General features: G+C 43.8%; 57 protein-coding genes (2 of these 57 cut by a window edge). 45 read left to right on the top strand and 12 right to left on the bottom strand.

Going from position 1 to position 56,999, the window contains the following annotated elements:
* The 8 genes from ftsW to lpxC all read left to right on the top strand — a co-directional run.
* Window positions 1–1,101: the 3' portion of a putative lipid II flippase FtsW gene (gene ftsW / locus A3IK_RS0112645; protein ID WP_020560354.1), read on the top strand. 147 nt of this gene lie to the left of the window's left edge; only the last 1,101 of its 1,248 coding nucleotides appear in the window; its start codon lies beyond the left edge, outside the window; it ends in the stop codon at window positions 1,099–1,101.
* On the top strand, window positions 1,098–2,222 hold the full coding sequence (murG, locus tag A3IK_RS0112640; protein WP_020560353.1) for an undecaprenyldiphospho-muramoylpentapeptide beta-N-acetylglucosaminyltransferase: 1,125 nt from the start codon (window positions 1,098–1,100) through the stop codon (window positions 2,220–2,222). Before ftsW ends, murG begins: the two co-directional genes overlap by 4 nt.
* Window positions 2,213–3,640 carry a UDP-N-acetylmuramate--L-alanine ligase gene (gene murC / locus A3IK_RS0112635; RefSeq protein WP_020560352.1) on the top strand — a complete coding sequence of 476 codons (1,428 nt, stop codon included), beginning with the start codon at window positions 2,213–2,215 and terminating at the stop codon, window positions 3,638–3,640. The genes murG and murC overlap by 10 nt, the downstream gene beginning before the upstream one ends.
* The gene (locus A3IK_RS0112630; protein ID WP_020560351.1) at window positions 3,633–4,553 is read left to right on the top strand and encodes a D-alanine--D-alanine ligase; all 921 of its coding nucleotides are present in this window, start codon (window positions 3,633–3,635) and stop codon (window positions 4,551–4,553) included. Before murC ends, A3IK_RS0112630 begins: the two co-directional genes overlap by 8 nt.
* Window positions 4,550–5,473 (top strand): cell division protein FtsQ/DivIB, encoded by a 924-nt coding sequence (locus A3IK_RS0112625; RefSeq protein ID WP_020560350.1) that lies wholly within the window; start codon window positions 4,550–4,552, stop codon window positions 5,471–5,473. Before A3IK_RS0112630 ends, A3IK_RS0112625 begins: the two co-directional genes overlap by 4 nt.
* A 3-nt stretch (window positions 5,474–5,476) precedes the next feature.
* Window positions 5,477–6,715: a cell division protein FtsA gene (gene ftsA / locus A3IK_RS0112620; RefSeq protein WP_020560349.1), complete on the top strand. Its 1,239-nt coding sequence runs from the start codon at window positions 5,477–5,479 to the stop codon at window positions 6,713–6,715.
* A gap of 16 nt (window positions 6,716–6,731) precedes the next feature.
* Window positions 6,732–7,934: a cell division protein FtsZ gene (gene ftsZ / locus A3IK_RS0112615; protein WP_020560348.1), complete on the top strand. Its 1,203-nt coding sequence runs from the start codon at window positions 6,732–6,734 to the stop codon at window positions 7,932–7,934.
* 205 nt (window positions 7,935–8,139) lie between these two features.
* On the top strand, window positions 8,140–9,060 hold the full coding sequence (gene lpxC, locus A3IK_RS0112610) for a UDP-3-O-acyl-N-acetylglucosamine deacetylase (protein ID WP_020560347.1): 921 nt from the start codon (window positions 8,140–8,142) through the stop codon (window positions 9,058–9,060).
* Window positions 9,061–9,149: 89 nt separating this feature from the next.
* On the opposite strand, the gene A3IK_RS0112605 is transcribed toward lpxC, so the two are convergent.
* Window positions 9,150–9,578 (bottom strand): DciA family protein, encoded by a 429-nt coding sequence (locus tag A3IK_RS0112605; protein WP_020560346.1) that lies wholly within the window; start codon window positions 9,576–9,578, stop codon window positions 9,150–9,152.
* A gap of 779 nt (window positions 9,579–10,357) precedes the next feature.
* Between A3IK_RS0112605 and secA the strand changes: the two genes are divergently transcribed.
* Genes secA through mutT form a run of 3 tightly spaced genes read left to right on the top strand, consistent with a single transcriptional unit; the run spans window position 10,358 to window position 14,699 of the window.
* On the top strand, window positions 10,358–13,069 hold the full coding sequence (gene secA, locus A3IK_RS0112600) for a preprotein translocase subunit SecA (RefSeq protein WP_026220955.1): 2,712 nt from the start codon (window positions 10,358–10,360) through the stop codon (window positions 13,067–13,069).
* 15 nt (window positions 13,070–13,084) lie between these two features.
* Complete coding sequence (gene argJ / locus A3IK_RS0112595; RefSeq protein ID WP_020560344.1) at window positions 13,085–14,293, top strand: bifunctional glutamate N-acetyltransferase/amino-acid acetyltransferase ArgJ; 1,209 nt, start codon at window positions 13,085–13,087, stop codon at window positions 14,291–14,293.
* Window positions 14,274–14,699: an 8-oxo-dGTP diphosphatase MutT gene (gene mutT, locus A3IK_RS0112590; protein ID WP_020560343.1), complete on the top strand. Its 426-nt coding sequence runs from the start codon at window positions 14,274–14,276 to the stop codon at window positions 14,697–14,699. Before argJ ends, mutT begins: the two co-directional genes overlap by 20 nt.
* A 52-nt stretch (window positions 14,700–14,751) precedes the next feature.
* Here mutT and A3IK_RS0112585 read toward each other — a convergent pair whose 3' ends face one another.
* The 5 genes from A3IK_RS0112585 to A3IK_RS0112565 form a co-directional block, all read right to left on the bottom strand.
* Window positions 14,752–14,961, bottom strand: coding sequence for a YdcH family protein (locus tag A3IK_RS0112585; RefSeq protein ID WP_020560342.1), 210 nt, complete (start codon window positions 14,959–14,961; stop codon window positions 14,752–14,754).
* A gap of 12 nt (window positions 14,962–14,973) precedes the next feature.
* On the bottom strand, window positions 14,974–16,479 hold the full coding sequence (locus tag A3IK_RS0112580) for a DEAD/DEAH box helicase (protein ID WP_020560341.1): 1,506 nt from the start codon (window positions 16,477–16,479) through the stop codon (window positions 14,974–14,976).
* Window positions 16,480–16,685: 206 nt separating this feature from the next.
* Window positions 16,686–18,053, bottom strand: coding sequence for a DNA repair protein RadA (gene radA, locus A3IK_RS0112575; RefSeq protein WP_020560340.1), 1,368 nt, complete (start codon window positions 18,051–18,053; stop codon window positions 16,686–16,688).
* Entirely contained in the window at window positions 18,046–19,341 is a 1,296-nt protein-coding gene (locus A3IK_RS0112570; protein WP_020560339.1) for an HlyC/CorC family transporter, read from the bottom strand. Before A3IK_RS0112570 ends, radA begins: the two co-directional genes overlap by 8 nt.
* Window positions 19,341–20,126 carry a cytochrome C assembly family protein gene (locus A3IK_RS0112565; protein ID WP_245539483.1) on the bottom strand — a complete coding sequence of 262 codons (786 nt, stop codon included), beginning with the start codon at window positions 20,124–20,126 and terminating at the stop codon, window positions 19,341–19,343. Before A3IK_RS0112565 ends, A3IK_RS0112570 begins: the two co-directional genes overlap by 1 nt.
* A 145-nt stretch (window positions 20,127–20,271) precedes the next feature.
* Between A3IK_RS0112565 and ffh the strand changes: the two genes are divergently transcribed.
* The 13 genes from ffh to trxA all read left to right on the top strand — a co-directional run bounded on the left by ffh (window position 20,272) and on the right by trxA (window position 33,745).
* Window positions 20,272–21,648 (top strand): signal recognition particle protein, encoded by a 1,377-nt coding sequence (gene ffh, locus A3IK_RS0112560; protein WP_020560337.1) that lies wholly within the window; start codon window positions 20,272–20,274, stop codon window positions 21,646–21,648.
* A 474-nt stretch (window positions 21,649–22,122) separates the two neighbouring features.
* Complete coding sequence (locus A3IK_RS0112555) at window positions 22,123–22,998, top strand: hypothetical protein (protein ID WP_020560336.1); 876 nt, start codon at window positions 22,123–22,125, stop codon at window positions 22,996–22,998.
* A 681-nt stretch (window positions 22,999–23,679) separates the two neighbouring features.
* Window positions 23,680–24,267: a hypothetical protein gene (locus A3IK_RS0112550; protein ID WP_020560335.1), complete on the top strand. Its 588-nt coding sequence runs from the start codon at window positions 23,680–23,682 to the stop codon at window positions 24,265–24,267.
* A 211-nt stretch (window positions 24,268–24,478) separates the two neighbouring features.
* Window positions 24,479–25,717, top strand: a complete 1,239-nt coding sequence (locus A3IK_RS0112545; RefSeq protein WP_020560334.1) for a hypothetical protein — start codon at window positions 24,479–24,481, stop codon at window positions 25,715–25,717.
* A gap of 122 nt (window positions 25,718–25,839) precedes the next feature.
* Window positions 25,840–27,144, top strand: coding sequence for a DUF1287 domain-containing protein (locus tag A3IK_RS21585; RefSeq protein ID WP_211209446.1), 1,305 nt, complete (start codon window positions 25,840–25,842; stop codon window positions 27,142–27,144).
* 191 nt (window positions 27,145–27,335) lie between these two features.
* Window positions 27,336–27,590, top strand: coding sequence for a 30S ribosomal protein S16 (gene rpsP / locus A3IK_RS0112535; protein WP_020560332.1), 255 nt, complete (start codon window positions 27,336–27,338; stop codon window positions 27,588–27,590).
* Between the two features lie 23 nt (window positions 27,591–27,613).
* Window positions 27,614–28,126 carry a ribosome maturation factor RimM gene (gene rimM / locus A3IK_RS0112530; RefSeq protein ID WP_020560331.1) on the top strand — a complete coding sequence of 171 codons (513 nt, stop codon included), beginning with the start codon at window positions 27,614–27,616 and terminating at the stop codon, window positions 28,124–28,126.
* Between the two features lie 2 nt (window positions 28,127–28,128).
* Window positions 28,129–28,905 (top strand): tRNA (guanosine(37)-N1)-methyltransferase TrmD, encoded by a 777-nt coding sequence (gene trmD / locus A3IK_RS0112525; RefSeq protein WP_020560330.1) that lies wholly within the window; start codon window positions 28,129–28,131, stop codon window positions 28,903–28,905.
* Window positions 28,880–29,227 carry a 50S ribosomal protein L19 gene (rplS, locus tag A3IK_RS0112520; RefSeq protein WP_020560329.1) on the top strand — a complete coding sequence of 116 codons (348 nt, stop codon included), beginning with the start codon at window positions 28,880–28,882 and terminating at the stop codon, window positions 29,225–29,227. Before trmD ends, rplS begins: the two co-directional genes overlap by 26 nt.
* Before the next feature lie 197 nt (window positions 29,228–29,424).
* Window positions 29,425–31,248 (top strand): putative bifunctional diguanylate cyclase/phosphodiesterase, encoded by a 1,824-nt coding sequence (locus A3IK_RS0112515; RefSeq protein WP_020560328.1) that lies wholly within the window; start codon window positions 29,425–29,427, stop codon window positions 31,246–31,248.
* Window positions 31,249–31,273: 25 nt separating this feature from the next.
* A complete protein-coding gene (gene mpl / locus A3IK_RS0112510; protein WP_020560327.1) occupies window positions 31,274–32,641 on the top strand; it encodes a UDP-N-acetylmuramate:L-alanyl-gamma-D-glutamyl-meso-diaminopimelate ligase in 1,368 nt (455 codons plus the stop codon).
* A gap of 7 nt (window positions 32,642–32,648) precedes the next feature.
* Window positions 32,649–33,266, top strand: a complete 618-nt coding sequence (locus A3IK_RS0112505) for a flavin prenyltransferase UbiX (protein WP_020560326.1) — start codon at window positions 32,649–32,651, stop codon at window positions 33,264–33,266.
* Between the two features lie 101 nt (window positions 33,267–33,367).
* Window positions 33,368–33,745 carry a thioredoxin gene (trxA, locus tag A3IK_RS0112500; RefSeq protein WP_020560325.1) on the top strand — a complete coding sequence of 126 codons (378 nt, stop codon included), beginning with the start codon at window positions 33,368–33,370 and terminating at the stop codon, window positions 33,743–33,745.
* Window positions 33,746–33,796: 51 nt separating this feature from the next.
* On the opposite strand, the gene A3IK_RS0112495 is transcribed toward trxA, so the two are convergent.
* A complete protein-coding gene (locus A3IK_RS0112495; protein WP_040849180.1) occupies window positions 33,797–34,609 on the bottom strand; it encodes a DUF2797 domain-containing protein in 813 nt (270 codons plus the stop codon).
* A 74-nt stretch (window positions 34,610–34,683) separates the two neighbouring features.
* Between A3IK_RS0112495 and A3IK_RS19395 the strand changes: the two genes are divergently transcribed.
* The 3 genes from A3IK_RS19395 to A3IK_RS0112480 are packed head-to-tail and all read left to right on the top strand — an operon-like array spanning window position 34,684 to window position 36,405.
* Window positions 34,684–35,199 (top strand): paraquat-inducible protein A, encoded by a 516-nt coding sequence (locus A3IK_RS19395; RefSeq protein WP_020560323.1) that lies wholly within the window; start codon window positions 34,684–34,686, stop codon window positions 35,197–35,199.
* Window positions 35,200–35,211: 12 nt separating this feature from the next.
* On the top strand, window positions 35,212–35,778 hold the full coding sequence (locus A3IK_RS0112485; protein ID WP_020560322.1) for a DUF1415 domain-containing protein: 567 nt from the start codon (window positions 35,212–35,214) through the stop codon (window positions 35,776–35,778).
* A gap of 36 nt (window positions 35,779–35,814) precedes the next feature.
* On the top strand, window positions 35,815–36,405 hold the full coding sequence (locus tag A3IK_RS0112480) for a rhomboid family intramembrane serine protease (RefSeq protein ID WP_020560321.1): 591 nt from the start codon (window positions 35,815–35,817) through the stop codon (window positions 36,403–36,405).
* Between the two features lie 229 nt (window positions 36,406–36,634).
* Here the strand turns inward: A3IK_RS0112480 and A3IK_RS20445 are convergent, their stop codons facing one another.
* Complete coding sequence (locus A3IK_RS20445) at window positions 36,635–37,123, bottom strand: RrF2 family transcriptional regulator (protein WP_083915732.1); 489 nt, start codon at window positions 37,121–37,123, stop codon at window positions 36,635–36,637.
* 112 nt (window positions 37,124–37,235) lie between these two features.
* Between A3IK_RS20445 and nhaR the strand changes: the two genes are divergently transcribed.
* The gene (gene nhaR / locus A3IK_RS0112470; RefSeq protein WP_020560319.1) at window positions 37,236–38,174 is read left to right on the top strand and encodes a transcriptional activator NhaR; all 939 of its coding nucleotides are present in this window, start codon (window positions 37,236–37,238) and stop codon (window positions 38,172–38,174) included.
* 28 nt (window positions 38,175–38,202) lie between these two features.
* Here the strand turns inward: nhaR and A3IK_RS0112465 are convergent, their stop codons facing one another.
* A complete protein-coding gene (locus tag A3IK_RS0112465; RefSeq protein ID WP_020560318.1) occupies window positions 38,203–39,726 on the bottom strand; it encodes a coiled-coil domain-containing protein in 1,524 nt (507 codons plus the stop codon).
* Window positions 39,727–39,932: 206 nt separating this feature from the next.
* On the opposite strand from A3IK_RS0112465, the gene rpoH reads away from it, so the two are divergent.
* Together rpoH and A3IK_RS0112450 are read left to right on the top strand one after the other, a co-directional pair.
* Window positions 39,933–40,799, top strand: a complete 867-nt coding sequence (gene rpoH, locus A3IK_RS0112460) for an RNA polymerase sigma factor RpoH (protein ID WP_020560317.1) — start codon at window positions 39,933–39,935, stop codon at window positions 40,797–40,799.
* A 348-nt stretch (window positions 40,800–41,147) separates the two neighbouring features.
* Window positions 41,148–41,735 (top strand): HNH endonuclease, encoded by a 588-nt coding sequence (locus A3IK_RS0112450; protein WP_020560315.1) that lies wholly within the window; start codon window positions 41,148–41,150, stop codon window positions 41,733–41,735.
* 43 nt (window positions 41,736–41,778) lie between these two features.
* On the opposite strand, the gene A3IK_RS0112445 is transcribed toward A3IK_RS0112450, so the two are convergent.
* Window positions 41,779–42,501: an SPOR domain-containing protein gene (locus tag A3IK_RS0112445; protein WP_020560314.1), complete on the bottom strand. Its 723-nt coding sequence runs from the start codon at window positions 42,499–42,501 to the stop codon at window positions 41,779–41,781.
* Window positions 42,502–42,906: 405 nt separating this feature from the next.
* Between A3IK_RS0112445 and A3IK_RS0112440 the strand changes: the two genes are divergently transcribed.
* Both A3IK_RS0112440 and A3IK_RS0112435 read left to right on the top strand, forming a co-directional pair.
* Window positions 42,907–43,245, top strand: coding sequence for a P-II family nitrogen regulator (locus A3IK_RS0112440; RefSeq protein ID WP_020560313.1), 339 nt, complete (start codon window positions 42,907–42,909; stop codon window positions 43,243–43,245).
* Window positions 43,246–43,258: 13 nt separating this feature from the next.
* Window positions 43,259–44,620 carry an ammonium transporter gene (locus tag A3IK_RS0112435; protein ID WP_020560312.1) on the top strand — a complete coding sequence of 454 codons (1,362 nt, stop codon included), beginning with the start codon at window positions 43,259–43,261 and terminating at the stop codon, window positions 44,618–44,620.
* Between the two features lie 80 nt (window positions 44,621–44,700).
* On the opposite strand, the gene rlmC is transcribed toward A3IK_RS0112435, so the two are convergent.
* Entirely contained in the window at window positions 44,701–45,840 is a 1,140-nt protein-coding gene (gene rlmC, locus A3IK_RS0112430; protein WP_020560311.1) for a 23S rRNA (uracil(747)-C(5))-methyltransferase RlmC, read from the bottom strand.
* A gap of 79 nt (window positions 45,841–45,919) precedes the next feature.
* Here rlmC and hisC point away from each other — a divergent pair, with 79 nt between their 5' ends.
* The 9 genes from hisC to A3IK_RS0112385 all read left to right on the top strand — a co-directional run bounded on the left by hisC (window position 45,920) and on the right by A3IK_RS0112385 (window position 53,908).
* Window positions 45,920–46,987, top strand: coding sequence for a histidinol-phosphate transaminase (hisC, locus tag A3IK_RS0112425; RefSeq protein WP_020560310.1), 1,068 nt, complete (start codon window positions 45,920–45,922; stop codon window positions 46,985–46,987).
* 1 nt (window position 46,988) lies between these two features.
* The gene (locus A3IK_RS0112420) at window positions 46,989–47,747 is read left to right on the top strand and encodes a Nif3-like dinuclear metal center hexameric protein (RefSeq protein ID WP_020560309.1); all 759 of its coding nucleotides are present in this window, start codon (window positions 46,989–46,991) and stop codon (window positions 47,745–47,747) included.
* 265 nt (window positions 47,748–48,012) lie between these two features.
* On the top strand, window positions 48,013–48,615 hold the full coding sequence (gene petA / locus A3IK_RS0112415) for a ubiquinol-cytochrome c reductase iron-sulfur subunit (RefSeq protein WP_020560308.1): 603 nt from the start codon (window positions 48,013–48,015) through the stop codon (window positions 48,613–48,615).
* Window positions 48,615–50,039 (top strand): cytochrome b, encoded by a 1,425-nt coding sequence (locus A3IK_RS0112410; RefSeq protein WP_020560307.1) that lies wholly within the window; start codon window positions 48,615–48,617, stop codon window positions 50,037–50,039. The genes petA and A3IK_RS0112410 overlap by 1 nt, the downstream gene beginning before the upstream one ends.
* Before the next feature lie 11 nt (window positions 50,040–50,050).
* Window positions 50,051–50,854 carry a cytochrome c1 gene (locus tag A3IK_RS0112405; RefSeq protein ID WP_020560306.1) on the top strand — a complete coding sequence of 268 codons (804 nt, stop codon included), beginning with the start codon at window positions 50,051–50,053 and terminating at the stop codon, window positions 50,852–50,854.
* Between the two features lie 82 nt (window positions 50,855–50,936).
* Complete coding sequence (locus tag A3IK_RS0112400) at window positions 50,937–51,566, top strand: glutathione S-transferase N-terminal domain-containing protein (RefSeq protein WP_020560305.1); 630 nt, start codon at window positions 50,937–50,939, stop codon at window positions 51,564–51,566.
* The gene (locus A3IK_RS21370; RefSeq protein ID WP_040849178.1) at window positions 51,563–52,039 is read left to right on the top strand and encodes a ClpXP protease specificity-enhancing factor; all 477 of its coding nucleotides are present in this window, start codon (window positions 51,563–51,565) and stop codon (window positions 52,037–52,039) included. The genes A3IK_RS0112400 and A3IK_RS21370 overlap by 4 nt, the downstream gene beginning before the upstream one ends.
* 3 nt (window positions 52,040–52,042) lie before the next feature.
* The gene (gene folA, locus A3IK_RS21365; RefSeq protein ID WP_020560303.1) at window positions 52,043–52,537 is read left to right on the top strand and encodes a type 3 dihydrofolate reductase; all 495 of its coding nucleotides are present in this window, start codon (window positions 52,043–52,045) and stop codon (window positions 52,535–52,537) included.
* A 27-nt stretch (window positions 52,538–52,564) separates the two neighbouring features.
* Window positions 52,565–53,908, top strand: coding sequence for a dihydroorotase (locus A3IK_RS0112385; RefSeq protein WP_020560302.1), 1,344 nt, complete (start codon window positions 52,565–52,567; stop codon window positions 53,906–53,908).
* Window position 53,909: 1 nt separating this feature from the next.
* On the opposite strand, the gene A3IK_RS0112380 is transcribed toward A3IK_RS0112385, so the two are convergent.
* Window positions 53,910–54,812 (bottom strand): formylglycine-generating enzyme family protein, encoded by a 903-nt coding sequence (locus tag A3IK_RS0112380; protein WP_020560301.1) that lies wholly within the window; start codon window positions 54,810–54,812, stop codon window positions 53,910–53,912.
* A 179-nt stretch (window positions 54,813–54,991) separates the two neighbouring features.
* Here A3IK_RS0112380 and A3IK_RS0112375 point away from each other — a divergent pair, with 179 nt between their 5' ends.
* The 4 genes from A3IK_RS0112375 to A3IK_RS0112360 all read left to right on the top strand — a co-directional run.
* On the top strand, window positions 54,992–55,180 hold the full coding sequence (locus A3IK_RS0112375; RefSeq protein ID WP_020560300.1) for a hypothetical protein: 189 nt from the start codon (window positions 54,992–54,994) through the stop codon (window positions 55,178–55,180).
* Between the two features lie 196 nt (window positions 55,181–55,376).
* The gene (gene pilV / locus A3IK_RS20440) at window positions 55,377–55,922 is read left to right on the top strand and encodes a type IV pilus modification protein PilV (RefSeq protein WP_020560299.1); all 546 of its coding nucleotides are present in this window, start codon (window positions 55,377–55,379) and stop codon (window positions 55,920–55,922) included.
* 2 nt (window positions 55,923–55,924) lie between these two features.
* Window positions 55,925–56,785: a PilW family protein gene (locus A3IK_RS0112365; RefSeq protein ID WP_020560298.1), complete on the top strand. Its 861-nt coding sequence runs from the start codon at window positions 55,925–55,927 to the stop codon at window positions 56,783–56,785.
* Window positions 56,786–56,791: 6 nt separating this feature from the next.
* Window positions 56,792–56,999 carry the beginning of a pilus assembly PilX family protein gene (locus A3IK_RS0112360; RefSeq protein ID WP_020560297.1) on the top strand. The gene runs 281 nt beyond the window's last position, so only the first 208 of its 489 coding nucleotides appear in the window; the start codon lies at window positions 56,792–56,794; its stop codon lies beyond the right edge, outside the window.

Below are 56,999 nucleotides of genomic sequence, written 5' to 3'. Positions count from 1 at the left end.
AAGCAATATCAGGATGCCTTTTACTATTTGAATCGACAGTTATTTTTTGTGGGGATAGGCTTAGTTGCAGCGGTGGCAGTTTATCAAGTTCGACTGGGATTCTGGCAAGATCTCGGTATTAAGCTCTTACCGGTTGCATTGCTCTTATTAGTATTAGTTTTGACGCCGGGTATAGGTAAAGCTGTTAATGGCAGTAGCCGTTGGTTAGGTTTTGGCTTAATTTCTTTACAAGTTTCAGAATTAATAAAAGTTATTATGTTATTATATTTAGCTGGATATTTAGTCAGGCATGGTAAAAATCTAGCTACATCAGCCTCTTACCAACCTTTAGCTATCCCATTAGCGGTATTAGGAGTCGTAGGGGCATTACTATTGCTGCAACCAGATTTCGGATCTAGCGTTATTATTATTAGTATGGGGTTAGTACTACTATTTATTGGTGGACTGCCTTTAAAACGTTTAGCGTTATTATTCGGGGGTGCTTTAGCGTTTATGGTGCCTGCGGCTTTTATGGGCTATCGGGGTGCGCGTATGGAAGCCTATTTGAATCCTTGGGCCTTTGCAGAAGGTAAGGGGTATCAAACCGTACACTCCTTAATGGCGATTGGTGACGGGGGCTGGTTTGGTGCAGGTTTAGGTGGTGGGGTACAAAAATTATTTTATCTACCTGAAGCGCATAATGATTTTATTTTTGCCGTATTAGCCGAAGAGTTTGGTTTTATGGGCATGTTGCTGGTTTTAGCCTTGTATGCTTGGTTAGTGTTTCGAGCCTTTAATATTGGCTTCCAAGCGGATAAAGGTGGGCAGCATTATGGTGCTTATGTGGCGTATGGCGTAGGTTTTTGGATGGGGTTTCAGGTGATTCTGCATATTGGGGTAAATTTAGCTATTTTGCCACCTAAGGGGTTAACGTTGCCGCTGATGAGTTACGGCGGTAGTAGTATTTTAATTACCTTAGTCGCGTTAGCTTTATTAATGCGTGTCCATCGGGAAACACAAGTCGCACTATTTGGAGTGGCAGAGCGTAAGCCTGCTCTTAAGCCTGCATCACGTTCGCGTGTGGTAAGACAAGTAGCTAAAACAGCGGAGAAAGCAGGATGATGGCAAAGCGGCCTCTATTAATTACTGCGGGTGGCACAGGGGGGCATGTGTATCCGGGGTTGGCAGTCGCACGTGAGTTACAAGCACAGGGTATTCCTGTGATCTGGATGGGTACACCTCAGGGCTTAGAGTCTAAAATTATACCACCTACTGGTATTGAAATGGCGCTACTGGATGTATCTGGTCTACGTGGTAAAGGACTTAAGCCTATTTTATTAGCCCCCTTTAAACTCACTAAAGCCTGCTGGCAAGCGTTACAAATAATGCGGCGCTATAAACCTGTCGCGGTGTTAGGGATGGGCGGGTTTGTCGCAGGGCCTGGTGGGTTTGTCGCAGCGCTCATGGGCATTCCAGTCATTATTCATGAGCAGAATTCGGTAGCCGGTTTAACTAATAAATTATTAGCCGCAGTGAGTAAACGAGTACTCGCAGGGTTTCCCTCAGCGTTTAAACCGAGTGCTAAATTAGAAGTTGTGGGTAATCCCGTACGGCGTGATATTGGCGATTTACCCGATCCTGCCGTGCGCTTAGCTGCTCGCCGTCAGCAACCCTTAAATCTATTGATTATTGGGGGGAGTTTAGGGGCGCAAGTATTAAATCAAACGGTACCACAAGCTATCGCTTTAATGCCTGCCGAATTACGTCCAACCATACAGCATCAGGCGGGTGCTAAACATAGTGCTGATGCAGAGCAATCCTATAGCAAGGCTCAAGTCGAGGCTAAAGTTTTACCTTTTATAGAGAATATGGCTGAAGCCTATGCTTGGGCGGATGTGGTGATTTGCCGGGCGGGTGCTTTGACCGTAGCAGAACTCGCCTCAGCCGGTGTGCCTGCTATTTTAGTGCCTTATCCCCATGCCGTTGATGACCATCAAACGGGCAATGCTCACTATTTAAGTGATGCAGGGGCTGCCTTACTCATGCCGCAGTCCACTTTAACCGCCGAGCAATTAGCAGAAAAACTAACTTATTTTACTAAACAGCGTGAAGCATTAATCGCCATGGCTACTCAGGCTCGTGCCTTAGCTAAGCCAAAAGCCACGGCTCAAGTCGCCGCTATTTGTGCTCATTATGCTAATTACCCATTTAATCTTGAAGGAGCAAGCTCACCATGCAATTAGGCAGCCAAAATTTTACCCGTAAACGAATTAAGCAACTACACTTTATTGGTATCGGTGGTGCGGGTATGGGCGGTATTGCAGAAGTGGTTGCCAATTTAGGTTATAAAGTTTCCGGTTCAGATGCAGCAGAAAGCGCTATGACTGAGCGCTTGCGTAAGCTTGGGGTAAAAGTATTTAAAGGGCATGCCGCACAGCAAATTGAAGGGGCTGATGTGATTGTGGTATCGACCGCGATTAATGAGCAAAACCCAGAAATTATTGCGGCACGTGAGTTACGAATTCCGATTATTCGTCGCGCTGAAATGTTGGCAGAACTCATGCGCTTTCGCCATGGTATTGCCATTGCAGGTACTCATGGCAAAACGACGACCACTAGCTTAACCACCAGTCTATTAATTGAGGGGGGGTTAGATCCTACCTATGTAATTGGTGGCAAGCTCAATAGTTCCGCGAGTAATTCACGTCTAGGTACGGGTGAGTATCTAGTGGCGGAGGCAGATGAAAGTGATGCATCTTTCTTACATTTGCAACCGATGATTGCGGTAGTGACGAATATTGATGCAGATCATTTATCAACATATGGCGGTGATTTTGGTAAGCTTAAGGAAACTTTTATTGAGTTTTTGCACCACTTACCCTTCTATGGCTTAGCGGTATTGTGTGTGGATGATGAGTATGTGCGGGAAATTTTACCGCAAGTCAATCGTCCTATTATTACTTACGGGTTTAGCGATGATGCGGATATTCAAGCCAGCAATGTGCGTTATGAAGGTACGCAAAGCTTGTTTACTTTACATTGTCGCCGTTCAGGGCGGCAGTTAGAGGTCGCACTCAATATTCCCGGTCGGCATAATGTACTCAATGCTTTAGCTGCTATAGCGATTGCTATGGAGTTGGATATTAGTGATCAGGCTATTTTACAAGCTTTAGCACATTTCCAAGGGGTAGGGCGGCGCTTCCAAATTGCGGGTGATATTAAGACCGCAGCGGGCACAGTGACTTTAGTCGATGACTATGGACACCATCCGCGTGAAATGGCAGTGACCTTAGCCGCAGCACGGAATGTATGGCCTGATCGACGTTTGGTATTGGTATTCCAACCTCATCGTTATACCCGTACCCGTGATTTATTTGAAGATTTTGCTCAAGTATTATCCGAGCCGGATGTACTGATACTGATGGATATTTATGCAGCGAGTGAAGAGCCTATTGCCGGTGCAGATGGGCGAACCCTCGCGCGAGCCATTCGGACGCGTGGTAAAGTGGATCCCATTTTTGTGAATGGGGCAGAGGATGTGCCAGCCGCACTAAACAATATTTTAAAGGATGGCGATGTCATCCTGACTCAAGGGGCGGGAAGTGTGGGAGCACTTGCGCATAGTTTACCGGGTAGCTTAGGGGTAGCAAGCGATGAATGATAATAAAAAACGCTTTGGTAAAGTGGCGGTTTTATACGGTGGTTGGTCTGCAGAACGTCCAGTGTCGCTGAAAAGCGGTGCTCAGGTTTTGCAAGGCTTATTAGAGGCGGGCGTTGATGCGCAGGGTATTGACGCAGGGCGCGATATTATTGATGTTTTGAAAGCAGGACATTACGACCGCGTATTTAATATTATGCACGGTCGTGGTGGAGAGGATGGCGTTATTCAGGGTGCTTTGGAGTTATTAGGTATTCCTTATACGGGTTGTGGTGTAATGGCCTCAGCGATTAGTATGGATAAGCTAGTGACAAAACGGCTCTGGTTAGGCATGGGATTACCGACACCTAATTACCGCGTATTAACTGCAGAGAGTGATTTCGATGCAGTAGTGGCGGAGCTAGGTTTACCTTTAATGGTAAAACCTGTTAAAGAAGGCTCTAGTATTGGAATGACTAAGGTCAAAGAAGCCAATCAATTAGCGGCTGCTTACCACAAAGCAGCAGAGTGCTGCCCGGTGGTTATTGCAGAGCAATGGATTACTGGACAAGAATTTACTGCAGGTATTTTGGATTTGACACCCTTGCCTTTAATTCGGGTGGAGGTGCCGGGTGAGTTTTACACCTATGATGCTAAGTACATTTCTAATGAAACCCAATATCATTGCCCTTGTGGTTTAACACCTGCACTGGAGGCGCAATTGCAACAACTAGCATTGTCAGCTTTTCAAGCAGTAGGTGGCAGTGGTTGGGGACGGGTCGATATGATGTTAGATAACAAGCAACGTCCTTGGTTAATTGAGGTGAATACCAATCCGGGTATGACCGATCACAGCTTAGTACCCATGGCGGCTAGACAGGCCGGCATGAGCTTTTCACAACTAGTAGTCAAAGTATTGGAGACAACCTTGGTATGACCCGAACGCCAATTTCAAGGAAGAAGGCGTCCATAATAACAACTACAAACCCACGTCAAAAAAGTTTAAAACGTTCTGCTGAGCATGCTCGTGCTGCTCAGCGGCGGCGCGTTTTGGCTGCTAAAAAGGTGCTTCCTTGGCAAGCGTTAGTTGATTGGAAGAAAATCACTGAACTAAGCCCTAAAAATATTCAACGTTTAACAGTTGTCGCCAGCTTGTTAATAGTCATCGGTTTAGTGTTGTCTATTTATAGCTGGTTGCTAAAACCTACTAATCTCACGATTAAACAGGTCGATATTCAAGGGCAATTTCATTATATTAATCCCGAACAGTTAGGGGTACAGATAAAGCCTTATACCGACACTAATTTATTCTTATTGGATGAGGTAGGTTTAGAGCAGTTTTTAGAGCAACAATCTTGGATTAGAGCGGCCAGCTTGCGTAAAATATGGCCTAATCGTCTGGAGATTTTGTTAGAAGAGCAAGTGCCGGTTGCTTTTTGGGGAAAAGATCAGTTGTTAAATCAATATGGTGAAATATTCACCGGAAATTTACTAGAAAAACAAGGTATATTTCCGTATTTATATAGTCCTAGTGAAAATGGGCGTGAATTAGCTGAGCGTTATGTTGAGTTAACTCGGCTGTTAAGTAATCTTTCGTTAGAAATTTCTGAATTAACTGAAGATGCAGCAGGTAGTTGGGCTATTCGTTTTAAAGATGGTCCTGAAGTGATTATTGGACGAAAAGACTATGAAAAACGTTTGAGCCGTCTTAAAGTAGGCTATGTGCAAGCATTAAAAGATAAGTTTTCTCAGATTCGTAGTATCGATTTACGCTACACAAATGGTTTCGCCGTTGAATGGAAGCAAATCCCAACCAGCTTTTTAGGGTCAGACATCTCTAAAAGGATCGGGAGTTAATTTATGTCGAGAAAAAATGACCCTAATCGTATAGTCGCTTTGGACATTGGAACGTCCAAGGTGGTGGCATTGGTAGGTGATATTAATGATAATGGTCGCTTAGAGATTATTGGTATTGGCTCTTGCCCTTCGCGGGGTATGAAAAAGGGGGTGGTAGTCAATATTGAATCTACCATTCAATCTATTCAGCGCGCGATTGAAGAAGCAGAGCTGATGGCCGGTGTGCAAATCGATTCTGTCTATGTAGGTATTGCGGGTAGTCATGTACGTAGCCTAAATTCACATGGTATTGTGGCTATTAAAGATAAAGAAGTCACCGATAATGATGTAGATCGAGTCATGGATGCGGCACGCGCAGTAGCGATACCCGCTGATCAGCGTATTCTGCATGTGTTGCCCCAAGAGTACATTATTGACCAACAAGAAGGCATTCGTGAGCCAGTCGGCATGTCGGGTGTGCGTCTTGAGGCAAGGGTGCATTTGGTAACCGCCGCCCATAGTGCGGCACAAAATATTATTAAGTGTGTTGAGCGCTGTGGCCTACAAGTAGAAGACATTATCCTCGAACAAGTTGCTTCTAGTTATGCAGTATTAGAAGAGGACGAAAAAGAGCTGGGTGTTTGCTTGGTAGATATTGGTGGTGGCACGAGTGATATTGCCGTGTTTTTAAATGGCTCAATTCACCATACTGCTGTCATTCCTATTGCAGGTGATCAGGTCACTAACGATATTGCAGTAGCAGTTAGGACGCCTACTCAACATGCCGAAGCGATTAAGATTAAGTATGGTTGTGCTTTACGCCAATTAGTGGATGATGATGAGCTAATAGAAGTACCGGGTGTGGGTGAAAGAGAAGCCCGCAGCTTATCTAAACAAACACTAGCCTCAGTGATTGAGCCGCGCTATGAGGAATTGTTTTCACTGGTGTTGCAAGAGTTACGCCGTAGTGGTTATGAGGAACGCATTGGAGCCGGTATTGTGCTGACTGGTGGTACCTCTAAGATGCGTGGCGCGGTCACTTTGGCTGAAGAAGTGTTTCATATGCCAGTGCGAATTGGTATGCCGCGCGATATAGGTGGCCTACGGGGTGAAGTGGAAAATCCCATTCACTCGACAGGTGTAGGGTTATTATTATACGGTATTGCACAACAGTCTTACGGAGAACGACGTACTTATGATACTTCTGTAGCCTCCGATGGTGTATGGGAGCGTATTAAAAGTTGGTTTAACGGAAATTTCTGACAGTAGGAGAACGGGCATGTTCCAATTGATGGACGCTTTTGAAAAGGGCGCCACCATAAAAGTAATTGGTGTGGGTGGCGGCGGTGGCAATGCAGTTAAAAATATGCTGGAGTCTGGCATTGAAGGGGTAGAGTTTATCTGCGCCAATACAGACTCCCAAGCATTGCATGGTACAGGTGTTAAATCGGTTATCCAATTAGGTGGATCGCTGACTAAAGGGTTAGGCGCGGGTGCCAATCCAGAGGTAGGGCGTGAAGCGGCTATGGATGATCGTGATCGTATTAAAGATATGATTAGCGGCAGTGATATGCTGTTTATTACCGCTGGTATGGGTGGTGGTACCGGTACGGGTGCGGCTCCTGTGGTCGCTGAAATTGCGCGTGATATGGGGATCTTAACGGTTGCGGTAGTCACCAAGCCCTTCCCCTTTGAAGGCGCTAAACGTATGCGGGCTGCTGAGGCGGGTATTGCGGAGTTGATTAAGCATGTTGACTCTTTAATCACTATCCCGAATCAAAAGCTACTGACTTCCTTGGGCAAAAATGTCTCTCTATTAGAGGCATTTAAAGCGGCTAATAATGTGCTGCTCAATGCGGTACAAGGGATTGCAGAGCTGATTACTAACCCCGGCTTGATCAACGTTGACTTTGCCGACGTACGTACCGTAATGTCTGGCATGGGTGTATCCATGATGGGTATGGGTCGTGCTCAGGGTGAAGATCGTGCGGCTAAAGCGGCAGCAGCAGCTATTTCTAGCCCCTTACTAGAAGATATTCGTCTAGATGGTGCTAAAGGTATCCTAGTCAATATTACAGCGGGTATGGATATGGGTATCCATGAGTTTGAAGAGGTAGGTGAAGTGATTCGCCAATTCGCTTCAGATGAGGCCACTGTGGTTGTAGGGACAGCGATTGATAATGATATGCGTGATGAAGTACGTGTTACTTTAGTCGCAACAGGCTTAGAGGATATGCCCTCTAGCGTTAGTGTTGCGCAGCGTCCTAATGGTCAAGGCCAAGCTCAAGCAGCTCCAAAACAAGCTGCTGCACCTGCACCGAGTCGTCAAGATAAAATTCGCACGTTGCGTCCGGTTGTTATTGATACTAATACCGAGAATTTGCCTATCAAAGATCGTGGTAATAGCAGCAGCAATGGCCGCTCCTATGACCGCGAGCGTATTCTAGACATCCCGGCATTTTTACGGAATCAAGCGGATTAATAGAGCAATTCCTTGATACACATGCCCGTGTAAGTGGCTGTTTTGCAGCCACTTTTTATGGGTAGTGTCAATGGGTGTCTAGGTTTTTTAAACCGTGATAAAATTATTCAGCACCACGTTAACTATTCACGTTACAATTTGTCCTAAAAACTGCATGCTTACCATTTACCTCATTAGCACAGATTATTAAGGGCATTGGGCGATTATGCTAAAACAACGTACTCTAAAAGAAGCCGTCTCTACGGTTGGCATTGGCCTGCATTCTGGTAAAAAAGTTTCGATTATTCTAAACCCCGCTCCAAGTGACACAGGTATTGTATTTCGGCGGGTCGATTTAGGAGCCGATGCTATTATTGAACTCCACCCTGAGCGGGTGGGTGAGACTATGTTATGTACTGCCCTAGTGAGTGGTAAGGTAAAAGTCTCAACTATTGAACATTTACTTTCCGCTTTGGCTGCATTAGGGATTGATAATCTCTATGTTGATCTGGATGCGCCTGAAATTCCCATTATGGATGGGAGTGCTTCCCCCTTTTTGTATCTGATCTTATCCGCAGGGATACAAGAGCAATCCGCACCTAAGCGTTTCATCCGAATTAAAAAACCTATCCAGTATGATAATGGCAAGGGAGCATGGGCGACTTTGAAACCCTATGAGGGGTTTAAAATGAAGTTTGAAATTGATTTCAAACACCCTGCTGTGGATGCAACCGCTCAATTTCTTGAAGTAGATTTCTCCCATCAAGCTTATGCTAGCGAAATTTCACGCGCTCGTACCTTTGGGTTTATGCGTGATATTGAAAAGCTGCGCTCTTTAAACCTCGGCTTAGGCGGTAGTCTAGAAAATGCTATTGTATTGGATGATTATCGGGTATTAAACCGTGAGGGTTTGCGCTATAGCGATGAGTTTGTACGCCACAAAATGTTGGATGCTATCGGTGATTTATATACCTTAGGGCATGGCATTATTGGTGCGTATCATGGCTTTAAGTCAGGTCATGCTATTAATAACCTCTTAGTGCGTGAGCTACTCCAACAAGCAGATGCTTGGGAGATTGTCACTTTAGGGCATACTCAAAAAGAAAAAGCTATTTTTGCAGACAATTATACGCTTGCACCTTTGTAATAGAGATAGGCTTTAACTTTAGTAGCTAAAACCAGCAAGGCTGAAATAATCCCTAATCCCAGCCTCATATTTGAATTTGGAGTGTCGATCTAAGCCTGACGTAGTGCAGGCTCCGTGATGGCCTCTGCCAATCGCCCCAAAGCCAACCCTAGATCTTTATCAGGTATATCCGAGGCAATGCTCTTCATAATCGTGAGCGTTTGCGAGGTTATTTTCACACGCTTAGGTGGACGAGCTGGAATGTATAACGGCAAGCTGAGTAATTTGATCTCAACTTGCAGCAGATTGAGGTGTAGCTTAGCGTTTAATTCCTTACAAATTTTCCTATGCAGAAAACGGGCTTGAGTGGCTAAAACAACATCATCAGTCATCAATAACAATGTTTGTCTTTGAATAATAGGCCAAATCCGCTCGGGTTCAGCATTAGCTAAAATAGGCTGTAAGCAGGCCGTGATCTGGTCAATTTCAACCAATTTTTCTTGTAGTTGAGAGTATACAGACGTATAAGCTTTTTTCATGACTGACCCAATAAAATCCCATTGTGCTCAGAGTGGCACAACTACCATTTTGCTGAAAAATAAACACCCAACACATTATAATGTGCTAGTTAAAAACTAGTGTTACCAATAGTGAATCGTAAACTACTAGGAGTAGTATTTGCTGTTAATACAGCAGCTTAAGAAGACTAACCCGCGTCACCTAATCGCTTTATTGAGCTAATCAGCCAGATCCCCTAAACCTCTGTGCTGATGACTCCCCTTAAACACTACTCAGCTTCACCATCGGCGTCAATGTAGTATTTTCGATAGCTTCTATTAATTATTTAAAAGGTGGGTCATGATTCGCCATGAAGCTATGGATGCTCCGCTCAGGAGCTAGGGTTGGAACCATGGCGGTAGTTTTTTTGTCAAGTCATAGATGGGTAGAGTAAGTTTTGCAGGGCTTGACAATAAGGTTTAGAGTGGAGGGTAAACAAAGATAGTGGTGTGAAAGTGGTATGGATTCATCTGTTGCTAATTAATTCACATTACGTCTATGCTTTTACGCTAGAATTCAGCCCGAAATTAAGATGCCATAATAAAGCACCGCTTATAGCTTAATATAAGTATAGGGTTTTGATGTTGATGATTAGCCAGCTAGCAAGATGATATCTATGTACAAGGGGCTTGTATTTGCCGTTGATAGACCCATATAAGGTCTAAGATGTCTAGCCTACTCAAGAAATATAACCTTGACCTTTAGTAATATGGCGCTGTTTCCACCCAGTTAGGTGGATGAATAGGAGATAATAAAGCGTATGCTCGGTTCTGTTGCCAGAAAGTTATTCGGAAGTCGCAATGATCGACTGATTAAAGGATATTCAAAAGTCGTTAAAATGATTAATGACTTAGAGGATAAATTTGTCGCTCTGAGCGATGAGCAATTGAAGGCTAAAACAACAGAGTTTCGGGCTCGGTATGCTAAAGGAGAAACCCTTGATGCCCTATTGCCAGAAGCCTTTGCGACCGTGCGTGAGGCCAGCAAACGGGTATTAGGCATGCGCCACTACGATGTGCAGCTAATCGGGGGTATGGTGCTACATGATGGTAAAATTGCGGAAATGCGTACAGGTGAGGGTAAAACCTTAGTAGCAACACTCACCGCTTACCTGAATGCGCTCTCCGATAAAGGGGTGCATGTCATTACCGTCAACGACTATCTAGCACAACGTGATGCCAATACCATGGCTAAGCTCTATGGCTTTTTAGGTTTAACGACCGGCGTCATTATTAGTGAATTAGACTCTAATCAACGTCGTGATTCTTATGGTGCGGATATTACCTATGGCACTAATAATGAATTTGGTTTTGATTATCTGCGCGACAATATGGCCTTTAGTAAAGAAGAGCGCGTTCAACGCGAACTTAACTATGCCATTGTGGACGAGGTCGACTCCATCCTGATTGACGAGGCGCGTACCCCGTTAATTATCTCCGGCCCTAGCCAAGATGCTTCAGATCTCTATCGTGCATTAGATATCATAGTGCCAAAGCTCAAACGTAAACCGGGTGGGGAAAAAGATGAGGGCGAGGGCGACTATTATGTTGATGAAAAAGCACGCCAAGTCTATTTGACGGAAGAAGGCCAAGAGCATGCCGAGCAATTCCTACAAGAGGCAGGAGTATTAACGGATGCAGGTCTGTACGATGCAGCTAGTATCACTATCCTACACCATTTAAATGCGGCCTTACGTGCGCACTCCCTGTTCCAGCGTAATATCGATTACATAGTACGCGATAATAAAATCGTTATTGTTGATGAGTTTACCGGACGCACTATGCCCGGTCGGCGTTGGTCAGAAGGTCTACACCAAGCGATTGAAGCTAAAGAAGGGGTGGATATTCAAGCAGAAAACCAAACCCTAGCCTCTATTACCTTCCAAAATTACTTCCGTCTGTATAAAAAACTTTCGGGTATGACGGGCACAGCCGATACCGAAGCGTTTGAATTACAACAAATTTATAACCTTGAAGTAGTGGTGATTCCGACGAATAAACCCATGATTCGTGTCGATTCTAATGATTTGATCTATATGACTATCGATGAAAAATACGATGCGATTATTAAAGACATTCAGCAGTGCGTGGAAAAAGGACGTCCGGTCTTAGTCGGTACGGCGTCGATTGAAAACTCAGAATTAGTATCAGATAAATTAAAAGCCCTACGTATTCCCCATGAAGTATTGAATGCCAAGCAACATGAGCGTGAGGCGCATATTATTGCCAATGCAGGACGCCCTGGAGCGGTCACGATTGCGACGAATATGGCGGGGCGTGGTACGGATATTATGCTCGGCGGTAGTCTGGAAGAAGAGCTGAATATGCTCGGCGATAATCGCACACCGGAGGCCGTAGAAAAGATCAGAGCCATGTGGAAAAAACGCCATGATGCTGTGATTGCATCGGGTGGTTTGCACATTGTAGGGACTGAGCGTCATGAGTCACGCCGGATTGATAATCAGCTCCGTGGACGTTCTGGACGTCAGGGCGATCCGGGGTCATCGCGCTTTTATCTATCCTTAGAAGATAATTTAATGCGTATTTTTGCCTCTGACCGTGTGAAAGGTCTGATGCAAAAATTAGGTATGGAAAAAGGACAGGCGATTGAGGCAGGTCTAGTATCACGTTCGATTGAAAGCGCTCAAGCTAAAGTCGAGGCTCATAACTATGATATTCGTAAACACTTATTAGAATACGATGATGTGGCGAATGATCAGCGTAAGGTGATTTATGAGCAACGTTCTGATCTGCTAGAAGTACAAGACATTCACGAAATGATTGAATCGATTCGAGCGGATGTTGTTGATAGCGTGATTAGTAAGCATATTCCGGTGGGTAGTATGTCTGAGCAGTGGGATATTCCCGGCTTAGAAAAGCAGCTTAATGAAGACTTTGCTTTGACCTTACCTGTACAGGAATGGCTGGATAGTGATAAAAACTTATATGAAGAAACCTTACGCGAGCGTATTCAAATCGAAGTAGAGAAGGTTTTACAGGATAAAGAAGCCTTAATTGGTACGGAGAATATGCGCCGCTTAGAGCGTGAGGTGATGCTGCATATTGTCGACTCGCATTGGAAAGATCATTTGGCGGCGATGGATTATCTGCGTCAAAGTGTGGGATTGCGTGGTTATGCCCAAAAGAATCCTAAACAAGAATATAAGCGTGAAGCGTTTGAGATGTTCCAAGAAATGTTGGAGCGGATTAAACATGAGGTTATTTCCTTCCTCGCGCGGATTCAGGTCAATACCACCGCACCAGAACCAGAGCCAACCCCTGAGCCACAATATCGCCAGTATTCCCATCCACGCGTAACGAGCGCTCTTCAGGCCGAAGAGGAGGATGAGGTGGTGGATGCGATGACGCCAGAGAAACCTTATCGTATTGATAAAACCAAAGTGGGGCGGAATGATCCTTGCCCTTGTGGATCGGGCAAAAAATATAAACAATGTCATGGTCAATTGGCTTAAAAAAAGGGGGATGTTATGGCCGTTCATTTACAGGTTCCAGAGTATCTATTACCGATAAAAGGTATTCGTCTTGCCGCGATCAATGCAGGCATTCGCTATAAGAATCGTGATGATATGCTACTGATTGAAGCCGCCGAGGGGAGTTCAGTGGCGGCGGTATTTACCCGCAATGCATTTTGTGCGGCTCCCGTGACTGTGGCGCGTCAACATTTGGCTCAAGCACCCATTCGCTATTTATTAGTGAATGCGGGTAATGCGAATGCGGGTACAGGCAGTCAGGGGTTAATTGCGGCTACGAATACTTGTGGTGCCCTAGCCGATGTAGCGGGTGTTAATCCTGAGCAAGTGTTACCGTTTTCAACGGGTGTGATCGGTGTGCAATTGCCAGTGGATAAAGTCACTGCAGCCCTACCTGAACTTTTTTCGCTGCTCACTGAAGATAATTGGATGCGCGCCTCGCGTGCCATTATGACGACCGATACCTTGCCTAAGGGTATTAGTAAACAGGTCGATATCGGTGGCAATACTGTGACTATTACGGGTATTGCCAAAGGTGCGGGGATGATTCATCCCAATATGGCAACCATGTTGAGCTATATTGCTACCGATGCCCAAGTTGAAGCCAGTGTATTACAACAGACATTAACTAATGTGGTGGATGATACCTTTAACTGCATTACCATTGATGGGGATACCTCAACCAATGATGCCTTAGTATTAATTGCTACGGGTGCATCGGGTGTAGCTATAGGTAAGGCAGAACTAGCTGCCTTCCAAGCCGCTTTAAAAGAGGTTTGTATGTTCCTTGCTCAAGCGATTGTACGCGATGGCGAAGGGGCGACTAAGTTTATTGATATTCAAGTCGAAGAAGCGCGGAGCCGAGAAGAGGCACATATTGTTGCTAATACCGTGGCCTTATCGCCATTGGTAAAAACGGCACTATTTGCCAGTGACCCTAATTGGGGACGTATCTTAGCCGCTGCGGGGCGCAGTCCTATTGAGGCCTTAGATGTATCACGCGTGAGTATTTATCTAGGGGATACTTTGCTAGTCAGTGGTGGACAGCCATCACCAGAGTATACCGAGGCTCAAGGCCAAGCTGAAACCAAAAAAGACGAGATTAAAATTCGTATTATTTTGGGGCGTGGTACTGCCATGGCAAATGTATGGACTTGTGATTTTTCCTTTGACTACGTAAAAATCAATGCCGAATACCGCAGCTAATCTGCCCATTATTCATGTCGTGGCGGCTATTATTGTGAGCAATGATAGCCGTCAGGTGCTCCTTGCTAAACGTCCCATGCATAAGCATCAAGGGGGCAAATGGGAATTTCCGGGCGGTAAAGTCGAGCCTCATGAATTACCTACTGAGGCTTTAGCACGCGAGCTAGCTGAGGAGCTAGGGATTCAAGCTAATCCTAATACCTTGCAGCTTTTTCATAAAATAGAATATTGCTACCCAGAAAAACAGGTGCATTTAGAGTTTTGGTGGGTGCATGATTTTCATGGGACTCCCCAAGGCTTAGAAGACCAAGAAGTACAATGGTTTACTTGGTCGACCTTGAGTAGCCTAACGTTTCCAGAGGCCAATCTACCCATAGTACAGCGTTTAGTAGCGCTTAATAGTTAGTCCTTTAAAGCGCTATTAGCTGTTATCTTCGCCTTTTAAGTTCATTGATGTGCTAGGCATTCATATCTGGAATTAATGCGCTATTGAGCTTTTGAATCATATCTTTAAGCTGAAGTTTGCGTTTTTTCATGCGTGAAACTTGTAGCTGATCGTAAGAACCACTCGCTATTAAAGCATTGATTTGCTCATCTAATTCACGGTGTTCGTAGCGCATTTTGGCAAGCTGTTCACGTAGTTCGTGTTGGGGTGGTTGGGTTAGCATGATCAATATTGGTTATTTTAACAAGGTGCGCCGCTTTTCTTTATAACGAATCACGACCTTTTTGTCTGGGTTGGCAGTCTTAGCAGGCATATAGTCGGTTTGGTTTTCCCAATCACCTATGGCATAGGGAGCATCATGACCTGAGGCTGGGTTAGAGCGCATAGTGTCGGTGCGTTTGCGTGCTGGATTGGTGTTCTGACCACCACCATTCGTACGACCATAAGGGCCTTTACGATTGTTGGTTTGATTAGAGCGACGTTCCTCTTGACCATTAGCCCCTTGTCCTTGATTGTAATTAGGACGCTGAGGGCGTGAGTCATTACTGCCATTAGTCCGAGGTGGGCGTTTCGCATAAGGTTGCGCACCATGGCGTGGTTCACGCTCGGTTTTATTGCGATTAACGGGGCGGTTGGAGGGTTCTAATCCTACCACTGTCCGTTGCTCAAAGGCTTCACCTAAATATTCTTCAATTTTCTTCAATTGTTCCCGTTCTTGACGTCCTACTAACATCACAATAGGCGTGACATTAGGTTCATCTAAGAACTCTTGTAGGCGACTAACATAGTGTTCGACCTTTTCGGGCACATCAAAATGAATCACGCGCTCGCCACCATTCACTTCAGCTTGAATACCTTCTTGATCCGCGACGATGAGAATAGGGCAGGCTTCGGTATTGCGTTCCTCTTCGGCTAAGAGATGAACAGCATCTGCAGTATGACCATGATTGGCTAGACTATCGGCTAATGACTTGGCGGTCTTAGCGCTCACTGTATAGATAATGGTCGGAATCACTTGGCGCTGATCAAGGAGATGATCCATCAGTGCAATCTTATGGGTGTAATCATCAGCGAGATAAATCTGTTGCTTGAGTTGGAGTAGCTGGGTTTTCTCATCTTGAATAGTGATCTCTTCTGCACCCGTTAGCATTTGTCTGGCATAAGGGGTCACTTGATCATCATGGCGTACAAACGCAATAATGGGATAAGGGTTGGTACGCTGAGCAAGAATTTTGTCGATTAAAGGATGCAAGCCCTTTTTATAAATAGCAGTCAGGTCATCAATAATCAGCATTTCTAAGCTATTAAAGCTCGCCTTATTGTTATCCACTAAATCATTTAAACGTCCTGGTGTCGCAATCATTAAATCTAAGGGGCGACGCAAGAGACGCATTTGTGGTTGATAGGGGCGACCACTGACGATAAAACCCGTGCGGATGGACTGTTCTCCTAACAAGCGTTTGATCGTGTAAGTAATTTGATTCACACGGTCACGACGAGAGGTAAGGATTAGTACCCGAGCGCCGCGATGTTCTTCTAAAGGATTAGATAAGATATAGCTTATCGCAGGTATCAAAAATGATCCTGTTTTCCCTGAAGCGGATTGTGTCCATACCAATACACTACTACCCTTATTAATACAAGGGATGAGTTGTTGTTGTAACTCGGTAGGATGTTCGTAACCAGCCGCTTGTACACTAGTTACAAATTCTTTATTTAAACCTAAATCCTCAAAAGACAAGACATATACTCCCCGGATGAGTACGCTTAGGTAGCGTTAGAACCTTTTCTTTAGACATTAAAAAGGGGAAATTAGCATTAGGAGCCTTCGTAAATAGCCGCACAAGACCCAGATTTGTGAAATTGAAATTGCGACCTCAACACTGACTTTAAACTATTATATATGTTGCATCTAGTCAACAGCTCTGAGCTAAATGTGTGGTAAATTTACATCAAAATCTCAATAGCTTTATCTAATCGTGGCACGGCGATAATGTCCATACCCTGAATAGTATGATGCGGCTTATTAGCCTTAGGTATAATTGCGCGTTTAAAGCCATGTTTTACAGCTTCCTGTAGTCTCTCCTCGCCATTGGGTACTGGGCGGATTTCACCCGCTAAACCCACTTCTCCAAATACAATTAAGTCGGCAGGTAAGGGGCGATTTCTAAAACTAGATAAAGCGGCTAATAACAATGGTAAATCAGCTGCTGTTTCTGAGATCTTAACACCACCTACGATATTGATAAATACATCTTGATCAAACATAGATATTTGTCCATGACGATGCAAGACGGCTAATAACATAGCTAGACGATTTTGCTCTAGCCCTAGTGTTAAACGCCGTGAATGTCCGCCATGACTACTATCTACTAATGCTTGTAATTCCACCAGTAAAGGGCGAGTACCCTCGCGTGTCACCATAATAACACTACCTGCGACGGGTTCCTCATGGCGTGATAAGAAAATGGCTGATGGGTTATTAATACCTCGCAAACCCGTTTCTGTCATAGCAAATACGCCTAACTCATTCACTGCCCCAAAACGATTTTTCACCGCACGCAAAATACGATAGCGTCCTCCCGGATCACCTTCAAAATAGAGTACGGTATCAACCATATGCTCTAATACACGAGGCCCTGCTAAAGTTCCTTCTTTAGTCACATGACCCACAATAAACAAGGAGGTTTGGGTTTGTTTGGCAAAACGCACTAATTGTGCGGCAGCCTCACGAATCTGGCTTACTGAACCGGGTGCTGATTGTAATTGCTCGGTAAAAATCGTTTGAATGGAGTCTACCACCATAATTTTAGGCTTTTCAATCATCGCCAATGCAATAATAGTTTCCACACAGGTTTCAGTCAAAAGCCTGAGGTGCCCAGCGGGTAGATTTAAGCGATGTGCTCGTAAACCCACTTGCTGCATGGACTCCTCGCCGGTGACATATAAGCTAGATATCTCCGGTAAACCGCATAAAGCCTGCAATAAAATAGTGGATTTACCAATGCCCGGATCACCACCGATCAATACCACCGAGCCATTTACCAATCCGCCACCCAAGACCCGATCTAATTCCGGCATACTGGTCGGTAGGCGTGGATCTTCTTGGACACTAATATCCTTAAGGGATTGAATTTGTATTTTATCACCCGCATACCCACTAAAACGTGAGCTTTGCGGTTTAGCTGCCGAGACGCTGATGGCAACCGTTTCTTCTAAGGTATTCCAAGCCTCACAATCAGGGCATTGTCCAATCCATTTACTTTGAATAGCACCGCATTGAGAGCAAACATATTGTGTTTTAGGTTTAGCCATTAGGATTATCTTGCTCTGAATCACGAATTAAACGTGGGTAAATAATAGCGGTCTTCACCGCATTATTGCGAGTTTTACGAATTTCTATCGGATAATCATTAATTAATACCGTCATACTAGGCACAGGTATCTCTTGCAAATGCTCGGTAATTAAACCATTTAAAGTTTTGGCACCATCAGTAGGTAGATTAATTTCAAGGAGGCGATTAATTTCACGTAAATGTAAACTACCATCGACACTCGCGCTACCATCTTCTCTATGCAGAATCTCTCGTGATAAACTCGGCGGAACCGTTGAAAACTCACCGACTATTTCCTCTAGAATATCCTCCATGGTAATTAAGCCCTGTACCTCACCATATTCATCCACTACCACGGCAATTCTACGCGCTTCTTCTCTGAAATTAATAAGCTGCTGAGTTAAGCTGACCCCTTCTGGGACAAAATAAGCAGGACGAATAATACTTTCTAAACGCTCACGAGTTAAATAGCCATCGCGTAATAAAGGAAATATTTTACGTACATGCACAAAGCCTTCGACCTGATCTAAACTATCACGATAAACTAAAATGCGGGTAAAGTTACTTCTAGAGAGTTGATCTTCAATATCGCTCCAGTCGCTTTCTAAATCGATAGCATAGATTTGACTGCGTGGAATCATAATATCTTCGATAGTAGTAGACTCTAAATCTAATACACTCACTAACATATCAACGTGGTTTTTGGGAATAGTAGTGCCGGCTGCTGTTACGACACTACGCAGTTCTTCACGGCTGAGTGCAATGCGATTACTACTGTCTGAGCTTAAGCCGAAAAGTTTCAGTAAAGCACTCACTAGGCTATTAACAATCCAGACAAAAGGCCATAAGACTTTAAGCATTGCCGAGTAAATATAAGCAGCCGGAAAAGCAATACGCTCAGGGTGCAAGGCTCCTACTGTCTTAGGCATGACCTCACCAAAGATGAGTAATAATAAGGTTAAAATACCCGTCGCTAAGGCTAAACCCGCATCACCAAATAAACGCAAGCCTAATAGGGTGGCTAATTGCGTGATAATAATATTAATAAAGTTATTGCCTAATAAAATCATACCGATTAGGCGTTCTGGATCGTCTAGTAGCTTTTGAGCTAATAGGGCACCTTTATGATTTTGATCGGCTAGATGCCGTAAGCGATAACGATTAAGGGTCATTAAGGCTGTTTCAGAGCCAGAAAAAAACGCAGATAAGCTGAATAATCCTACTAAAGCTATCACTAATATACTAATAGGGATACTATCTATACTCATTAACGTTGCACCAAATATTCAATAACAAATTTACTGCCTAAGAAACCCAGCATTAAAATAACACTTCCTATCAATGTCCATCGTATCGCAATACGTCCCCGCCAGCCATAGCGCCAATGTCCGATTAATAAAGTAGTAAATATCAGCCAAGCGATTAGGGATAGAACTGTTTTATGTGCAACATGTTGAGCAAATAAATCAGTTAAATAAATAAAGCCCGTGAGTAGACCTAGGGTTAGTAGTATTACACCGGTAAAAATCAGCCGAAACAATAAATCTTCCATGTCGAGTAAGGGAGGTAATGATTTTAGAATTAAAATAGATTGGCGTTTATGCAGATAATGGTTTTGGATAGAGAGTAAGATAGCTTGAAAAGCGGCTAAGGTTAGCATGCTATAAGCCAGTAGTGAAATAATAATATGAATATCCAAGCCATTATTTAAACTAATCATATAGCCGGTAGGTTGAGAAAACATCTGAATGAGGAGGCTGATTAAGGTGAAAGGGAGGGTGAATAAACTTAGGCTTTGTACCGGACGTTTGAGTTGGGCAAAGAAGAGTAATAGGTTGGTAAGCCACATGACTAAAGACGCGGCTAAGTTAAAACTTAAAGCAAAGCCCATATGGGTACGCATTAGCCATAGTAAACTCAAGCCATGTGCAGCGAGTGCTATTAACATTAATGGTTTTAACCATTTAAGTTGCAGTAGGCGTGGTGTTGGTTGATCTGGGGCTTTGTATAGTTGGAGAAATAGAGTAAGCCAAACTAAAGACCAAGCTATCATAGCCAACAGGGTCGTCATTATTGTCATTGTACGGTATAAGTGTTTTAAAGGTTAGCAAGCTATTTCGTGACCAGTGGAATGAAATAGCACATTTGGTGTTATCATACCAAGATGTACCCGACTCGGACTAGCAGAAGAACAAATCATGTTTGAAAATTTAAGTGGCCGTCTTTCTCAGACTGTTAAAAAGTTGCGTGGCCAAGCACGTTTAACAGAGGATAATATTAAAGAAGCGCTACGTGATGTGCGAATGGCTTTGCTAGAGGCCGATGTCGCTCTACCTGTAGTAAGAAGTTTTATTGAAAATGTTAAAACCCGTGCGGTAGGGCAGGAGGTTTTAACCAGCCTAACACCCGGACAAGCCTTAATTAAAGTCGTCAATGACGAGTTAGTGGCGGTCATGGGTAAGGCAAATGAGGCTCTAGCACTCAATAGTCAGCCACCTGCGGTGATTTTAATGGCAGGTTTGCAAGGGGCGGGCAAGACCACGACGGTAGGTAAGTTAACCCGTTTTCTCAAAGAGCGGGAAAAGAAAAGCGTCATGGTGGTGAGTTGTGATGTGTATCGTCCGGCAGCGATTAAGCAGTTAGAAACGGTTGCGCAACAAACCGGCGGCGTATTTTTCCCCAGTCAGCCTGATCAAAAGCCTGTAGCTATTGCTAAAGCCGCCTATAATGAAGCTAAACTAAAATATTTTGATGTATTGATTATCGATACCGCAGGTCGTTTGCATATTGATGCGGAGATGATGGGAGAGATTCAGGAGCTACATGCGGCTGTTCATCCCATTGAAACCTTGTTTGTTGTCGATAGCATGACCGGACAGGATGCTGCGAATACAGCTAAAGCGTTTAATGATGCCTTACCTCTCACGGGGGTCGTGTTGACTAAAGCGGATGGGGATGCACGCGGAGGGGCAGCTCTATCAGTCCGTCATATTACGGGTAAACCGATTAAGTTTATTGGTGTTGGCGAAAAATTAGATGCCTTAGAGCCGTTTCATCCCGATCGGATGGCTTCTCGTATTTTAGGTATGGGTGATGTGCTGAGCTTGATTGAGGATGCTCAGCGTCAGGTAGATCATGAGAAAGCTAAAAAACTCGCTCAAAAGCTGAATAAAGGCAAAGGCTTTGACTTTGAAGATCTCAAAGAGCAAATGGAGCAAATGCTGAAAATGGGCGGCATTGCTAGCCTAATGGATAAGCTGCCGGGCATGGGTAATGTGCCAGAGCAAGTAAAAAATCGAGCTAATGACCGTGAAATTCGGCAAATGATTGCTATTATTAACTCCATGACACCTCAGGAGCGGCGTGATCCAGAGGTGATTAAGGCATCGCGCAAGCGGCGTATTGCAGCGGGGAGTGGTCTGCAAGTGCAGGATGTCAATCGCTTACTCAAACAACATATGCAAATGAGTAAAGCGATGAAGCAATTTTCCAAAGGAGGAATGCGTAAGCTAATGCAGACTATGAAAGGACGTTTACCTTTTAATGGTGGTGGCTCACCACCCATCGGGGGATAAGCGCTCCTAGAGCGAGTAGGCTAATTAGTATTTTTGATGGTATTAAGTTGTAGTTCCTATGAACGCTTTACTATCGTAAGATATTGACGAGGGCACCTTACCTTTGTTACCAAAAAGATTTAGTACACTAGGACAGACACCTTATCGACTAATCTTATCCAAAAGCTAATAAATTTTATTTGCTTTAGCTCCAGTTTAGTTAGTTTGTTGTATAAAAGCACTTCTTGCGCTCAAAAATGTGTTTTCTCGCAACTTTGTTGTATTTTGCTATTGAACTTTTCATTTATTCAAGGCAACTTAGGCAGGTGGGGATTCCACATCGCCCCAAGAAGCATGGAGTGCGTCGAATTAGCCAGCTTATGATGGTTAGGCTTAAGGTGTTCGGTTCGTGCTAAATATTTATGACGTAGTTGATAATAAGTATTGACTATATTTGAAATGCTTTCCCTTAAACAACGAAAGAGACTTAAGATTATGAAAATCAAGACTCAGCTCACATTGGCGGCATTAATGGCTATGGGTCTGTTCGCATCGGGTTGTAGCCAACAATCAGCCGATGCTAGCGTTAGCCCAGCTCAGCAAACAACACAAGCCACCTCTCAACAAACAACTTCTCAACAAACTACTTCGCAACAAACTTCTCAACAAGCAACAGCAGTAGTGGGTGAAGAAGGTGAAAAAGTTGTCGTTGAGCCTGTAGAGCCAACAACACCGTCTGTTGTTGTTAAAGAAGTAGTACGTACAGTTGTTGACTGCAGCAAATGCGGTAGACGTCCTGTTAATCGTCCTGGTCGTCGTCCATCAGGCGGTGGTGGTCAGTGGTCACATACCCATCCAGCTATTCCTGGTTGCACCAACTCTATTACTCACAGCCATCCTTTCACTAACCGTAATCACTCTCATCATTACAGTTGTAAAGGTGGTTCTCGCCCAATCATTAAACGTCCTCCTCCAAGAAGAGGCGGTGGTCGAGTTGTTGCTCCACGTCGTCAAGCGGGTAATAAATGGTTACATATGCATCCAGCTATTCCTGGTTGTACCAATTCTGTTACTCACAGCCATCCTTTCACTAACCGTAACCATACTCATGCGTATGGCTGCCGCACTGCTCGTCCACGTCCAGCAGTACGTCCACGTCCGCCAGTACGTCCACGCCCACCCGTATATGTACGTCCACCAGTAATGGTGCGTCCACCAGTAGTACGTCCTGTGCCACGTCCTTTACCTCCAGTAGTAGATGTACCAACTATTGCTATTCCACCTATTAAAGCAAAAGGTAACTACAAAGGCCCAATCGGCTACAATCCAGCTACTTTAAAAATGATGAGCGATTATCAACAAGCTCAGTAATTTAATTATTCTTAGAGTAGTTAGATAATCTGAGTTCAGCTCAGATGTGTTAACGTCCAGTCTTAGCAGATAAGGCTGGACGTTTTTTTTGGTTTGCATTAAGACACTAGCACTAAGGGGGTGTTGCTGGGCAAGCAGTGCCTAGCGAAAAGGATAAGCTCATTAAAAAGACGCCAGCTTATCTGTAAATTGCTTGTTTATGTGGTAAATATGAGACATACTAATCAGTAATTATACTATTTGAGTGTGGTTTTTGATTAGATTTGTGTACTAGAGAGGGAGCGCTGGTACATAGTTAAAAACGTAAGGGATTGCTTTAGTACTTAAATTAGGCTTCTAAAGAAGCCGGGGCAATAAACAGATTGGGACTAAAAGCATTTCAGGATTTCTAAGCACAATACAACTGCTATCTATTTGTTAACTTAGATAATAGAGTGAGATTGTGTCAGTCATCTTAATCTATGTGGCTGTATTCACACAGCTCATTCAAACTAAGTGATTAATAGGTAACACGTCGATTGTCTAAGATAATTGCGGTATCTACCTGTAAACTTAAGTCCTTGATATTATAAAAATTTATACTATATAATGTCGCTTGATCTGATTTTGTTGCTTAGCAACCACAACTTCTTGGTATTATTTGAAGCTGCTTTCATTTAAACAACAAAGAGACGAAGACTCATGAAAATTAAAACTCAATTAACACTAGCCGCATTGATGGTGATGGGTATGTTTGCTACAGGTTGTAGCCAACAATCAGCAGATGCAAGCGCCAGCCCTGCTCAACAAACCACAGGTAGCCAACAATCTTCTCAACAAGCTTCTCAAGGCTCTACAGAGGTTATTGATACTGCTATTGATACTGCTGAAACTACAACAACTACAACTGAAGTTGTTGAAACAGAAACAGTTGAGCCAGAAGTTAAAACCATCATTAAATACGATTGCAGTCAATGTAATACACGTCCTTATGTACAACCACGTCCTGTACGTCCTTATGTACGTCCACAACCACGTCCATATGTACGTCCAGTACAACGCCCCTATGTACGTCCAGTACAACGCCCCTATGTGCGTCCAGTACAACCACGTCCTTATGTGCAACCACGCCCTTATGTACAACCACGTCCATATGTACAACCACGCCCAGTACAAGTCATTGTCCCTGAGGTTGTTGTACCTTCTATTAAAGCGAAAGGTAACTACAAAGGACCAGTTGTATTAACACCTGCGACTCGTGAAGCTATCATGCAAATGCAAGACGAGTAATGATGTAACAGGCTAGGTGATAATTCGCTAAGCTATTAAATCGTTTATGTAGTGATTATGCCTGGTTATGTCGAGTAACCAGGCATTTTTTTTGGCTTGAAATTATTGAGTCTGGCAATTAGTCTAGGCGTTTTAGCTAATTCTGAGCATTGAATATCCGCTTAAGATTAGGCACTTAGTCGCTCATTTTGCCAGGTGGTCTTTAGGATCTATGAAAAAAATCAAATACTTTGCGCTGCTGTGTATTACCAGCCTGTCCGTTTTATCGCATTCTGCGAATGCTGCGGTATGGGATACAGTAAATCAATGGGACGATACATGGGAGGAACGTTATCGTGCGTGGGTAAAAACTAATCTAAAAGATGATATTTTTATGAACCCCGCTAAACCTATCTACTATAAGTTTGAAAATGATTGCGCGGATGCTGTTTATGCCATGCGTTTAATGTTTTCATATGAAAATAACTTACCGTTTGTTGTCAATAACCAACAATCACCTGGCAAGCTTATCAGCAATGATATGAAAACTTGGGATAACTTACCTCCACCTGTGCGGGTGCGTAAGTTTATGGACTACGTAGCGGATATGACCAGTACCAAGTCATTGCGTCAGGATACTTATCCTATTGCCTTAGCAGAGATTCGCCCTGGTGATCTTTATGTAGCTCCGGGGGTTCACTCTTATCAAATCGTTAATGTGACTGACCCCGGTATTGCAGAGGTACAAGCGTCTACTACTCCAAAATCGGCACGTTACTTATTAAGAACACCTTCTTTCCCTTTCTATGTACCGGAAGATAAGAATTTTGCAGACGGTTATCGCCGCTTTAAACAGCCGCAAAATATTAGACTCTCACAAAGCCAGCAACCCGGATTTAGTACCGAGCAGTTCCAGCTAGCGAGAGATTTAAATTTTGACTATGTAGCTTTTACAGATGTGATTTCACGCAAATTAGGCAAGCGTGCAGAGAAGCCTGACGAAAAAACACTGCGTTTATTATTAGCGCTATGTATGTATGCTAATGATCGTAGTGTGTATGTGTATGATGCCTTATGGTATCTACAAAAAGTCCGTCGTGAAGGGCGTCAATGCTTGACTGCTAGAGAATACGATGATCACTCGACACCCGGACGTGATAAACGTTTAACGATGTTTTTTGACTCCGTACGCCATCATTTAGATCGTATTGGTCGCTTTGATCCGCACTCTGTGCCTGCACGTTGGGCCAAGGCGGTGTTCTCACGTGACAAACCACCTAAAAGTGAAATGGATCTACTCAATAAATTCTGCATGGTTCAAATGACGCTAGGCGAAGAATACTATATGACGCTGCGCGATTTACGGAAAAATGTGGAAGATAAATTGTTAGTATCAGATCCACACGCGCCACTGGAATATCGGTGGGGGTTAGTGAAAACCCCTTATAAACCTACTTGCCCTACTTATTAAGGTTTAAGTTGGCTTAAATTCAGTGAACATTTGGTGCCTGTTGATTATAACAGGCGAAAGTAATTATCAACGGGCTTCTCAGGGTAGAGGCATTGACCAGTGGGTGGATAATGGATATTGATATGTTCATGAAAAGAGCATTTAGCACAGGGGTTACCTTAGTAACGTCTGTGGTGGTGGTGGGTAGTTTTTCCGGCTGTTCTGCGCCTGCGCCTGCCAAAGTCGCTGACGAAACCGTTGCGACCAACACACTTTCTAACACATCTAAGCTAATTGTAAACGAGCTAAGTGAAAGTAAAAACGAGCTAAGTGATGGAAGCTCAGTATTATCAGACACCAGCTTTGGTGAGATTAGAAATAATTCGGTAGGGAATAAATCAACTACCACTACGACAACTAAAATAACTAAGGCTCAAATAGGTAGTACTCCTACTAGACCAACTAGAATAGCCGTTGTCACGCCTAGAGTACGGGAAATACGGGAGACACCTACCTATCGTCGTCCCGCTCCTGTAGCAGCAAGACGTGTGCAACGACCACAACCGCGTGCGCCTCAAGCGAATAACGCCTATGCATCAGCAGCCTATGCCTCTGCAGCGGCTGCACAAGCGCGTATAAATGCTAGAGAAGAGGAGTGGCTAAATTACCAACGCAAGTGGGAACAAGAGCAAACTAGGAAGCGTGCTCAGGCGAGTGCTCGAGTAGCTCAGTATAATAATACTGCACGAGTTACCCGTACCCAAGTCGCTCAGGTAAGACAACAGCAAAACTGGCGTAGTAATCCTGCTCCCGCACGGGCTTGGGCAGATACACCAGCAGCACCAGCGCCAAGACAGCAATATATTCAAATTGCAATGGCACCCGTTATTGATGCTGGTCGCTTATCCAATGCAGCTATGAATAGGCTACGGACTAGCGTTATGTATGATGGGCGCTATATTCCTCTAGGCTATCCAAATGGGGATGTACCTCCTAGTATCGGGGTATGTAGTGATGTGGTTATCCGTTCTTATCGCCAGCTTGGAATTGATCTACAGCGCTTAGTCCATGAGGATATGACGTATAACTTTAACGCGTATCCTAATTTACCTAAATGGGGCTTGAGTGCTCCTGATCCTAATATTGATCATCGTCGGGTACATAATCTAAAAGCATTTTTTGCTCGATATGGTCAACGTTTGCCTAATAGTCAGAACCCTAGCGATTATCGCCCTGGTGATTTAGTCACTTGGAGTTTAGGGGGTGATCAAGAGCATATTGGTGTGATTGTTGATCGTTACTCCGATGCTGACCCAAGACGACCCTTAGTTGTACATCACATTGATGCACGAGGGGTTAAAATGGAAGATATGCTATTTACCTTACCTATTACTGGTCATTATCGTTATTTAGGTGGAGCCGGTACGACACAGTTAGTATCGATGTAATCAACAGATAGCATCTTTGCAATGTTTCGAGAAAGCCTTGTAAGTTTTTACAAGGCTTTTTTCATTATTGAGGCGGGTATCTGGATCAAAAGACCTTTCTTTTTTTGCGAAACTCAGTACAATTGCCCGTTTACTTTGACCGGCTGGTTCACAGTTGGGAAAATAGTTTGGATTTTATAAAGGTTTAACGCATGGTCACTATTCGTTTAGCACGCGGCGGCGCTAAAAAACGTCCTTTCTATCACATCGTTGTCAGTGATAGCCGCAAACCACGGGACAGTGGTTATATTGAGCGCATTGGTTTTTATAACCCTGTAGCGCGTGGTCGTGAGATTCGTTTAAATATTAACTCAGAGCGTGCTAGCTATTGGTTATCACAAGGTGCTCAACCGTCTGATCGTGTTGCTAAGTTAATGAAAGAACCTGCTCCTGTAGCAGCAGCTTAATTAGCTAGTTGAGTATTTAAACGATGAGCTCCTCTCCACAACCCTTATTAGTAATGGGTAAGATTGCGGGAGCTTATGGTATTAAGGGGTGGGTAAAGATAATGTCTTTTACTCATCCACCTGAGAAGATATTACGCTATCGTCCGTGGCATCTCTTAAAAGCAGGCCAACCCCAACAGGTTAAGTTAAAAGCAGGTAGACCCCATGGTAAGGTCTTAGTTGCATGGCTTGATGGAGTGGATGACCGCACTCAAGCTGAATTGCTGAATGGCTATGAAATAGCGATTGAGCGCCAGCACTTACCTCAGTTAGATAAGAATGAATACTATTGGTCGGATCTAGTCGGTCTTAAAGTAGTAAATCAACAGGGTATTGAGTTTGGTCAAGTGGCTTCATTAGTAGAAACAGGTGCTAATGATGTTCTAGTAGTTCAAGGTGAGCGCGAGCGCTTAGTGCCTTGGATTTTGGAGCAGGTCATTATCCACGTTTCTTTAGAGCAAGGTGTGATTACGGTGGATTGGGATGCTGATTTTTAGCTATGCAATTTGACGTTATTACCCTGTTTCCAGAGCTAGTGTCTAGTCTAGTGGAGTCAGGTGTAACAGGGCGAGCGGTTAATCGAGGGTTGGTATCATTAAATTGTATTAATCCTAGAGCCTATGCCACCGATGTGCATAAAACGGTAGATGATCGCCCTTATGGCGGTGGTCCTGGGATGGTGGTGCGCTCGGATTGTTTGTTACAAGCGATTAATGACGCTAAACAAAACAATCAAGGTAAAGTGCTTTATCTCAGCCCACAAGGCAAAGTGCTAGATCAAACGCTAGTTAAGCAGCTTGCTCAAGAGCAAAGTCTGATTTTAGTGTGTGGTCGTTATGAGGGGATTGATGAGCGCGTTATTGAATTAGCCGTTGATTTAGAATGCTCCTTAGGCGATTACGTATTAAGTGGTGGCGAGTTGGGTGCTATGGTCATTATGGATGCCATTACTCGATTAGTTCCCGGTGCTTTAGGACATACTGAGTCTGCTGAACAGGATTCGTTTAGTGACGGTTTGCTCGATTGCCCTCATTATACACGCCCTGAAGTGGTACAAGGATTAGCTATCCCAGAGGTACTGAAAAGTGGCAACCATGCTGCTATTGCACGATGGCGTAGAAAACAATCATTAGGTCGGACATGGCAACGCCGCCCTGATTTATTACAAGCTAAAACGTTAGCTCAAGCGGACAAAGTTTTGCTTGAGGAATATAGACAGGAACAACAAGCTTCAGCAGAGGTTTTATCCCATGAGCAACATTATCCAACAACTTGAACAAGAACAAATGACTAAAACAATCCCTGCTTTCCAAGCGGGTGATACAGTAGTCGTGAATGTACGTGTTAAAGAGGGCGAAAATAAAGAGCGTTTACAAGCCTATGAAGGGATTGTTATTGCAATGCGTAAACGCGGTTTAAATTCGTCTTTCACAGTACGCAAAATTTCCTATGGTGAAGGCGTAGAGCGTGTATTCCAAACCTATAGCCAATCCATTCACTCGATTGAAGTGAAGCGTCGTGGTGATGTACGTCGTGCAAAACTGTACTATCTCCGTGGCTTAACAGGTCGTGCAGCACGGATTAAAGAAAAAGTTTAATGACAGTTCTTTGATTCTTGGATCACTCATAAAAAAGCCACTTGAGCAATCAAGTGGCTTTTTTTATGAACACCGCTTAGCCAGCTCATTGCCTATTTACCTGAGCATTTAAGTAAACTAGTACCTTTAAAAGCTACTCAGAGTCTAGACTCAGCCCAACGTGATTAATTATCTAAAAAACTACTGGGGTATATAGAGTGGATAGCTGGTCATTTTTACCCGCAACTGTTGCTACCAGCGTTTTGATTAGTGTAGTACTAGCTTTAGGACTGCTGCTTGCACTGTTAGCAGTGTGGCTGAAACACAGTACTAAGCGTCGTCTACATCTTTTACAATTGGATATTTTAGCCAATTCACTGATTGATATTGATGAGATTGCGGTGTTGGTCGATCACCGTGAGTGTGTGGAGTTTATGAATCCAGCGGCGGAAAAGCTGATGCGTTATCGTTGGATGAATACCCGTAATAAACCGTATCGCTCTATTTTTGAACTCATTGATCCGATAAAGCGCCTACCTATTCCTTGGTCTGCTCCTAGCGCTAGCCAGTCCTCAATGAATGTCTATAAGTCTTGTATCTTAAATACTAAAGGCATTAGTGAATTACGCACCCACTATACAGTACGTTCTATACGTTTAGAGGGGAATAAGAACTTATTCACACTCCTATTATTGCGTGATTATGCTGAAGTGCGGGCGTTGCAGGCTAAGCTAGATTATCTAGAGATGCACGATCAACGTACTGGCTTGTTGAATCGTAAGTGTTTCGAGCTACATTTAAAAAATGCATTAGAGGCCGCTAGACAACAAGGTGTTAAACACGCCTTTATCCATGTCGCACTGGATCAATTTAAAATGATCAATGACACCGTTGGGCATAACGCCGGTGATGCTTTTATTGAGCGTATTGCGGATTTGCTCAAAGCTTCCATCACTCCGCAGCGGGATATTTTAGCGCGGATTGGGGGGGATGAATTTGGTATTTTATTTCGGGAAACTGAACCCTTAGAGGCTTTAAGAAGAGCAGAGCGTATTCGTCGTCAGATTGAGTCTTATGTATTTTACTGGAATACCCAAACCCATAATATTACCGCGAGTATTGGTTTTGTACCGATTTATAAGCGCTCCGGTACACCTAATCGCATCCTGTCTCTAGCCGATGCGTCATGCCGAGTGGCAAAGTCTAAGGGGGGTAATCATCTGCATCTTTATCGCCCCGATGATACTGAGGTCAAAAAGCACCGTGGACAGTTAGTGTGGTTAGGAAGACTGAAAAAGGCGTTTGAGTCCACGCAATTTAGGTTAGTGGCGCAGCCTATTCAATCACTGGAAGCCGAAAAATTTAAGCAGCCTTTTCATCACTACGAGGTATTACTGCGTTTATTTGACGAAAATGAGCAGCCTATTTCACCGGATGAATTTATTCCGGCGGCTGAGTACTATTCTATGATGCCCCGTCTCGATCGTTGGGTAGTGCATGCGGTACTTCAGGAGTTACGGCGCATTAATCAACGTAACCCCGCACCGATATTCAGCATTAATCTATCCGGGCAAAGTGTGGATGACGCCACCTTTTTGGAGTTTGTGCAGCAGGAAATTAAAGCAGCTCGTATTGATCCGCATATGTTGTGTTTTGAAATTACTGAACGGGTGGCGATTAGCAATTTAGAGTGGGCGCAAAAGTTTATTAAAACGCTAAAAGCCCAAGGTTGTCGCTTTTCTTTGGATGATTTTGGCACGGGAGTCAGTTCGTTCAGCTATCTGAAATCATTACCCGTCGATTATCTAAAGATTGATGGCAGTTTTATTAAAGACATTCTCAATGATGGGGTAGCGTTGACCATGGTACAGGCTATTCATCAAGTCGGACAAAAGATGATGGTGCAAACCATTGCCGAGTATGTCGAGAATGAGCATATTATGCGGCTATTGCAAGATATTGGGGTGGAGTATGGGCAGGGCTATGGTATTAGTCGACCGATTCCGCTGAAGCAAGTCATCGAAAGTCATATTATTAAATAAGTATTTCAACCGTAACATTAGGGCTATGACAGTGAAGCATATTCATATTTTAGGTATCTGTGGTACGTTTATGGGCAGTTTGGCACTTTTAGCCCGTGAGTGTGGTTATCAAGTTTCGGGTTCTGATACCAATGTGTATCCCCCGATGAGCACTATGCTAGAAGAGCAGGGGATTACTATTAGCCAAGGCTATAAACCAGAGAATATTCCCGCCGATGTGGGTCAAGTCGTAGTCGGTAATGTGATGAAGCGCGGACTAGAAGTAGTCGAATACCTACTAGAGCGGAATATCCCCTATACCTCTGGCCCGCAATTTTTATATGAGCATATTTTGAAAGATCGCTGGGTGATTGCAGTAGCAGGCACACACGGTAAAACGACTACCTCAACCATGGTCGCATGGATACTAGAATATGCGCAATTAAGACCCGGCTTTTTAATTGGTGGCGTACCAGAAAATTTTGATATTTCCGCGCGTTTAAGTGCTGAAAGCCCATTCTTTGTGGTAGAGGCTGATGAGTATGATACGGCGTTTTTTGATAAGCGCTCGAAATTTGTACATTACCATCCTCGTACCTTAATTGTGAATAATATTGAATATGATCACGCTGATATCTTCCCCGATGTGGAAGCGATTCAAACCCAATTCCATCATTTAATCCGTATCGTGCCGCGTAATGGTTTAATCGTAGCTAATGGGGTGGAGAGTACGGTACAGACTATGCTCGATAAAGGTTGTTGGACGCCGGTTGAATATTTTGCGGGGCAAGGTGAGTGGAGGGCTGAACTCGTTCAAGCCGATGGTAGTATGTTTAAAGTACTGCATCAGGGCAAAGAAGTGGGTACGGTCAGATGGTCGATGCTAGGTGAGCATAATGTGAATAATGCTTTGGCTGCTCTAGCTGCTGCGCGTCATGTCGGTGTGCCGGTTAATGTTGCGATTCAAGCCTTAGCGGAGTTTCAAGGAGTAAAACGTCGTATGCAGCAGCGCGGTGTGGTACGGAATGTGACGGTTTATGATGATTTCGCGCATCACCCCACCGCTATTACTACCACTGTGGCAGGCTTACGCGCTAAGGTGGGCAAAGCTCGGATTATTGCTTTATTAGAGCCACGCTCCAACACTATGCGTATGGGGACACATAAAGAGCAATTGGCACAAGCGCTGCAACAGGCAGATCGAGTTTTTCTATATCAACCGGCTGGGCTGGATTGGGACTTATCGGGGGTAGTAGAGGAATTAAAAGGCAAGGGTATTGTACTGTATAATATTGAGGAGTTAGCCCAAACCGTTGCTCAAGTGGCACAAAGTGGTGACCATATATTAGTAATGAGTAATGGTGGTTTTGGCGGGATTCATGAGAAGCTATTACGCTCTTTGACTTTAACCTAACCCGTAAATGACTCAAACGCCTACTATTACTCTCATCATGACAGGTGCATCCGGTGCTCAATACGGTTTGCGCCTGCTCGAACAGCTTATTCAAGCAAAGTGCCGCATCTATTTATTGCTATCACGCCCAGCACAATTAGTCATTAATACCGAAACCGACCATCATCTCCCCGGACGGGCCGCCGAGATAGCCGAGTATTTTACTCAGCTCTATCAGGCCGAAGCGGGGCAGCTACAAGTGTTTGAGCGTGAGCAATGGATGGCACCGATTGCCAGTGGTAGCGGTGTGGCTGATGCTACGGTGGTATGTCCTTGTACGACGGCAACCTTGTCTGCTATTGCCTGTGGTAGTAGCCGTAATTTAATCGAGCGTGCCGCTGATGTGGCGTTAAAAGAGCGCAAAAAGCTTATTTTAGTGATACGCGAAACACCTTTTTCGGATATTCACCTAGAAAATATGCTCAAACTCTCGCGTATGGGCGTGGTGATTATGCCAGCTAACCCCGGATTTTATAATCGCCCCCAAACCATTGAAGATTTAATTGATTTTATGGTGGCGCGGGTCTTGGATCATTTGAATATTGCCCATATATTACAACCTAAATGGGGCAGCAATAGGGGGTAGTGTGCTCTCACTACTTCGTGTGTTACCCTTAAGTCAATTGATCGGACAACCTAAACGTGTTGCTTTGATTAATCTTTATTAGAATTGATATAGGAGTTGTCATGGCAACTATTGAAGTGACCGCAGATAGTTTTAATGATGCTATTACTGAAAATGACATTGTAATCGTCGATTTTTGGGCACCTTGGTGTGGCCCTTGCCGTTCATTTGCCCCTACTTTTGAAAAAGTGTCTGAAAAGCATCCTGATATTACCTTTGCTAAAGTGAATACTGAGGATGAACAAGAACTATCAGAACATTTTCAAATTCGCTCGATTCCTACCTTAATGATTTTCCGTGAGCAGGTTGTGCTATTTGCTCAGCCCGGAGCTTTAGGTGAGTCGCAATTAGAGGAAGTGATTAGCAAAGTACGTGAGCTAGATATGGCAAAAGTACATGCTGAAATCGCTGCCCAACAAGATTCAGCGAATCAGGCTTAAGGTTGTTTTTGTATGCCTAGAGAGTGAATACTTTCTAGGCAATTAGCCTCTTCATATCTCACTGCTAAATTTCACTTGATACCCGCCAAATTTACGAATATTTAATACCCCCGTACTGAGCAATAAATATTGCCCCTTAATGCCTTGTAGGATGCCGCTAATCTGTGCGGTTTTATCAAAATTATGGGCAGTGACTTTAGTGGGATAGGTATCGATGGGATAGGTGAGTTCAGTGAGTGGATCATCTAGATATTCAAGCTCAGTCAGCGCTAAATCATTAATATCAGACTGTGTTAGGGTAATCAGCTCATCGCGTTTAGTGCGTAAATCGGCCTTATCAGCTTCTGCTTTGAGCATTTTCTGCCATTGGGTTTTATCAGAGATATGTTGAGCTAAGGTATTTTCTATTAAACCGGATTGATGGCGCGTGGGGACTTTGAGTATAGGTAAGGCTTGGGTAGCACCCTGATCTATCCAGCGGGTAGGCAGTTGAGTATGGCGGGTGATACCCACTTTGATACCCGATGAGTTGGCTAAATACACATAATGCGGCTGCATACAATGTTGTTCGCCCCATTCCGGTTCACGACACGTCCCTTGGGCATAATGGCATAGCTCCGGTTTCACAATACAAGTATCACACTGCGCTAAACGGGTAAAACAGGGATAACAATAGCCCTGATTAAAGCTTTTGCTGGTTTTGCGTCCACAGTAAATACAGTTAATTTGCCCGGTAAATTCTAAACTTAAGGCATGACCTAACAGAGGATTCAGTAGGATAGGGGTATCATTGAGTACTAAGGAGTAACTAACAGGCGTCGTCGCTTGCGTGTGCATTTTGGATAGATTACCGATAATGTGCATAGTACCCTCTGGTTGCTTCAATCGCTTAGATCATAACATGGCTCAGCCCTTGATGGTTTAATAGGACAAGGTTTGTGACTTTAATACCACGTTTGATATTTAACGCTTTACTGTTGCTGGCATTAGGGCTATTTCTGGCAGGTGTGTTCGCACCGTTGATCGAATTAGAAAAGCTATGGATTTTTAAAAATATTTTTTCCTTAGCCTCTAGCCTAGAAGCATTATGGGCTGAGCGTGAGTTTGCCTTATTTGCGGTATTGGGTTTGTTTAGTATTGTGACCCCGATTATTAAAATAGTGGTATTAGGTTTAGTAGTGAATACCTCACAGGGGTATCGTGAACGCCATCATCTTTGGATTAGCTTTCTAGAAATTTGGGGCAAGTGGTCGATGCTGGATGTGTTTGTCGTAGCCCTAATGCTGGTGGCGGTAAAGTTAGGGCCATTGGCGCATGTGGTGGTACATCAAGGCGTGTATTTATTTACTGGGGCGGTATTATTAATGCAGTTTTTGAGCGTGTGGCTCCATTGGGTGTTAAAGCGTCAAGCTAAAATCAGCCAGTCACGCGACTTAACTATTCTAAAATCCTAGTGAGTAATGGATATGTCTGAACAAGAAAATGAGCACGCCGCTGTGCTGCAAGCAACGCGCTGCTGGGTAGAGCAGTGGGTGGTAAAAGAAAATTTATGCCCCTTTGCGGGTAAACCTGTGCGGGAAAATCGTGTGCTGTATCAGGTCAGTCATGCTCAGCGCCCCAAGCAATTATTGTCCGATCTGACCCAAGCCTTAGAACACTTAGCGCATACACCCGTGCAGGAACTGGAAACGACCCTCTTAATTCACCCTAATGTCTTGCAGGATTTTGGGGTCTATAACGCTTTTCTAGATCAAGTGGATGATTTATTGCTAGAACTGGATTTAGAAGGGGAGATTCAAGTGGCCTCCTTTCATCCTCACTATCAATTTGCCGATACCGATTATGACGATGTGGAGAATTTTACCAATCGCTCACCTTATCCTATGTTGCATTTGATCAGAGAGGCTAGCATTGAGCAGGCTATCGACTATCATCCTAATATTGATGCCATACCGATACGCAATATCGAACATGTGCGTAATTTAGGTATTGAGCATATGCGAACATTGCTCGCTCAATGCAAACGTGATTAATACTATCCATGATTAATAACTAACAGAGGCTAATCCATGACGAATTTTTTTAATAATAAGGCTGGGCAAAGTCATATACACCGTATTAAGGATGAATTATGGTTAGTCTTTATATTTATTGCCGCTATTTGGGTTGTATTTGCCTTAGACCGCTTTTTACCCTTGGAGCAATGGGGATTAGTACCCCGTGAGGGAGAAGGCTTAGTTGGCATTGTAACCATGCCTTTTTTACATGGTAGCTATACACATTTACTGAATAATACCGTGCCCTTAGTAATCTTATTGGTGCTATTAGCCGGCTCTAGAGCAGATACACGTTGGGTAGTGGTAGGGATTATGCTCTTAAGTGGCTTATTACTATGGCTATTTGGACGTACTGCGTTACACATTGGGGCGAGTGCCTTAGTATTTGGTCTGGCAAGCTTTGTCATTATCTCTGGGTTATTAGAGCGCCGTGTTGTACCTTTAATACTCAGTGCTATTGTGGTTTTTATGTATGGTGGTACATTACTATTAGGTGTTTTGCCGGGTCAGCGTGGTGTGTCTTGGGATGGTCATTTATTTGGTGCCATTGCCGGAGCGCTAGTCGCTTGGTTATTTTTAAAACGCAATAAATCAGAAAGCTAAGCTATTTTTTTGATTTAAAACGTGTTAAAAAGTTAAACCCGCGTTGTGAGTTGATAGGTACAACGCGGGGAATCCTCTATTCGTCAATTGTTAAATGAGGCATGGAGGAATTTTTTATATTGTCGTTTACTAAGTCGTCATTTTGTGTCAGTGCTTAGAGTCTAGTCGGCAACCGTGCAAGAATAATGAATAAGATGTGCAATTTTGTGCATATCCTAACTCATACGCTTTAATAAGCCATGCCGGTTTCAGGTAGACGTGGTGGAAACATCTTAGCAATCAGGCGAGCAGTGAGTCCGGGTTTATAACTAGGACGTCTTTGCTCAATGCGTAATAAGCTACCTAAGGTTACACTGGCTAATAAACCGTGTAGTTTATTATCCATTTCGCGCCAAATTTCTTGCGTGACTAATTGTTCAACGGTAGTCGGTTGCATATCGAGCCATTGTGCATGAGGCTCTGGCGATTCAGCCGCCGTGACAATCTCAGCTAAGGTAATTTGATGCGCAGGCTTACTTAAGTAATAACCGCCCCCTGTGCCGCGAATGCCCTCGACTAAGCCCGCCTGACGTAATTTAGCGAGAGTACGCTCCATATAAGGACGAGAAACTTTAACTTGAGCGCGAATGTCTTTCAAGCGTAGCGCCTCAGCACCCATGTGGGTGGCGAGAGTTGCCATGGTCATGATAGCGTTCCATCCGTGTTCCGAAAGTGTCATAATACTTTCTCCCTAATTTTCTATTTATCTTAATATCAACTATAGGTCTAAAAGGTAAGATTGAAAAGTCGATTATCTTGGTCTTTTGTCAGTTTAAAGTTGATGGTTCTCAATGTTGAATTATAAACATCTGTATTATTTTCGAGAGGTCGCCAAGGCGGGAAGTATTGCTCGCGCTAGTGATAGGCTACATATTACCCCACAAACTATCAGTATGCAGCTAGGAATGTTAGAGGGAGATTTAGGTACTCAACTCTTCCATCGGCGAGGCCGCAATTTAGAACTCAGCGAAGCTGGACAGGTTGCTCTCGATTATGCAGATGAAATTTTTGCCCTCGGTGCTGAAATGCGTGAGCTATTGCAACATTATCCCGAAGGCAAAGCCCAACTTTTTAGAGTGGGGGTGTCGGACTTAGTTCCCAAGTCCATTGCCTACAAAATTCTCGAACCTGCTATGACTTTAGCCAAGCCCATTCATATTATTTGTACCGAGGGCAAGCTACCCGACTTATTAGGTGAGTTAGCCGTACATCGCATGGAACTAGTTCTCGCAGATAGTCCCATGCCCGCTACTATGAATGTAAAGGGTTTTAGTCACGCTTTAGGAGCCAGTAGTATTAGTTTTTTTAGCAGTAAAGAAGTTAAACAAGAACTAATAGGCGAGTTTCCTCAGTGCTTACATCAAGCTCCCTTATTAATGCCTAATGAGGGCGCGGCTATTCGTACTCAACTCATGCGTTGGTTTTATGACCAAAATATTGAGCCTAGAATCGTCGGTGAATTTGATGATAGTGCCTTAATGAAGGCTTTTGGTTTAGCTGGACGCGGTGTTTTCACTGCCCCTACCGTTTTGGCTGAGGCACTGAAAAGTGAAGGGATTGAGCTGATTGGTAGTCCAAGGGATATGTGGGAAAATTTTTATGCCATTTCAGTAGAGCGCCGTATTACCCATCCCGCCGTGCGTGCTATTACGGAGCAAGCGCAAGACTGGTTGCAAGCTATTGCGCCCTTAAAGCATAAAAAGAGTCGAGCTATCGATATTGAGCCTTAAGCCAAATCAGAGCGTATCAGCGACTTCGTTAATACACGGGTGAGCGTAATTTATGCAGTTGTTGATCACGCTGGCGTAAGATTTTGTCTCTAACTAGTAATTGCTGATTGAGCTGTTCAATCATTTGCGTTTTGATCTGAATGACTTTCTCACGTTGTTTGAGTGCTTCATTGTAACGGTTGCTTTCTGACTCCTGATAGCTTTGTAAGCTTTCTAAACGCTGCGCCAGTTGTTGTTCTAAGCGCTGTAGGTGTTGCTCCCGTTGTTCTATACGGTGTTGGGCTTGTCTGAGTAGCTCGGTGTGTCCTGTGAGAGGATGTTGCGGTGCTATTAATAGCTCACCTAGTTTGCCTAATTGTGTTTTGAGTTCTGCCTCTAAGGTACTCACACTCTGTTGACGCTGCTCTACATTTTGCTCGCGTTGGCTCAACTGTTTTTCCCGATCCTGAAGCTGTAACGTGTGTTGCTCTAGGCTATGCCCCTGTTTGAGTAAGGTTTGATCTTTTTCAGCAATTAGGTGGTCTTTTTCCAATAAGCTATTTTGTAACTGAACTACCTGTTGTTGTTGCTGAGTGAGTGCCTGTTCACGTTCGTGCAGATGTAATTGCCATTCTTGTAGTTGGCGCTCTAGGTGTTCAGTATAGAGTGATTTAGTCAGTAAGAGTTTTTCTAATTTAACAAACTGATGGTGGCAAGACTCTAATTTATCCTGACGAGCTTGCAAAATAGCATCCAGTTTTTCAATATGTTGCTGTAATTCTTGAATAGTTTTATCACGCTCCTGAATGGCCTGATCACGACTAGTGAGCTGTGAAGTTTGTGCGGTTAAATGCGAGTCGCGTTGAGACAAAAGCTCTGCTTTAGCGCTAACTTCTTGATCACGTTGAGCAATTTGTTTGTCCCGCTCCGCTAGTTGCTGATCGCGTTGTAAGAGGTGTTGCTCTTGTTCGCTAATCATTTGTTGGTGATCGGCGACAATATTGGCGGTTTGGGCTTGTTGTTTTTGGTGCTCGTGTGTCCAACGATTCAGTTCGAGTAACTTTGACTCTAAAGCAGTAATGATCTCGTCACGCTTGGCGAGTTGTTGATCACGAATTTCAATTTCACGATGGCGTTTAGCAAGTAGACGTTCGCGTGCTTCGAGTTGCTTATCCCGTTGCTGTAAGTTTTCTTCATACTGTGACTTAAGCTGATAAAGGTCTTGATCTTTATTGACTAATTGTTTGCGTAAATTATTAATTTGATTAACGATGTCGGGGGCGGATTTATTATCCTGAACATAGCTATATTCTTGTTGTTCTAGATGGCTTTGCAATTCACGTATTTTGTTTTGTAGTTGCAAGTCTTTATCGTTAATTTGCTTAGTACGTGTTTCTAGTAGGTACTCGAACTCTTCAATCAGTTGATTGCGTTTAGCGAGTTCGGCCTCTAGTACTTGAATATGTTGTTCAGTACCCCGGTCATCGAGGGATATATTGACTAAGCCAGAGTTTGCTTTGAGAGCATTGCCAGTGGCATGAGCGTCAGTGGAATGATCTGTAGGGCCAAGCATAGTAGAACTACTCTAAGTGATAAGATCGTTTGATCATAAAAGCACTTAAAAGGTAGCTAAAGGATGAGGAGTACAGAGGTAGCAATTCTGTTTACGAGCTGTCAAGTGATTTTAACTAAAAAAATTAGCACTCCTAATTAAAGAGTGCTAAAATAAGCCAAAGTCAAGTACTAAAATATAATTTATCTTAAGGAGATTACCCCATTATGAGTCAAGCATTGATGCTTCGTGGACAGACTTTACCAAGCCCCGTGGGGAGCTTGGAGAGCTATGTTCATGCCATTCATGCGATTCCCGTATTGGAGGCCGACGAAGAAAAAGAATTAGCTACACGCCTACGCTTATATGATGACTTAGATGCAGCCCGGCGTTTGGTATTACATAACCTGCGTTTTGTGGTGAAAGTAGCTAGGGGCTATAATGGTTATGGTCTAGCATTAGGTGATTTAATTCAGGAAGGGAACATTGGCCTCATGAAAGCGGTCAAACGTTTTGATCCTGAGGTGAATGTGCGCCTGATTTCGTTTGCTGTTCATTGGATTCGCGCAGAAATTCACGAATTTATCCTGCGAAATTGGAAGATTGTTAAGGTTGCGACTACCAAAGCTCAGCGTAAACTATTTTTTAATTTACGTAGTAGTAAAAATCGCTTAGGTTGGCTGACTCATCAAGAGGCTCAATCCGTTGCTAATGATCTAGGGGTCACAACAGCGGATGTGTTAGAGATGGAAAAGCGCATGAGCGCACAAGATGTGGCGTTTGATCTGTCACCGGATCAAGAAGACAGTGAGCAGCATTATGCGCCGCAACAATATTTAGCCAGTAGCACGTATGATCCTTCTGAGGTTCTCGAAAACGAGGAATGGGAAGAGTTTACGCGTGAACGCTTTGCGCTTGCATTGGCGGAGTTGGACGATCGTAGCCGTGATATTTTAGCAAGTCGTTGGTTGGCTGAAGAAAAGGCCACCCTACAAGAGCTAGCAGAACGTTATAATGTCTCGGCTGAACGGATACGTCAGCTAGAAAATGTAGCGGTTAAGAAATTGAAACAGGCGGTCGCTTTGGAAGTATAACCATCACTTCCGTAAAAAAAGCCGCACTCAGCGGCTTTTTTTTGGTCTATTCAAAAGGGCTTAATTACCAAAGAATACCACCGAAAAGAAGGAAAACCATGACCATGCAATCAATGCCACCACAATAGCCATAGGTAAACCAAAGCCGAAATCTAATTTAAACATACTATTTACCTTTTCACAGATTAACTAATGTAGAGCATAATCCAATCGAGGTCTAACCGACAAGCATTAGGTTTCGTTAATATGCTCGTTAAGTGCTTGTCATGTGCTTTAACTTTTTTACTCACTTACTCAGTAGGATAGGAGCCTATCAGTGCTGACAGACTAATGCATAAGGATAACGATATGGAACAAAACTTAAATCAAGCTATTTTGCGAACGGATATCAGTGGGTTACCACTTGAATGGATTCACTTCCAAACCGCAGTAAAATTATATTGTACCGATCAAGTCGCCTATACCTGTGGCACATCACTATTAGTGATACATGGGGGCGTTAATGCGCGTACAGGTGAACAAAGTTTGCTTGAAATCAATTCTATTATCGCAACTATTGGTAGTCAGCATGGGCTTAATAGTCAGCAATATATACCGCCTCTAAATAATCCGGCCTTATTTAGACGGGATAGCCATACTTGTATGTATTGTGGTCAAACCTTTAGTGAGCGGCATTTATCCCGTGATCATATTCGTCCGCTCGTGCAAGGAGGGCAGGATACATGGACTAATGTTGTGACCGCTTGCCGTCATTGCAATAGTCTCAAAGGGGGGCGTACGCCAGAGCAGGCACATATGCCACTCTTAGCCATTCCTTTTCAGCCTACCTATGCGGAATATGTCTATTTACAAGGTAGACATATTTTAGTAGATCAGATGGAGTTTTTATGCGCTCATTTTCCCCGTAGTAGCCGGTTACGTGGGCGTTTGCAATAAGTAAACCGCTCAAGGACGCCTAGGGAATAAACTAGGCGTCACATCACAAAGTGGACTGGCGCATCATCACAAAACTCTGGCTCAGATGCTTAGGATAGCGGCGGCGAATTTGATCACGTACCGCACGAGCGCTATTTAGATTGGCATAACGCCCAATCCGTACTCTAAATAACATCCCTGTACGATCTTCTATGCGATAAATATAGACTAAATAACCATCTTGCTCTAAAGAGCGCCGGATACTATAGGCCGTTTTGGAGTTATAGCCTGCGTATACCTGTACCGTGTAATAACCATTAGCCAAATTAGCCGGAAACTCAGGCGGTGGATTCTTAACTTTGACGGGTGCTGGGGGTGTCACGCGTTTGGGACGTGTGACAGGTTTGGGTTCTTGGACTGTTTGAGTTTTAGTAACGGGTGCAGGCTCTTGAGTCATCAGTGAAATAGAGGACTCATTATTATCTTGATAGACGGAGTTATCATCACTCGGTGGCACCCATTCATCATTCAATAACTCTCCCTCAGGGACACCTACTGAGACATTGACCCCCGGTTGAGTATTAGTATTATTGGATGACAATGTAGGAAGGCTAACAGTGGGCAGTTTTTCAGTAATTTGACTCATAGTCGGCAAACTAGATATACCGGGAATCAAACCTTTTTTATAAAGCAAAACGGTGCCTACGACTAAGATGACAATCAATAATACATGATATAAACGAATGCCCCCTTTTTGTCCTTGGGAACTTTTCACTGGCTGAGACATGCTATCCCCATCTAAGTTTTCCCTAACTATAGACAAGTTCTAATATTTTCCCAAGCAAAACCCTTGTTCAGTGATTTTATGATTATAAAATGTACTAAGGAAGTAGATATACCAAAGCCAGCGGGTATTTTTGGAGCAGTCTTGGCGGCAGGGATGCTGCTTTGTAGTGTACAAGGATGTATTCATAGCGGCTGCGGAAGAAATACCTGACGACTTTGGCTCAAGTATTTATTGCCATGGTGCAGCGCAATAGTTTTTGCACCTATTTGGTGCTAAAACGATGCACTATTTAGGTACTTTGCTTTATAGAGAGAGCTAGGATGGGATTGGCATATCAATTGCATTGACTTCATCAACCGGACGTTTTTAAGGTCCATTCCACTGACGGTTATGGAGTTATAGTAAATGAAAATGATCACCGCCATTATTAAACCCTTTAAGCTCGACGATGTACGAGATGCCTTGGGTGAGATTGGAATTAAAGGAATCACCGTGACTGAGGTCAAAGGCTTCGGACGCCAGAAAGGGCATACCGAACTTTATCGGGGTGCTGAATATGTGGTTGATTTTTTACCAAAAATTAAACTAGAAGCTGCCGTAGATGATGCCATTGTGGATCAAGTCATCGAGGCCATTACGAATTCGGCTAATACTGGCAAAATCGGTGATGGCAAGATTTTCGTATCCCCGATTGAACAAGCGATTCGGATTCGTACTAGCGAACGTGGCACTGATGCACTCTAAGGAGCACTGAAAGATGAAGTATTTGCGGTTAATGAGTTTAATGGCTTTATTAGGTGCTTCGGGTATCGCGTTGGCTGATGGGCCAGTACCGGATAAGGGTGATACCACTTGGATGATGATTTCAACCGTCCTTGTTATTTTAATGATTTTGCCCGGCTTAGCGTTATTTTATGGTGGCTTAGTCCGCGCTAAAAATATGCTGTCCGTACTCAGTCAAGTATTTGCTATTTTTTGTGTGATTGCCATTTTATGGGTGGTCTATGGTTATAGCTTAGCCTTTACAGAAGGGGGAGCACTCAATAGCTTTATTGGTGGTTTTGACAAGCTCTTCCTGAGTGGCGTTGATACCGCAGCAGTGGTGGAAACCTTTTCTAAAGGGGTAGTGATTCCTGAAATGGTCTTTATGATCTTCCAGTTAACCTTTGCAGGTATCACAGCGGCTTTGATTGTGGGTGGTTTTGCCGAGCGGATTAAATTTTCAGCTTTAATTGTATTCACCATGTTATGGTTTACTTTTTCTTATTTACCCATGGCTCATATGGTGTGGTTCTGGGGTGGTCCTTCTGCACCTTCTGCTCCGGCTGGATTCTTATTTAGTCACGGTGCCTTAGATTTCGCGGGTGGTACAGTAGTACATATTAATGCAGCGATTGCGGCATTAGTGGGTGCGATGGTAATCGGTAAACGGATTGGTTACGGCAAAGAAGCGATGGCTCCACATAATTTAGCCCTGACCATGATCGGTGGTTCTTTATTATGGGCGGGTTGGTTTGGTTTCAATGCGGGTTCTAACCTTGAAGCAACCGGAACAGCAGTGCTTGCTATGTTGAATACGATTGTTGCGACCGCTGCCGCTGCGTTAGCGTGGATGTTTATTGAGTGGTTGATTCGTGGTAAGCCTTCAATGTTGGGTATTGTATCCGGTGCCGTATCTGGATTAGTCGCAGTGACACCAGCGGCAGGCTTCTCAGGCCCTATGGGTGCCATTGTATTAGGTGCGGTAGCAGGTGCTGCTTGCCTATGGGGTGTAACCGGCATGAAGCGTTGGATTGGCTATGATGACTCACTCGACGTATTCGGTGTCCACGGTATTGGTGGGGTAGTTGGTGCGCTAGGCACTGCGGTGGTGGCTAGCCCAGCGTTAGGTGGTTCTGGTGTATTTGATTACACCACCAATGCCGTCGCCGAATATAATATGATGGCACAATTTATCAGCCAATCTTGGGGGGTTTTGACCGCTATTGTTTGGTCTGGGGTAGTGAGTTTTGTGTTATTTAAATTAATTGATGTGACGATGGGATTACGGGTGAATAGTGAACAAGAACGTGAAGGTCTAGATACCGTCAGTCATGGTGAACGCGCTTATAACTTATAACTCTCCCTCTCTCAAGGTATCGCAATGATACTTAAGGCCAGCCAGCTAGTCTGGCCTTTCTTATTTTTCGAGATTGCTAATTATTTGTGAAGGACTAATAAACACAACACCTCATAGTGCGCGGTATGCGGAAACATATCGAAAAGTTGTACTTTCTCAATGCGATATCGATCTAGATAGCTCAGATCACTGGCTAATGTTTCAGGATTACAGCTTGAGTATAAAATCGCTTGAGGGGCAAACTGATTAAGCTGTTGAGCTAAAGCCTGTCCGATGCCACGGCGCGGAGGATTAACAATCACTAAATCAGGGGGCGTATTTTGTTCTAGTGCAAAAGTACCTGAATCAAGCGTTTTAAAGGTTACATGTTTTAACCCTAGTTGTTGCGCGGATTGTTTAGCGCATTCAATCGCCTCGGCCTCAATTTCAATACCCGTTAAATAGGTATCGGGTGTAGCACAATGTAGACCGAAACCGCCCACGCCACAAAATAAATCCCATACGTGTGTAACTGGTAATTCTCGTGTCCATGTTCTAGCCGTTTGATAAAGTTGGGCTGCAACAAAGGGATTGGTTTGAAAAAAGCTTTTGGGGCGAATTTTTAAGGGTACATCATTAAATTGTTCATCTAGTACCTTAGCCTCAGTCAGAAAAATTTCGTGCTCGCCTTCTAATACCGCCATATGAATAGGTTGAATATTGGCAGAGACTACCTTAATGGCGGAAAATCGGGTTAGTAGCGTGTCTAGGTGTGTTTGAATACGAGCTAGGGCATTTTCACTACGGAGCACAAAACGTAATAAGAACTCGCCGCTCGCTTGGCTTTGTGTGAGTAGGATATATTTTAATTCGCCTTTTTGTTTATCAATACGATAAGGTGGAATACCCGCTTTTTGAATCCACTGCTCTAAATAATTTAATACCTCTTGCATAGTGTCCGAGTATAAGGGGCAATCCACTAGGCTGGTATGTTCGCCTTGCGGGCTAATAATACCTAACAGAGGTTGATGGGCTGCACCTAAGGCCACCATTTTGGCTTTATTGCGAAATGCATGAATAGGACTGGTGATGGCTGACTCATAAGCTTTGACGGGATAAGGAGCGAGTATTTGCTCTAAATGCTGTTGCTTTTGTTGAATTTGTTGTGGGTAGGGGAGGTCGAGCCAACGGCAGGATTGGCAACGTTGAGCTTGATAATGAGGGCAGGATAGAGCAGTCATACAGCGTACTAAGTAGAGGTCGTCAAGTTGAGGAAGTCGATGGTATACTTAAGGTTTAGTTTTCACAAAGATTTCTGTCATGAGCCAATTTTGGAGTGCCCACGTTCACGACCTCGATCCCTATGTGCCTGGTGAGCAACCCAAGGATCAACGTTATATTAAGCTCAATACCAATGAATGCCCCTATCCCCCTTCGCCTAAAGCGCTTCAAGCACTCCGTGAGGCTAATTTAGAGCATTTACGGCTTTATCCCGACCCGAATGGCGATGTCGTGAAGGATGCGGTGCTGGAGTATTTTAAGGAGCATGGTCTAACACGGTCAGAAGTGTTTGTGGGCAATGGCTCGGATGAAGTGCTCGCGCATGTTTTTTGTGGCTTATTAAAACACGATTTACCGCTACTTTATCCCGATATTAGCTATAGCTTTTATCCGGTTTATGCCAATTTATATCAGATCAAAGCCGATGTAATTCCTTTGCGCGACGATTTCACATTAAATATTGATGATTATCAGCGCCCGAATGGGGGAATTATTTTTCCTAATCCTAATGCCCCAACAGGAATCGCTTTATCCCTAGCATCGATTGAAACCTTATTGCAGCGTAATCCACACTCGGTGGTAGTGGTGGATGAAGCTTATGTCGATTTTGGCGCAGAGAGTGCGGTTAGTTTAGTAAAACAGTATGCTAATTTATTGGTAGTACAAACGCTGTCAAAATCACGCGCATTAGCCGGTTTACGGGTGGGGTTTGCCATAGGGCAGGCGGATTTAATTGAAGCCCTAGAGCGGGTTAAAAACTCATTTAATTCCTATCCGTTAGACCGCTTGGCTTTGGTGGCTGGCGCGGCAGCTATTCTGGATCGCGAGCATTTGCATACAGTATGTGAGGCGATTACGCAGACGCGCACGCATACTGTGCAGGCCTTAGAGCAATTGGGTTTTACGGTATTACCCTCTAGTGCGAATTTTATTTTTACCCGCCCCCCCTTAGGGCAAGCGCAGGATTTATATCAGCAACTAAAAGCTCGCGGCATTTTAGTGCGTTATTTTAATAAACCGCGTTTGAATGAGTATTTGCGAATTACGATTGGTACAGAGGCTGAAATGAATGAGCTAATAAAGCAGCTTAAGCAATTGGTGGGCTAGCATGATAAATTTATATGAATTAGAGCAATATCTAGCAGACTTATTAGGCGTCAGTAAGTTTAAGGATTATTGTCCTAATGGTATTCAAGTGGAAGGCAAAGCCGAGATTAGCACTATAGTTTCTGGTGTAACGGCAAGCCAAACACTTTTGGATCAGGCCGTGAATTTAAAGGCAGATGCGGTATTAGTGCATCACGGTTATTTCTGGCGTGGTGAGAATCCTGTGGTGCGTGGGATGAAGAAAAAGCGTTTGGCTACCCTCCTTAAGCAAGATATGAGTTTATTAGCCTATCATTTACCCTTAGATGCTCATCCCGTACTGGGTAATAATGCTCAACTAGCTCAACGTCTTGGTATAGAAGTAGAGAACGTGATGGATGCACGCGAGTTACAAGGGGTGGGTAATATCGGTGTTTTAGCAGAGCCGATGACTTTGGAGGCTTTCGCTTTACAGGTTGCGTCAACCTTGCAACGTGAGCCTATCTTAGTCAGTGGGGGCGCACATTTGATTAAGCGCATTGCATGGTGTACCGGAGGAGCGCAAAATTATATAGATCGTGCCGCCGAATTGGGGGTTGATGCTTATCTTAGTGGTGAGATTTCAGAGCAAACAACCCATAGCGCGCGCGAATTAGGTATCCATTATATTGGAGCCGGTCACCATGTAACCGAGCGTTATGGTGTACAGGCCTTAGGTGAGCATTTGGCTGAGCGTTTTGGGTTAAAGCATATCTTTTTGGATTTAGATAACCCTGCATAAAACACATTATTACCGTATTTTTTTGTGGTATTATGCGACTCCAGTTATCTGTGGTTAAGGATTAGGAGCTGTTGAGGTTGTTCTAAGGACGGTTGAGTGTTCATTAGCATTCAAATTATTGTAGTTAAGCCTATAGCCTCGTTTCGTGTAGGCTAAGATAGCCGAGTGCCACCGCCACCACATTATGCAGATTTAGTTACTTGTTTAACACATTAATACGTTATACAGGGGCTTTGGTTTTGATTATTTTTGGAGTGAGCTAACGATGGCAAATTCAGGAGTAGATAAAAGCCGCCGCCGCTTCCTAATCGCTGCTACCTCGGTAGTAGGGGGAGCTGGAACGGTCGCGCTTGCAACTCCATTTCTTACTTCGATGTCTCCTAGTGCGCGGGCGCTTGCCGCAGGTGCACCGGTGGAGTACGGCTTAGGTAAGGTGGAGGCAGGTCAGCAGGTACGTGTGAAGTGGCGCGGTAAACCCGTCTGGGTGGTTAATCGCACACCTGAAATGGTGAAGGGATTAGCCTCTTTAAATGATCGTCTGAAAGATCCCGATTCTAATATCCTTACTCAACAACCTGAGTATGCTAAAAATCTTTATCGCTCACGTAAAGAGCAATATTTAGTATTAGTCGGGATTTGTACGCATTTAGGTTGCTCTCCTTCTTATCGCCCTGAGGTAGCTCCTGCTGATTTGGGTGCCGATTGGATTGGCGGCTGGTACTGTCCTTGCCATGGCTCACGCTTTGATTTGGCGGGTCGGGTATACAAGAATGTTCCAGCAGGTAGCAATTTAGAAGTGCCTCCTTATTATTTTAAAGATGATAGCACTATTGTAATAGGCTTAAATGATGCTAAGGAGGCGGTATAATGGCAGATCGTCCCGCTCATAATTACAAAGGTTTTTTAGGTTGGGTAGAAGACCGTTTCCCGATGATGGAAACGTGGAACTACCACTTAGCACAGTACTATGCACCTAAAAACTTTAACTTTTGGTATTTCTTCGGATCACTAGCCATTTTAGTGTTAGTGATTCAGATTGTTTCCGGTTTATTTTTAGCGTTTAACTATAAGCCTGATGCGGCTTATGCCTTCGCATCGGTTGAGTACATTATGCGTGATGTACCGGGTGGCTGGTTTATTCGTTATATGCACTCTACAGGGGCTTCGGCCTTCTTTATTGTGGTTTATCTGCATATGTATCGTGCGTTGATTTACGGATCATATAAAGGTAAACGCGAGCTGATTTGGCTCATAGGTATGGCGATTTATGTTGTGCTTATGGCGACAGCCTTTATGGGTTATTTATTACCTTGGGGACAAATGTCTTACTGGGGTGCTCAGGTTATTATCAACCTATTCAATACCGTACCTTATGTGGGTAATGAGTTATCTACTTGGATTCGGGGTGATTTCGTTTTAGGCGATGCGACCTTAAACCGTTTCTTTGCATTGCATTTCTTCTTACCTGCCTTAATTCTTCCTGCCTTAGTTTTCGTTCATATCGTAGCGTTACATGCGGTCGGTTCTAATAATCCCGATGGTGTGGAAATTAAACAAGGCCCGAAAGGTAATATGTGGAGTCCAACCGCTCCTACCGATGGTATTCCTTTCCATCCTTATTACACTGTCAAAGATATTGTTGGTGTGGCGGTATTCTTGTTCTTCTTCTTTGCTATTGTGTTTTTCAGCCCAGAAATGGGTGGGTATTTCATAGAAAAACCTAATTTTGAACCCGCTAATGCTTTAAAAACACCGTTGCATATTGCCCCTGTATGGTACTTCACTCCATTTTATACTGTATTACGGGCTGTTCCTGATCCTTGGTATGGTACGTTGGCGATGTTCTCAGCCATCATTGTGCTCTTCCTCTTACCTTGGTTAGATCAGAACCCAATTAAATCATGGCGTTATCGCACTCTGGCTCATAAAGCCAATCTAATCATCTTTGCCTTAGTATTTATTGTCTTAGGCTGGATGGGAGTTGAAACGGTTACTCCGGTTTATAAAGAGCTAGGCACTCGAATGACTGAAATTTACTTCTTATTTTTCATCGTGATTTGGGTACATAGTCGTCCTGCTACTGTTAATTATTTACTGTGGTTTGGCCTCTTATTAGGTTTAGTGGTGGGTATTGATTTGTGGCGCTATAACGGCGAGGTTAAAGATGAGGCTCATCAAATTCTAGTTCAGTTCATTTGGCCTTTGGCCTATCTGGCTATTACCTTGTTGTTGCCAGCCTTCGTATCGAAGTGGAATATGGAAAAACCTGTTCCAGATCGTGTTACAGATTAAGGAGTAGCCGTATGAAAAAGCTTCTAGCAGGTATTGTTTTATCAACAGCCGCTCTATTTAGTCAGGTTTTGTTGGCCTCAGGGGATACAGTACCTTTGGATAAGGCCAATATCGATGTTCACAATCAAGAAAGTGTCATTCGTGGTGCGAAGTATTTTGTGAACTACTGCATGGGTTGCCATTCAGTAGCCTTTAGCCGTTATAACCGCCTTGCTGCCGATACGGGACTGACAGATAAACAAGTCCAAGAAAACCTCATCTTTACGAGTGGTAAAGATGGTGAAATGAGTAAGGTTGGGGATAATATGGTGAATGCCATGCGTCCTGATGACGTAGAAGAGGGCTTTGGTGCAGCACCTCCTGATTTGTCTTTAACCGGACGGTTACGCGGTGGTGATTGGATTTACAGTTATCTCAAAGCCTTTTATGTCGACCCCACTCGCCCAATGGGGGTGAATAATACGGTATTCCCCAATGTGGGTATGCCACATGTCTTATGGGAATTACAGGGTTGGCAAAAACTTGAGAAGAATTGTACTCCTGCTGCCGGTGGCGAACAGGGTAAAGCAGCGGCTGATGGGGCGCATGCTGAGGCACCGCATTGTACTGAGCACTTAGTCAATATGAAGCCCGGTAAAATCTCTGGCCCTGAGTACAATCAGATCGTTCGAGATATCACCGCTTTCTTAGTGTATGTATCAGAACCCGCACAATTACACCGTAAAACGATTGGTATTTTTGTCTTATTGTTTATGGTGCTCTTTGGGGTAGTTGCGTACTTCTTGAAGAAAGAATACTGGAAGGATGTTCATTAGGAACAGTCTGGTATAACATATAGGCTACCTTGGTTAAATCCAAGGTAGCCTTTTTACTTTAGGTAGTGTAGGGAGTTTATTAATGGCTTCGTTATCCAGTCGTCGGTCAGTAATGACATTGTTTTCGTCACCTGACTCGGCGGATAGTCATCGTGTGCGCATTGTATTAGCAGAAAAAGATATTACTTATGATGTTTTGAACTTGGGCCCTAACGATAAATCGGAAGACCTAGCCGAACTGAATCCTTATAACACGACTCCTACACTCATTGATCGTGATCTAGTGTTGTATGATGCCCGCATTATTATGGAGTATTTAGATGAGCGTTTTCCTCATCCTCCGTTAATGCCAGTGGATCCAGTGACCCGTGCTCACTCGCGTTTAGCCTTATATCGGATTGAGCGTGACTGGTTTTCATTGGTTCAGGATATTGAACACGGTGATCAACAAGAAGTGACTCAAGCCCGTAAAATTTTACGCGAGAGTGTATTATCTGCGGTGGAAGTATTTGCGATTAAGCCTTATTTCTTGAGTGATGAGTTTTCGCTAGTGGATTGCACCATTGCCCCTATCTTATGGCGTTTGCCTAAGTACGGCATTGATGTACCTGAAAAACAAGCTAAGCCGATTTTACGTTATATGGATCGGGTGTTTTCACGCGATGCTTTCCAACAGTCGCTTAGCAAAATTGAAAAGTCGATACGCCCATGAGTACGCACAACCCTAATAATGAGCCGACTATGACCCCAAAACGCCCTTATTTGCTGCGGGCGTTTTACGAGTGGATTGTCGATAATGGTTTAACACCTCATGTATTGGTAGATGCCAATTATGAGAATGTAGTCGTTCCCCGTCAGTATGTAAAAAATGGTAGCATCGTGCTGAATATCAGCCCAGGGGCGGTGCATTCCTTACATATGGATAATGATGCGGTGACCTTTAGCGCTCGTTTTAATGGAGCTTCTTTTTCCGTTTATTTACCGATGCCAGCGCTTAAAGCCATTTATGCGCGTGAGAATCAACAAGGTGCAAGTTTCTATGATTCTGAATACGGTATGGAAGAGCCAGCAAAAGCGAAAGAAAGTGCCACTGAACGTTTAGAAGTGGTAGAGGGGCATAAAACCGAGGATAGCAATGATCCTACTCCTCCACGTACACGTCCCACTTTACGTGTCGTGAAATAGCCTATGCTGCTTTCGCTCATTGTCGCGATGACCCCTGAGCGTGTGATAGGTTGGCAAGGTAAAATGCCATGGCATGGACGTGTGTCTGCTGATCTGCGTTGGTTTAAAGAAAATACCCTCCATAAACCCGTGATTATGGGTAGGGCAACGTGGGACTCAATAGGACGCGCACTCCCACAGCGGCATAATATTGTGGTCACACGTCAAACGTCCTTAGTATTAGCTGGTGCTACAGTGACTCATTCTGTGGAGCAAGCGTTAGCATTAGTGGCTCATGAGCCAGAGGTGATGATTATTGGGGGAGGTGAGTTATATCGTGAGGCTTTGCCTTTGGCTCAGCGTTTGTATTTAACCACTATTCATACCCACACTCATGGTGATACCTATTTCCCTGCTATTAATCCTCAAGAATGGGTTTCCCAATTTAGTCTTTATTGTTCCCCCTTAAATGAGCAATCATTAGCATGCTCGTTTACTATTTTAGATCGTCTATCCTAACCCCCCTCAACATATAGAGTGCATTGTATGGCCTCGATACTTATCCTGAACGCTAATATCGTTAATGAAGGACTCATCAGCCAAGGCGATGTGTATATCAATAATCACCGCATTGAAAAAATAGGCTCTAATTTATCCCATTATCAAGCCGATCAAATTATTGATGCTGCCGGACGGTTTCTTATGCCGGGTATGATTGATAGTCATGTGCATTTTCGTGAGCCGGGTTTAACGTATAAGGGCACACTAGCCTCAGAAAGTCGAGCCTCCATAGCCGGTGGGATTACCAGCGTATTAGATATGCCCAATACCGTACCCTATGTGCTTACAGAAGAGGATATTATCGGTAAAAAGGCTCTCGCGCAGGGACAGTGTTGGACGAATTATGCTTTTTATTTAGGGGCATCAAATAATAATCTGGAAACTATTAAAGCACTACACCCGAATTTAGCCTGTGGGATTAAGATCTTAACCGGCTCCTCTCAGCATAATCAGGTGGTAGATGACCCTGATCGTTTGGCACTAATCTTTCAACATGCGCCGATTTTGGTAGCCATGCATTGTGAGGATATGCCGACTATTTTAGAAAACGAGGAAAGTTATCGTAGTATTTATGGCGATACTATTCCTATGGAGCTGCATCCGCTGATTAGAAGTGAAGATGCCTGCTACAAATCCTCGTCTATGGTGGTGGGGTTAGCTCGCTCATTAAAAACACGACTACATGTGTTACAGCTTTCCACCGCAAAAGAGCTAGAGTTGTTTGATGTAGGATCGAGTACGGATAAGCGGATTACGGCTGATACTTGTACACATTATTTACAATTTAGTAGTGAAGATTATGCCTTACGTGGCGCATTATTAAAGTGTGACCCTGCCATTAAAACGAGTGCTGATCGAGCCGCTTTGATTCAAGGCTTACTAGAGGGGCGTATTGATAGCATTAGCTCTGGGCATGCTCCCCATACCCTAAGCGAAAAGAATGAGCCTAGTTATTTTAATATTCCCTCTGGCTTTCCGAGCACGCAACATGCTTTACCTTCTCTCTTGGAGGGCTTTCATGAGGGCTTATTTAGCTTAGAGCATATTGTGGACAAAACCAGCCACACAGTCGCACAGCTATTTCAGATTCAAGAGCGCGGTTTTATTCGAGAGGGCTATTGGGCGGATTTAATCCTAGTGGATATTAGTAAGCCTTGGATCGCGGAACATAGTAATAGTTATTATCACTGTGGCTGGACGGCACACTTCGGGATGGAGTTTAGGAGCACCATTGACGCTACGATTGTGAATGGTACTTTAGTTTGGTATGAGGGAGCCTTTATGCCCACTGTTGCCCCTGGCACCGCGCTTGAGTTTACCCGCAGCTAGATTAGTCTAGATCGCGCACGAGGCGGAAGCCTAGATTAGTATCTAACTCATCGAAATAACGTTTTTTACGTGCGGCACTCCGCGCATGTACGGCACCATCAAACCATGAGCCGCCCTTAGTGACATACCAATGGGGGTCTGCGGTTGGCGAGGGAGAGCCATCACGATGAGCGTTTAAATGTGATCGAGTCCAGTGGCTGCTGGTAAATTCCCACACATTACCGTGCATATCATAGACATTCCACGTATTCGGCTCACGAATCCCTACCTCACTAGGTCTAACACTCATTAAACAACGGGGGAAAAACCAGCGCTGCTTATTCTTAGCCTCTTCATAGGGGAAGTTAGGATTAAAATGCACCTCTTTACAGCTCACGGTTTCCCCAAAGTAAAAGGGGGTTTGGGTACCCGCACGGGCGACATATTCCCATTCTGGCTCGGAGGGGAGGCGATATTTGATACCGGTACGAAACTGTAACCATTCTAGATAGAGGCGAATATCCTCAAGACGAATATTGATAACAGGATATCGACCGCCATACCACAGCAATTCAGGCCGTAAAGACCAGCCGGTTTCTTGTTTAAACTGCTCAAATTCAGCCCCAGTGACCGGAAACTGTCCGATAGCAAAGGGTTTAGCTAATTGAACAGTATGCACGGGGGCTTCGTGGGGTTGATGTCCGTATTCCTCGGCGCTAGAACCCATTTCTAATAAGCCTGCTGGAATGACAACCATTAGCGGGCTATGCCCTGAACCATCCTGAAAATGATCCCTAAAAACTGTATCTAAGCCATGTGCTTGAGCGGTTTGAGACTGTAATATTCTGAGATGATCAGCCAGTAAGGTAGGGTCTGGCGTGGAGTGAGAGGGGAACATCCGAGGGGAGGTGAGAGCGGTCATCATGTCCTTAAAACCTTAAATCTTAACAATAGAATATTACAGTGCGTGGAATAGTACCGGGCTTAATTATAACATTAACCAATGATATTGAATGTATCACCTTTTTTAGGTAACTATTCACCAGTAATTTAGGTTAGCATCATCTATATTTGATGGAAATATAGTCTAATGGGGAAAAGATTATGATCCAAGTCGTAGAACCGTCTGCTGAGTATACTCAGGAGAGCAACGGCAACATCACACAACGATTAATCGAAGGGTTAATGCTCTACCGTAATGAGTTGGGAGAGTTAGGACAGCGCCTAGAATTGTTGATTCGTTGTGAGGGTGTCTTGCCTACTGATCAAGCTTTTTTAAAGCATATTCATTAGTCAAACCTCTGCTGGACTAAGTGTGGCCTTTGTCAGATCAAAAGTAGTTCCGTTTATAAGTGGAAATTAACCTTTTAGCCATAGTATGCTACGCTAGCATAGAACTGGATTATTAATATAATTTATAGACTAGCTACTAATTGGTTAGTGACTAGATATTGGCCTTATCACTCTAATAATAAAATAACGACACACTATGTACGGTAATAATAGTCAACAGCAGGGGTTCAGCCTGCTCGAAGTGCTCATCGCAGTATTAATATTATCCGTGGGCTTACTAGGATTGGCTAGTATGCAAGTGGCTAATCTCAAAGTAGTACATAATTCTAGTCAAAAACAGCAAGCCACTCTCTTACTAAATGACCTAGCCGCCCGAATACGGAATAACTTCACTGGTGCTAAAGCAGGGAATTATGAAACGCCCGCCCCTCTGACCGATTGTGGTACTGCTCCTGCTAATACCTGTCAGAGTGAAAGTTGCAATCCTAGTGAGATTGCGGCTTTAGATCTCGCCCAAATCATGTGTGGCGATGGATCGGGGAGTATTGGGGTTAGAAATTCGCTTACTAATGGTCAACTGAGCATTACCTGCCCAGCAGGATGTGGTCAAGGGTTAAATCTCAGCATTCAGTGGCAGGAGCGCATCATCACTAAAAATAATAAAGGTACAACGGATGTAGCAGAAACAAGTGAGTTTCAGCCTTTTGATCTATCCCTGCAAATTATGGTAAGGAACTTTTAATTATGGGACTTACTCGATCTCAGCAAACCGGCTTATCATTCGTTGAATTACTGATTAGTATGGTGATTGGCATTGTCATATTAGGGGGAATACTAACCGTTTATATGGCAGGTAAGCGTAGTTATAGCGATAGTGAACAATTAGTCGTGATGGATGAAAGTGCTCGCAGTGCCATTGATATTTTACGTCGGCATTTAGAGCATGCGGGCTATGCCTCAATAACGGGTATGCCAGTGACGGATTATGTTTTAAATTCTAATAACACGATTAGTGGTAATAGTGTCAACTCGGCTAATAACGTAAAAATTAGTGTAGATGGATCAGGTAAAGAGAGTGATATAGTTGGCATACGCTTTAGGCCAGATGATCGTATTCACACCGATTGTGCTGAAAATGATCTAGATGAAAACCTTATTTGTACCGGCTTTAAAACATCTTGTAATACCTCTAATACACTTGCTAGCGATAATATCACTTTTATTTATAATAGCTTTGTAGTTAAAACAAATAGTGAGGAAAATAATGTAAATGACAAAATTCCTCTTTTATATTGCCAAAGCTCATTAGGTCCTTCTGTAGCAGTTGTTCAGGGCATTGAAAAAATGCAAGTTAATTATGGTATTGATACCGATGGCGATAGGGTAGCGGATCGCTATTTAACGGCTACCGAAGTCAATACTGAAGACTTGTGGAATAGCATTAAAACTATTCAAGTTGCCCTATTAGTAAGATCACGTGATTATTTTTACCCTACTGCACAACAAGAATCTTTTACTTTATTAGATAAAGCATTTGTTTTTACTGATCGTTATCGACGTGCTGTTTATAAAACTACTATTCGCCTTAGGAATCTTGAGGGTTAAATAATCATGACTTTATTCAGCTCACATCTAAAACAGCAAGGCTCAGTATTAATGTGGGGGTTAGTCATTTTGTTAGTGATGACCGTACTAGGGGTCGTTGGAGCTAAAATGGCTACTACCGATATCAATATCGCGGGGAATGAAATATTTCGCACCCTGTCTTATCAAGCTGCCGAGTCAACGATTGAGCGCTCCACTGATTTGTTTTACCAAA

This window comes from Thiofilum flexile DSM 14609 (assembly GCF_000380185.1).
GTDB classification, from domain to species: domain Bacteria; phylum Pseudomonadota; class Gammaproteobacteria; order Thiotrichales; family Thiotrichaceae; genus Thiofilum; species Thiofilum flexile.
The sequence above is the reverse complement of the archived record's forward strand: the minus strand, read 5'-3'. Positions and strand labels throughout refer to the sequence as shown.

Excerpts from the sequence above, each read along its gene's own strand:
- A3IK_RS0112405 (WP_020560306.1), top strand. The coding sequence starts at position 50,051 with ATGAAAAAGCTTCTAGCAGGTATTGTTTTATCAACAGCCGCTCTATTT.
- secA (WP_026220955.1), top strand. The coding sequence starts at position 10,358 with ATGCTCGGTTCTGTTGCCAGAAAGTTATTCGGAAGTCGCAATGATCGA.
- mpl (WP_020560327.1), top strand. The coding sequence starts at position 31,274 with ATGACAGTGAAGCATATTCATATTTTAGGTATCTGTGGTACGTTTATG.
- A3IK_RS0112400 (WP_020560305.1), top strand. The coding sequence starts at position 50,937 with ATGGCTTCGTTATCCAGTCGTCGGTCAGTAATGACATTGTTTTCGTCA.
- hisC (WP_020560310.1), top strand. The coding sequence starts at position 45,920 with ATGAGCCAATTTTGGAGTGCCCACGTTCACGACCTCGATCCCTATGTG.
- A3IK_RS21370 (WP_040849178.1), top strand. The coding sequence starts at position 51,563 with ATGAGTACGCACAACCCTAATAATGAGCCGACTATGACCCCAAAACGC.
- A3IK_RS0112480 (WP_020560321.1), top strand. The coding sequence starts at position 35,815 with ATGACGAATTTTTTTAATAATAAGGCTGGGCAAAGTCATATACACCGT.
- radA (WP_020560340.1), bottom strand. The coding sequence starts at position 18,053 with ATGGCTAAACCTAAAACACAATATGTTTGCTCTCAATGCGGTGCTATT.
- folA (WP_020560303.1), top strand. The coding sequence starts at position 52,043 with ATGCTGCTTTCGCTCATTGTCGCGATGACCCCTGAGCGTGTGATAGGT.
- ftsA (WP_020560349.1), top strand. The coding sequence starts at position 5,477 with ATGTCGAGAAAAAATGACCCTAATCGTATAGTCGCTTTGGACATTGGA.
- A3IK_RS0112605 (WP_020560346.1), bottom strand. The coding sequence starts at position 9,578 with ATGAAAAAAGCTTATACGTCTGTATACTCTCAACTACAAGAAAAATTG.
- A3IK_RS0112450 (WP_020560315.1), top strand. The coding sequence starts at position 41,148 with ATGGAACAAAACTTAAATCAAGCTATTTTGCGAACGGATATCAGTGGG.
- A3IK_RS21585 (WP_211209446.1), top strand. The coding sequence starts at position 25,840 with ATGTTCATGAAAAGAGCATTTAGCACAGGGGTTACCTTAGTAACGTCT.
- mutT (WP_020560343.1), top strand. The coding sequence starts at position 14,274 with ATGCCGAATACCGCAGCTAATCTGCCCATTATTCATGTCGTGGCGGCT.
- murG (WP_020560353.1), top strand. The coding sequence starts at position 1,098 with ATGATGGCAAAGCGGCCTCTATTAATTACTGCGGGTGGCACAGGGGGG.
- A3IK_RS0112630 (WP_020560351.1), top strand. The coding sequence starts at position 3,633 with ATGAATGATAATAAAAAACGCTTTGGTAAAGTGGCGGTTTTATACGGT.
- nhaR (WP_020560319.1), top strand. The coding sequence starts at position 37,236 with ATGTTGAATTATAAACATCTGTATTATTTTCGAGAGGTCGCCAAGGCG.
- A3IK_RS0112625 (WP_020560350.1), top strand. The coding sequence starts at position 4,550 with ATGACCCGAACGCCAATTTCAAGGAAGAAGGCGTCCATAATAACAACT.
- ftsZ (WP_020560348.1), top strand. The coding sequence starts at position 6,732 with ATGTTCCAATTGATGGACGCTTTTGAAAAGGGCGCCACCATAAAAGTA.
- murC (WP_020560352.1), top strand. The coding sequence starts at position 2,213 with ATGCAATTAGGCAGCCAAAATTTTACCCGTAAACGAATTAAGCAACTA.
- A3IK_RS0112375 (WP_020560300.1), top strand. The coding sequence starts at position 54,992 with ATGATCCAAGTCGTAGAACCGTCTGCTGAGTATACTCAGGAGAGCAAC.
- A3IK_RS0112435 (WP_020560312.1), top strand. The coding sequence starts at position 43,259 with ATGAAGTATTTGCGGTTAATGAGTTTAATGGCTTTATTAGGTGCTTCG.
- rpoH (WP_020560317.1), top strand. The coding sequence starts at position 39,933 with ATGAGTCAAGCATTGATGCTTCGTGGACAGACTTTACCAAGCCCCGTG.
- rimM (WP_020560331.1), top strand. The coding sequence starts at position 27,614 with ATGAGCTCCTCTCCACAACCCTTATTAGTAATGGGTAAGATTGCGGGA.
- A3IK_RS0112445 (WP_020560314.1), bottom strand. The coding sequence starts at position 42,501 with ATGTCTCAGCCAGTGAAAAGTTCCCAAGGACAAAAAGGGGGCATTCGT.
- A3IK_RS20445 (WP_083915732.1), bottom strand. The coding sequence starts at position 37,123 with ATGACACTTTCGGAACACGGATGGAACGCTATCATGACCATGGCAACT.
- pilV (WP_020560299.1), top strand. The coding sequence starts at position 55,377 with ATGTACGGTAATAATAGTCAACAGCAGGGGTTCAGCCTGCTCGAAGTG.
- A3IK_RS0112440 (WP_020560313.1), top strand. The coding sequence starts at position 42,907 with ATGAAAATGATCACCGCCATTATTAAACCCTTTAAGCTCGACGATGTA.
- A3IK_RS0112555 (WP_020560336.1), top strand. The coding sequence starts at position 22,123 with ATGAAAATCAAGACTCAGCTCACATTGGCGGCATTAATGGCTATGGGT.
- A3IK_RS0112570 (WP_020560339.1), bottom strand. The coding sequence starts at position 19,341 with ATGAGTATAGATAGTATCCCTATTAGTATATTAGTGATAGCTTTAGTA.
- rpsP (WP_020560332.1), top strand. The coding sequence starts at position 27,336 with ATGGTCACTATTCGTTTAGCACGCGGCGGCGCTAAAAAACGTCCTTTC.
- petA (WP_020560308.1), top strand. The coding sequence starts at position 48,013 with ATGGCAAATTCAGGAGTAGATAAAAGCCGCCGCCGCTTCCTAATCGCT.
- A3IK_RS0112565 (WP_245539483.1), bottom strand. The coding sequence starts at position 20,126 with ATGATAGCTTGGTCTTTAGTTTGGCTTACTCTATTTCTCCAACTATAC.
- A3IK_RS0112505 (WP_020560326.1), top strand. The coding sequence starts at position 32,649 with ATGACTCAAACGCCTACTATTACTCTCATCATGACAGGTGCATCCGGT.
- A3IK_RS0112465 (WP_020560318.1), bottom strand. The coding sequence starts at position 39,726 with ATGCTTGGCCCTACAGATCATTCCACTGACGCTCATGCCACTGGCAAT.
- A3IK_RS0112495 (WP_040849180.1), bottom strand. The coding sequence starts at position 34,609 with ATGCACATTATCGGTAATCTATCCAAAATGCACACGCAAGCGACGACG.
- argJ (WP_020560344.1), top strand. The coding sequence starts at position 13,085 with ATGGCCGTTCATTTACAGGTTCCAGAGTATCTATTACCGATAAAAGGT.
- rlmC (WP_020560311.1), bottom strand. The coding sequence starts at position 45,840 with ATGACTGCTCTATCCTGCCCTCATTATCAAGCTCAACGTTGCCAATCC.
- A3IK_RS0112365 (WP_020560298.1), top strand. The coding sequence starts at position 55,925 with ATGGGACTTACTCGATCTCAGCAAACCGGCTTATCATTCGTTGAATTA.
- lpxC (WP_020560347.1), top strand. The coding sequence starts at position 8,140 with ATGCTAAAACAACGTACTCTAAAAGAAGCCGTCTCTACGGTTGGCATT.
- A3IK_RS0112420 (WP_020560309.1), top strand. The coding sequence starts at position 46,989 with ATGATAAATTTATATGAATTAGAGCAATATCTAGCAGACTTATTAGGC.
- A3IK_RS0112380 (WP_020560301.1), bottom strand. The coding sequence starts at position 54,812 with ATGATGACCGCTCTCACCTCCCCTCGGATGTTCCCCTCTCACTCCACG.
- A3IK_RS0112550 (WP_020560335.1), top strand. The coding sequence starts at position 23,680 with ATGAAAATTAAAACTCAATTAACACTAGCCGCATTGATGGTGATGGGT.
- A3IK_RS0112485 (WP_020560322.1), top strand. The coding sequence starts at position 35,212 with ATGTCTGAACAAGAAAATGAGCACGCCGCTGTGCTGCAAGCAACGCGC.
- trmD (WP_020560330.1), top strand. The coding sequence starts at position 28,129 with ATGCAATTTGACGTTATTACCCTGTTTCCAGAGCTAGTGTCTAGTCTA.
- A3IK_RS0112385 (WP_020560302.1), top strand. The coding sequence starts at position 52,565 with ATGGCCTCGATACTTATCCTGAACGCTAATATCGTTAATGAAGGACTC.
- rplS (WP_020560329.1), top strand. The coding sequence starts at position 28,880 with ATGAGCAACATTATCCAACAACTTGAACAAGAACAAATGACTAAAACA.
- A3IK_RS0112545 (WP_020560334.1), top strand. The coding sequence starts at position 24,479 with ATGAAAAAAATCAAATACTTTGCGCTGCTGTGTATTACCAGCCTGTCC.
- A3IK_RS0112585 (WP_020560342.1), bottom strand. The coding sequence starts at position 14,961 with ATGCTAACCCAACCACCCCAACACGAACTACGTGAACAGCTTGCCAAA.
- trxA (WP_020560325.1), top strand. The coding sequence starts at position 33,368 with ATGGCAACTATTGAAGTGACCGCAGATAGTTTTAATGATGCTATTACT.
- A3IK_RS0112410 (WP_020560307.1), top strand. The coding sequence starts at position 48,615 with ATGGCAGATCGTCCCGCTCATAATTACAAAGGTTTTTTAGGTTGGGTA.
- ffh (WP_020560337.1), top strand. The coding sequence starts at position 20,272 with ATGTTTGAAAATTTAAGTGGCCGTCTTTCTCAGACTGTTAAAAAGTTG.